Raw genomic sequence first — 56,633 nt, 5'->3', positions numbered from 1 at the left:
CAGGCCACGCTGCCGGAGCTGTTCGCCACGCAGGTGGCGGCGACGCCGCAGGCGGTGGCAGTGGTCTCGGACCAGACCGAACTGACATACGCGGAGCTGGACACGCGGTCCAGCCGACTGGCCCGGCTACTGATCGACCGGGGGGTGGGCCCGGAGGACTTCGTGGCCCTGGCCCTGCCCCGGTCGGTGGAGATGATCGTGGCCCAGCTGGCGGTGGCCAAGGCCGGTGCGGCCTATCTGCCGCTGGATTCGGAGTATCCGGCCGAGCGGATCGCCTACATGCTCGCCGATGCCCGTCCCGCCCTGCTGCTGACCACGGTGACGGTGGGAGAGCGGTTGCCGGAAGCGGATGTCGCCCGGTTGCTGCTGGACGAGGCCGCCACCGTGGCGGCGCTGGCGACGTACCCGTCCTCCGGTCCGACCGACGCCGACCGGGTCCGCTTCCACTCGCTGTCGAACCCCGCCTATGTGATCTACACCTCCGGCTCCACCGGACGCCCCAAGGGCGTCGTGATCTCTGCCGGTAACCTGACCAACTTCCTGGTCTCCATGGCGGACCGGTTCCGGTTCACCCCGGACGACCGCCTCATGGCGGTGACCACGGTCGCCTTCGACATCGCCGCCTTGGAGCTGTACGTGCCACTGCTGAGCGGAGCCGCCGTGGTGGTGGCCGACCGCGAACTGGTGCACGACCCCTCGGCTCTCGCGCAACTGGCGGCGGACCACGCCGTCACCGCCGTGCAGGCGACCCCCACCCTGTGGCAGGCGATGCTTTCCGGCGCGCCGGAGGGGCTGCGCGGTTTGCGCATGCTGGTCGGCGGAGAAGCCCTGCCGACCGCCCTCGCGCACGAGATGCGTGAGACGGCCGCCGAAGTGACCAACCTCTACGGGCCCACCGAGACCACGATCTGGTCGACGGCGACAATCCTGGACGACCGCCCCGGGGCGCCCTCCATCGGCCGGCCGATCCACAACACGCAGGTGTACGTGCTCGACGCCGGCCTGCGGCCGGTACCGCCCGGTGTCCCCGGCGACCTGTACATCGCCGGGGACGGCCTGGCCCGCGGCTACCTGGGCCGTCCCGCCCTGACCGCCGAGCGGTTCGTGGCCTGCCCGTTCGGCCCGGCCGGGGCGCGGATGTACCGCACCGGCGACCTGGCCCGCTGGAGCGCCGACGGCCGGCTGGAGTACCTCAGCCGCGTGGACGACCAGGTCAAGATCCGCGGTTTCCGGATCGAGACCGGTGAGATCGAGAACGTCCTGCAGGCGCATCCGGATGTGGCCCAGGTGGCGGTGGTGGCCCGCGAGGACCGGCCCGGGGTCAAGCAGCTGGTGGCCTATCTGGTGCCGCGTGACGGTGGTGCGGCCGGTGCGGACTGGGGGACGCTGCGCAAGGAGGCGGCCCGGGTACTGCCGGATTACATGGTCCCGGCGGCGTTCGTCACCCTGGACGCGCTGCCGCTGACCGCCAACGGCAAGCTGAACCGCCGGGCCCTGCCGACGCCGGACTTCACCGAGGTCTCCACCGGCCGGGCGCCGCGCACCCCCCAGGAGGAGATCCTGTGCGGGCTGTTCGCCGAGATCCTCGGCCTGCCGGCCGTCGGGATCGACGACAGCTTCTTCGAGCTCGGCGGCCACTCCCTGCTCGCGACCCGCCTGGTCAGCCGACTGAGAGCCGCTCTCGACGTGGAGCTGCCGGTGCGGGCCCTGTTCGAGACACCCACCGTGGCCGAACTCGTCGGACTGCTCGACCGGACCGCCGGACGGAGCCGCCCGGCTCCCCACCCGATGGAGCGTCCTGTCGAGGTGCCGTTGTCGTTCGCGCAGCGGCGGCTGTGGTTCCTGGGACGGCTGGAGGGCCCCAGCGCCACCTACAACCTGCCGCTGGCGGTCCGGTTGTCCGGTCGGCTGGACCGGGACGCGATGGGGATGGCGCTGGCCGATGTGGCCGAGCGGCACGAGAGCCTGCGCACGGTCTTCCCCGAGAGCGAGGGCCGGCCGCGCCAGCTGGTGCTGGACCCGCAGCGCGGCCGCCCCGAGCTGGTGGTCACCAAGACCGACGAGCGGGAACTGCCCGCCCTGGTCGAGGCCGCGGCCGGGTACGCCTTCGACCTGGCGGTGGACACCCCGCTGCGCGCGGAGCTGTTCGCCCTCACCGAGGACGAACACGTGCTGGTGCTGACCCTGCACCACATCGCCGGGGACGGCTGGTCGCTGAGCCCACTGGCCCGGGACCTGGCGGCCGCCTACACCGCCCGCTGCACCGGGGCGGCGCCGGAGTGGACGCCGCTGCCGGTGCAGTACGCCGACTACACCCTGTGGCAACACCAGGTCCTCGGCAGCGAGGACGACCCGGACAGCCCGCTCGCCCGGCAGCTGGACTTCTGGCGCCAGACCCTGACCGGCCTGCCGGAGGAGCTGGCCCTGCCCACCGACCGGCCACGCCCGGCGGTGGCCTCCCACCGGGGTGGAACGGTGGAGTTCGCCTGGGACGCCTCCCTGCACGCCGGAGTGGTCACGCTGGCCCGGAAGTGCCGGGCAAGTGTGTTCATGGTCCTGCAGGCAGGCCTGGCCGCACTGCTGTCCCGGCTCGGGGCCGGGGAGGACATACCCATCGGCAGCCCGATCGCCGGACGTACCGACGAGGCACTCGATGATCTGGTCGGCTTCTTCGTCAACACCCTGGTGCTGCGCACCGACGTCTCCGGCGACCCCACCTTCCACGAACTGATCGAGCGGGTCCGGGAGACGGACCTGGCCGCCTACGCGCATCAGGACGTGCCGTTCGAGCGACTGGTCGAAGAGCTCAACCCGGTCCGCTCAATGGCCCGCCACCCCCTCTTCCAGGTCGTGTTGAACCTGCAGAACACCCCCCTGACCGCCCTCGACATCCCCGACCTGCGAGTCGGACCCCAGCACACGGGCCCTGCCGCGGCCAAGTTCGACCTGTCGATCGACCTCGGTGAGCAGCACGCGGCCGACGGCAGCCCCGGCGGTATCGCCGGCAGTGTGACCCACAGCCTGGACCTGTTCGACGCCGCCACCGTCGAACGGATGATGGCCCGTCTGGAGCGTCTGCTGGCCGCGGTGGTGGCCGCCCCGGACCGCACCGTGGGCAGCGTCGAGATCCTGGACGAGGCCGAGCGCGAGCGGGTGCTGTCCGGGTGGAACGACACCGCGCGGGAGGTGCCGCACGCCACGCTGCCGGAGCTGTTCGCCACGCAGGTGGCGGCGACGCCGCAGGCGGTGGCAGTGGTCTCGGACCAGACCGAACTGACATACGCGGAGCTGGACACACGGTCCAGCCGACTGGCCCGGCTACTGATCGACCGGGGGGTGGGCCCGGAGGACTTCGTCGCGCTGGCCCTGCCCCGCTCGGTGGAGATGATCGTGGCCCAACTGGCGGTGGCCAAGGCCGGCGCGGCATTCCTGCCGGTGGACCCGCAGTATCCGGCCGAGCGGATCGCCTACATGCTCGCCGATGCCCGTCCCGCCCTGCTGCTGACCACGATGACGGTGGGAGAGCGGCTGCCGGAAGCGGATGTCACCCGGTTGCTGCTGGACGAAGCCGCCACCATGGCAGCGCTGGCGACCTACCCGTCCTCCCGTCCGACCGACGCCGACCGGATCCGACCCCTGGTTCCGGCCAACCCGGCGTACCTGATCTACACCTCCGGCTCCACCGGACGCCCCAAGGGCGTCACCGTCCAGCACACCGGCCTCGCAGCCTTCTCCGTCACCGAGGTCGAGCGCTTCGCGGTCGACGCGGACAGCAGGGTCCTGCAGTTCGCCTCGCCCAGCTTCGACGCCTCGATACTCGAACTGTGCATGGCCCTGCCCACCGGAGCGGCCCTCGTGGTCCCGCCCCCGGGCCCCCTGGCGGACGAGATCCTCGCCGACGTTCTCAAGAGCCGGCGGATCACCCACGCGCTGATCCCGCCGACCGCGCTCGCCAGTGTGTCGCCGGTGGACCTGCCCCACTTCCGCACGCTCATCGTGGGAGGCGAGGCGTGCTCCGCCGAACTCGTCGACCGGTGGTCGGCCGGGCGGCGGATGGTCAACGCCTACGGCCCGACCGAGTCGACCGTGGCCACGGCGGTGAGCGGACCGCTGAACGGCGGGGTCACCCCGCCGATCGGCCGACCGGTCGTCGACACCCGGGTGTACGTGCTCGACGCCGGCCTGCGGCCGGTACCGCCCGGCGTCCCCGGCGAGCTGTACGTCACCGGCGCGGGCCTGGCCCGCGGCTACCTGAACCGTCCCGCCCTGACCGCCGAGCGATTCGTGGCCTGCCCGTTCGGCCCGGCCGGTACCCGCATGTACCGCACCGGCGACCTGGCCCGCTGGAACGCCGACGGCCAGCTGGAGTACCTGGGCCGCACCGACGAGCAGGTCAAGATCCGCGGTTTCCGCATCGAGACCGGTGAGATCGAGACTGCCCTGGCGAAGGACCCCCAGGTGGAGGCCGTCGCGGTGGTGGCCCGCGAGGACCGCCCCGGGGTGAAGCGGCTGGTGGCCTACGTGGTCCCGACCTCCGGCACCGACACCGGAGAGGCTCCCGCGCGGTGGAGGGCTGAGCTGGCCCGGGCCCTGCCGGAGTACATGGTCCCGGCGGCGTTCGTCACCCTGGACGCGCTGCCGCTGACTCCCAACGGCAAGCTCGACCGCAAGGCCCTGCCCGCCCCGGACTTCACCGAGGTCTCCACCGGCCGGGCGGCGGCCACCGCGCGCGAGGAGCTGCTGTGCGGGCTGTTCGCCGAGCTCCTCGGCCTGCCGACGGTCGGCGCGGACGACAGCTTCTTCGACCTGGGCGGCGACAGCATCGTCTCCATCCAACTGGTCAGCCGGGCCCGCAAGGCCGGACTGCTGATCACCCCGCGCGAGGTGTTCGAGCACAAGACGGTGGCCGCCCTGGCCGCGGTCTCCGAGGACATCGGCACGGCGGTGACCGAACCGGCCGACACCGGCGAAGGCGATCTGCCGCTCACTCCGATCATCCACGCGCTGCGTGAGCGTGGTGGTCCGGTGGACGGTTTCAACCAGTCGATGCTGGTGCAGGCCCCGGCCGGGGCGGATACGGGCCGGCTGGCGGCGGCGTTGCAGGCGGTGCTGGACCACCACGACGCCCTGCGGATGCGGTTGTCCCGTGACGGTGCGCGGTGGGCTTTGGAGGTGGCCCCGCGCGGTGCGGTCTCCGCCGAGAAGCTGGTCTGCCGGGTCGATGTCGCCGGGCTGGACGGGGAAGGACTGCGAGCTGTCATCGGCGAGCACGCCCGGGCGGCGTGGCGGCGGTTGGCGCCGGAGGCCGGGGTGATGGTGCAGGCGGTGTGGTTCGACGCCGGGCCCGAGCAGTCGGGACGGTTGCTGCTGGTGCTGCACCACCTGGTGGTCGACGGGGTGTCCTGGCGGATCGTGCTGCCGGACCTGGCTGCGGCCTGGGAGGCGGTGGTCGCCGGGCGGACTGTGCAGTTGGAGCCGGTGGGCACGTCCTTCCGCCGGTGGGCCGAGCGGTTGGCCGCGGCAGCGGTGGATCCGGTGCGGGAGGCGGAACTGCCGACGTGGACCGCGATCCTCGACGGCCCCGACCCGCAACTGAGCCGGATCCCGCACGACTTCGAACGGGACACGGTGGACACCGCCCGAGCGGTGTCGATGTCACTGCCGACCCAGTGGACCGCTCCACTGCTGAGCAGCGTCCCGGCGGCCTTCCACGCCGGCGTCAACGACGTGCTGCTGGCCGGGTTCGCGGTGGCGGTGGCCGACTGGCGCCGCCGACGCGGCTTGGGCGAGGACACCGGGGTCCTGCTGGACCTGGAGGGCCACGGCCGCGAGGAGTTCCTGGACGGGGTGGACCTGTCCCGCACGGTGGGCTGGTTCACCAGCCTCTTCCCCGTCCGCCTCGACCCGGGAACATCGGCGACCACCGGCGTCGCGCTGGGCCGGGCGGTCAAGCGGGTGAAGGAGCAGCTGCGGGCCCTGCCGGACAACGGCCTGGGCTACGGACTGCTGCGCCACCTCAACCCGCACACCGCATCCCGACTGGCCGCACCGGCGGCACCGCAGATCGGCTTCAACTACCTCGGCCGGTTCGCCGGCACCGCCGAAGGAACGGCAGCGGCCCAGGACTGGGCCCCCGCTCCCGAAGCCGGAGGACTCGGCGGCGGCGGCGACGCGAAGATGCCCCTGCCGCACGCGCTCGAGATGAACGCGATCACGCTGGAACAGGCCGACGGCCCGCAGCTGAACGCCTCCTGGAGCTGGCCCGAGGCCCTGTTCTCCGAAGAGGAGGTGCGTGACCTCGCCGGGACGTGGTTCCGGGTCCTGGAGGGCATCGTCACCCATGCCCAGCGGCCGGATGCAGGCGGCTACACCCCCTCCGACCTGTCCCTGGTCTCCCTCACCCAGGCCGAGATCGACCTGGTGGAGGCTGCGGAACCCGACCTGGAGGACGTCCTGCCGCTCTCGCCGTTGCAGGAGGGGCTGCTCTTCCACGCCCTCTACGACGAGCAGGCAGTGGACGTCTACACCGTGCAGTTCGTCTTCGACCTCGAGGGCGACCTCGACGTCGAGGCCCTGCGTGCCGCCGCGGCCGCACTGCTGCGCCGGCACCCCAATCTGCGCGCCGGATTCCGCCAGGAAGGCCTGGACCGGCCGGTCCAGATCATCCGGCGCGACCTCGAACTGCCCTGGCAGGAGATCGACCTCAGCGGCCTGGACGAGACCGACCGGGAACAGGAGCTGACCCGGCTCACCGCCGAGGACCGCGCCCGCCGCTTCGACCCCACCCGGGCGCCGTTGCTCCGCTTCACCCTGCTGCGCCTGGGGGCCGGACGCTTCCGGCTGCTGTTCAGCAACCACCACATCCTCCTCGACGGCTGGTCCACACCCCTGGTGCTGGCCGAGCTGTTCACCCTCTACCAGAACCGCGGCGCCGACACCGCGCTCCCGAAGGTCACCCCCTACCGCACCTACCTCGACTGGCTGGCCCGGCAGGACCGCCGGGTGGCCGAGCAGGCCTGGCGCGAGACGCTGGCCGGGGTGGAGGAACCCACCCTCCTGGCCCCGGCAGCCTCGGACCGTGCCCCCGTGCCGCCGGAGGAGATCACGGTGGCCCTGTCCGAGGAGAGCACCGCGGAGCTGAGCGCCCGCGCCCGCCGGCACGGGCTGACCATGAGCACCCTGGTCCAGGGCGCGTGGGCGATCCTGCTGGGCCGGCTCACCGGCCGGGACGACGTGGTCTTCGGCGGCACCGTCGCCGGCCGCCCCCCGGAGATCGACGGCATCGAGTCGATGGTCGGCCTGTTCATCAACACCCTGCCGGTGCGGGTCCGCCTGGACCCGGGCGAGTCCCTGCTGGGCATGCTCACCCGCCTGCAGGACCAGCAGTCCCGCCTGATCGGCTACCAGTACCTGGGACTCTCGGACGTCCAGCGCCTCGTCGGCGGCGGCGAACTGTTCGACACCCTGACGGTGTACGAGAACTACCCGCTGGACCCGGGCAACCTGGGAGCTACCGACGGAGACCCCGCGGCGCTGCCGTTGCGGGTCACCGGCATCGACAACCGGGACGCCACGCACTACCCCCTCAGTCTCGCCGCGATACCCGGCCCGCGATTGAACCTGCGGTTCGGCTACCGGCCGGATCTGTTCGACCGGGAGGCGGTGGAGGTGCTGGCCGGGCGGCTGGAGCGTCTGCTGGCCGCGGTGGTGGCCGACCCGGACCGGGCGGTCGGCGCGGTCGAGATCCTGGAGCCGGCCGAGCGCGAGCGGGTGCTGTCCGGGTGGAACGACACCGCGCGGGAGGTGCCGCGGGCCACGCTGCCGGAGCTGTTCGCCACGCAGGTGGCGGCGACGCCGCAGGCGGTGGCAGTGGTCTCGGACCAGACCGAACTGACATACGCGGAGCTGGACACGCGGTCCAGCCGACTGGCCCGGCTACTGATCGACCGGGGGGTGGGCCCGGAAGACTTCGTCGCGCTGGCCCTGCCCCGGTCGGTGGAGATGATCGTGGCCCAACTGGCGGTGGCCAAGGCCGGCGCGGCATTCCTGCCGGTGGACCCGGAGTATCCGGCCGAGCGGATCGCCTACATGCTCGCCGATGCCCGTCCCGCCCTGCTGCTGACCACGATGACGGTGGGAGAGCGGCTGCCGGAAGCAGATGTCACCCGGTTGCTGCTGGACGAAGCCACCACCACGGCAGCGCTGGCGGAGTGCCCGTCCTCCCGTCCGACCGACGCCGACCGGATCCAACCCCTGGTTCCGGCCAACCCGGCGTACCTCATCTACACCTCCGGCTCCACCGGACGCCCCAAGGGCGTCACCGTCCAGCACACCGGCCTCGCCAACCTCGCCGAGGCGCAGATCGAGCGCTTCGCGGTCGAAGCGGACAGCAGGGTCCTGCAGTTCGCCTCGCCCAGCTTCGACGCCGCTGTCTCCGAGATGTGCATGGCGCTGTTCGCCGGTGCCACGCTGGTGGTGGCCGACGCCGACCACCTCATGCCCGGCACGCCGCTGCTGGAACTGGTGGAGCGGCACCGCGTCACCCATGCGACCATCCCTCCCGCAGCTCTCGCGGCCCTGCCCGCGGGCAGCCTTTCCGAGGTGACCACCCTGGTCGTCGCGGGCGAGGCCACACCGGCGGAACTGGTCGCCCGGTGGTCGGCCGGGCGGCGGATGGTCAACGCCTATGGTCCGACCGAGACCACGGTGTGCGCGACCATGAGCGGCCCGCTGATCGGCGGGGTCACCCCGCCGATCGGCCGACCGATCCACAACACGCGGGTGTACGTGCTCGACGCCGGCCTGCGGCCGGTACCGCCCGGTGTCCCCGGCGAGCTGTACGTCACCGGCGCGGGCCTGGCCCGCGGCTACCTGAACCGTCCCGCCCTGACCGCCGAGCGGTTCGTGGCCTGCCCGTTCGGCCCGGCCGGTACCCGCATGTACCGCACCGGCGACCTGGCCCGCTGGAGCGCCGACGGCGAGCTGGAGTACCTGGGCCGCACCGACGAGCAGGTCAAGCTCCGCGGCTTCCGGATCGAGACCGGTGAGATCGAGGACGTCCTGCAGGCGCATCCGGACGTGGCCCAGGCCGCTGTCGTGGTCCGCGAGGACCGGCCCGGGGCCAAGCAGTTGGTGGCCTATCTGGTGCCGCGTGACGGTGGTGCGTCCGGTGCGGCCGGTGCGGACTGGGGGACGCTGCGCAAGGAGGCGGCCCGGGTACTGCCGGAGCACATGGTCCCGGCGGCGTTCGTCACCCTGGACGCGCTGCCGCTGACCCCCAACGGCAAGCTCGACCGCAAGGCCCTGCCCGCCCCGGACTTCACCGAGGTCTCCACCGGCCGGGCGCCGCGCACCCCCCAGGAGGAGATCCTGTGCGGGCTGTTCGCCGAGATCCTCGGCCTGCCGGCCGTCGGGATCGACGACAGCTTCTTCGAGCTCGGCGGCGACAGCATCCTGGCCATGCAACTGACCAACCGGATCCGTTCGACGTTCGGGGGGAAACTGGCCATCCGTACCCTGTTCGACGCCCCCACCGTCGCAGAACTGACCGGGCGCCTCGGAGAGGAACCGGAGCAGGAGACGTTCGACGTCCTGTTGCCGATCAGAAGGGGTGGCGATCTGCCCCCGCTGTTCTGCCTCCATCCGGCGGGCGGATTCGTCTCGGTCTACACCGGCCTGGTCCGGCACATCGCGCCCGACCGGCCGCTCTACGGCCTCCAGGCCCGCGGCCTGGGCCACCCGGAACCGCTCCCGCGGAGCATCGAGGAAATGGCCGCGGACTACGTCGAGCAGATCCGGCGAGTACAACCGTCCGGCCCCTACCACCTGCTCGGCTGGTCCTTCGGCGGCATGGTCGCCCACGCCGTCGCGACCCGCCTGCAGCACGAGGGCGAGACGATCGGTCTGCTGGCCAACCTCGACCAGTACCCGATCCGGCCCCAGAGCCCGGACCCGGCGGAGCAGGAAACCAGGACGCCCGACGAGGAGGAACAGGGATTCCTCGGCGCCCTCCTGGAGTTCGTCGGCCGGGACCGGCAGGAACTGGGCGACGCCCCGCTGGACTACGCCAGGGTCATCGACGTCCTCCGGCAGGGGGGCAGCGTGCTCGGCAGCATGGAGGAGCACAACCTCCGGGCGATCAAGGCACTTTCACGCAACAACGAGGACCTGATCCGGAACCACGTCCCGCAGCCCTTCCACGGCGACCTCCTCCTGTTCGTGGCGACACAGGAACAGGCGGGAGACCCGCGGACCTGGGCCCCGTACGTGCGGGGGCGGATCGTGACCCACGAAGTCGCCTGCCGGCACATCGACATGATGCAGCCCGAACCCCTGGCCAAAATCGGAAGCGTGCTCGCGGAACGGCTGCGGCCCGGACACGAGCACCACGTTCCCCGGAAGGGACAGACATCATGAACGGTCCGTCCGAGCGCCTCGATGACACCTACCTGGTGATGGTCGACGAGGAGGGACAGCACTCGATGTGGCCGTCCTGTGCCGCACTGCCCCCGGGGTGGACCGTCGTCCACGGCGAGGACAGCCGGGACGGCTGCCTCGCCTACTTCAACAAGAACTGGCGCCCACGGAGCATGCGCGAGGAATGAATCGGCTCGGCCGGAAGGGGCGTCGGTGGAACCACCTTCCGGTGAACGGGCCGCCAACAGCGGTCCAAGAAGTCGGCGCCGTACTGCGGCCGCCCCCGCGCGGGAAAGGTGATCCACGCGGGTGCGGCCGTAGTACCGCCGGACGCCCGGAGAACAGGAACAAGGAGACGCACATGACCGAAGCAGCCGTCGGGAGCGACGCCGGACAGAGGCAGGACGCCTCCGCAGCCGCGCCGCCGGATGACTCTTCGCCGCGACGGGGGCGCTGGGCCGGGTACGGCATCTGCGTCTGGTCGTCGCTCTACGTGGTGCCACACGTCTACTGGGCCGCCGGAGGAACTTTCGGCATGCCGGGGGTGTTCAAGGAACAGGGCGGGTGGATCATCGCCAACGTCGGCGCCTCGGTGGTGCTGTGCATCGCGGCCGTGCTCGGCCTCGCACTGGTGCAGCCATGGGGACGCCGCCTCCCCCGCCGCCTGGTCCTGGCCGTGGCGGCGGTCGGGTATGTCGTCCCGGGGCTGCACGTGATCTACGGGTACGCCACCAAGCCCTTCGCCCTGGCGGGGAGGTACGAACTGGACCTCTCTCCCTGGGCCCGGGTGGACGAGCGAAAGCTGATCCTTACGGACCTGCTGATCTTCGAGCCCTGGTTCCTGGTCGAAGCGATCATGTTCATCGTCGCGTCGTTGTACTTCGCCAGGTCCACCCGCACCGCCTCCGCCGCGGTCCGGGACTGATCCGTCGGAGAACACGGAGCTTCGGGCGTGAGCCTCGCCATGATGAGGACGTGATCGAGGGCCTCACGCCGGATGCTGCCGATGGTCCTCTCGCAGTGGGCATTCATCCGCGGCGCTCGCGGCGCGCTCTTGAGGATCTCCATCCCTTCGGCTGCGGAGACCGCGTCGAAGGCCACGCCGTGCTTGTCATCGGGGTCGCGCAGCAGGAAGCGCAGTGACTCCGAGCGCGTGCCCGGGCCGGCTGCGAGATTTCGTGCCTGTTGGACGGCCCAGGCCCAGGCCTGGGCCGGTGGGCGGTGACCCCGGTGATATGCAACCGGCGGGTGCCGTCAGAACCAGCGGTCGTCGGGGCCCGGAAAAGAACGAAGAGGAACAGCGGGACGACTGCTGGGTCCTGAGGGTGCGCCAGGTCCGAGCGCATCCATGCCTCGGCGGCCTCCTGCGGGTCGGCCTCGCCGCTCACGGAGATGATCTTCAGCTGCCACTCGGGGTCCGGGTGGACGTACCGGCGGGGTCCGTCGGACGTCTCCACGAAGGTGACGCGCAGGTTCTCCGCCTCGGCCACAACCCGTCGCAGCGCGGCCTCGAATACCGTGACATCGACGGACCGGTGAATTTCCAGGTATTCGCCGGCGTTGCAGATCGGATTCGACGCGTCGAGTTGCTGGGCGAACCGGATTCCCGGCTGCGCGGACGTAAGCCGTACTCCGTCACCAGCGAGCGTGATTCGCTTCGAACTCCAGCGGGTCGCCCCGGCAGGGATTGCGCAGTGTGTTTGCGGCAGGTATCCCGGCGGTTGAGTCCCGCGACCGGACATGGCCGACGCCGGTCAATTCCGAGCACTGTCGCATCGGCTTCAAAAGACAAACAATGGCGGCTGCATCAAGCTGACACCGGGAAGCCCGTTGTCGCACCGCCGTGACGGGCCGACCGGCGGACTGTCACGCGGTTTGCCGTACCGCCCGGTCCGGGCTCCCCGTATACAGAGAGGGCTCGGTGGGCGTCGCACCCGCCCACCGAGCCCTCTGTGCGGTGCGCGGCCCGGCCGGTTGCCGGGCCGCGCACCCTTACGACGTCCTTGTCAGGCGTCCATGGCCATCGCAAGGCTCTTGGGCCGCATGTCGGTCCAGTTCTCGGCGATGTGGTCGAGGCATGCCTGCCGGGCCTCCTCGCCGAACACCACGGTCCAGCCGGCAGGCACCTCGGCGAACGCGGGCCACAGCGAGTGCTCGTTCTCCTCGTTGACCAGGACGTAGTAGCTCGCGTTGTCGTCTTCGAACGGGTTGGTCGCCATATCGGGCTCCTTCGCTGCTGAGAGTTGGGGGTTGGGAGTTGGGGGTTGGGGGCTGGTTCAGGCGATGCCGGAGCGGACGGAGGAGGCGAAGCCGGGCAGCCGGTCCACTCCCCAGAACTTCTCGTAGCCGTCGATGAAGAACGGGACTCCGAAGACGCCGTCGCGGTAGAGCGAGTTGAGGGCTCCGAGACCGTGCTCGCGTACGGCCGGATCGTCGTACGCGGTGGACAGGCGCACCGGGTCCAGACCGATCCGCTCGGCGATGTCCGCGATGACGGCCGGGTCGGAGATGTCCTGTCCCTCCTCCCACCTGGCTCGGTAGACCGCCGCGATGAACTCACGTCCGTGGCCGAGTTCGTCGGCCACCAGGTACGCCAGGTGCGACACCTCCCACCGGGGGTGGCGATCGACCGGCCACACCATCTCCAGGCCGCGGTCGCGGGCGAGCCGCCGCACGTCCTGGAGAATATAGAGGTGCTTCTCCTTCGACATCGCCACGTACGGCAGATGGATACCGGCCTGCTCCAGGTGGCCGCTCGCCGTCTCGTCCGGCTCCCAGAAGGGAAGCCAGTCGATGCGTTCCGCGACGTCCCGGTGGTCGGCCATCAGGTCCCGGTAGGCCATCCACGAATAGGGGCTGCGGAACGAGAAGTACCAGCGCGGCCTCCGTCGGGCCATCACCGCCTCCAAACATGCTGAGTGCTGCCGCCGGTCACGGATCGGGCCGGAGGCGGACGGCCGGGTCTTTTGGGCCGTCCGGTGGTCAGATGGTGATGCCACCATCGATCTGCAGGACGGAACCGGTGATGTACTCGGCCCTGTCCGACACCAGATACGCCACGAGGTCGCCGACCTCCTCGGCACGGCCCATGCGGCGCAGCGGGATCGTCCGGGTGATGTCCTTGCGGGCCTTTTCGTTCATCGCGGCGACCATGTCGGTGTCGATGAACCCGGGGGCGACGGCGTTGACGCGGACCCCTGACCGGCCGACCTCCTTGGCCAGCGACCGTGAGAAGCCGATGATGCCCGCCTTCGAGGCGGAGTAGTTGCTCTGACTGGCATGGCCGTACACCCCCGCGACGGACGAGATGTTGACGATCGCCCCGGTGCGGCGCTTCATCATCGAGAACACGACCGCGCGGCACAGGTGGTAGACACCGTCGAGGTTGGTGCCGATGACCTGGTGCCACTCTTCGTCGTCCATCAGCACCAGAGGGTTGTCGCGGGTGATGCCGGCGGCGGTGACCGCCGCGTCGACGGGGCCGAGCGTGTCCTCCGCCTCCTCGACGAAGGAGCGCACGGCGGGGCCGTCGGCGACGTCGACGCGCCGGGCCATGACGCGTACGCCGAGTTCCGCGGCCTCCTTCTCCAGCTGCCGGGCCGCCTCGTCGTTGGAGCGGTAGCAGAAGGCGACATCGAATCCGTCGCGGGCGAGGGCCAGCACGCACGCCCGTCCGATGCCGCGTGATCCGCCGGTGACGAGTGCCACCCGGGGGGTGTTGTCTTGCATGATCTTCGCTCAGCTCGCTTCGGGTCGCAGGACTTCGGCCGGGCGGAAGGCCATGACGATCCGGCCGACGGTCATCACCGTCTCGCCGCCCACCAGGCTCTCGCCCTCGAACATCACGGTGTCGTCCACCCTGCGTTCGACCCGGACGCGATGCTCCAGGACGTCGCCGGGCAGGACGGTGCGGTGGAACTCGACCCCGGTCATGCCGCCGAAGAGCATGACCCGGCCGGCCAGCACGTCGGGGTTGGGCTCCTCCCACGTGGCCAGGACGCCCGCGGACTGGCACCAGGACTCCACGAGCAGCGGCTTCGGGTATCCGAAACCCTCCTCGGGGGTGTCCGGTCCCAGGCCCGCGTACCAGGGCTCGTTGCAGGTGACCGCCTTGAGGGCGGTCAGTCCGCGGCCGGGATCGACATGCGTGACCCGGTCCACCAGCAGCATGGGGTAGCGGTGCGGCAGCCTGCCGCGGATCTCCGCCTGTCCGCTCATGTCCCCGCTCCGTCCGTGGTACGGCGGTAGCGCAGGCGCACCGACGCCGCGTCGCCCCGGCCGGAGCGGATCTTCGCCCGGCACTGCCACGCCATGCCGTCCACCGGCTTCCAGTCGATGTCGGCGGCCAGTTCGTCGCCCGGGTACACGGGCCCGGTGAACCGGGTGGCCTCTACGGCCACGAGCTCCGGGGCGGGCTCCTCGGCGGGTGCCGTGGCGAGCACGCTCAGGTGCACGTACTCGACGAGGCACACGCCGGGGAAGATCGGGAAGCCCGGGTAGTGGCCGGGAAGCACCGCTTCGTCCGCGGCCACGGTGAACCGGGTGGAGGTACGCCCTTCCTTCTCCGGCGGCAGGACCTCGACGGCACCGGAGAGCAGGCCGGCCGCCCGGGGACCGGCCGGGGTCGCAGGGGGGGCCGGGGCGCCCGCACGCGTCGCGGCGAGGACCTCCATCAGGCGTCCTGCAGCTTTCCGGCCAGCAGGTCGTAGGCGCTCTGCAGGGTGACGATCTGCCGCAGCTCGGACTCCGGCAGCTTCACCCCGTACTTCTTCTCAAGGACGACCACGACCTCCAGGGCCATGAGGGAGTCGACCTCCAGGTCATCGACGAACAGGGCGTCATCGGTGACCTCGGCGACCTCGGCGTCCAGTACCTGGGCGACCGTCGAGCGCAGTTCTTCCTTGTCCAGCACGGTGGTACCTCTCTCAGCGTTTCGGTCTTCGGTTTCGGCGGCGGAGCAGGCCGGCGGCCGGTCAGCGCAGCCGGAGCAGGGCGCAGCCGACGGTCCCCGTCCGGTCGACGGAGGTGACGAGGCCGACCTTCCCGGCCACTGCGGGGTTGTCCTCGGCGTGGGCGAGCAGGGCGACGGCCTGGAAGGCGGCGGAGGCGGCGCCGGTGTCGCCGATCAGCCCGACCTGAGTGAGGTCGGCCGCTTCCACATCGGCCAGCAGCTCGCTGACGACCGCGGTCTCGGCGTCGCCCTCCGCGCCGGGGGCTCCGCAGCGAGCGACCGCGGCTATCTCCGTGAGGTCGGCACCGGACCGGCGAAGTGCGCCGCGCAGACAGGCCATGAGGCTGCCGGCCACGTCGTCGCCCAGTACGACGCCCAGTTCGACGGCGAGGATCTCGGCCAGGACCGGCTGTCCGGCGTCCTCCCCGGCCGCGGGTTCGACGAGGAGTACAGCGCAGCCCTCGCCGAGCGGCGCGGTCCGCGCGCCGTCACCGGAGTGGTGCTCCAGCCAGGCGCGAGCGGTGGAGTACTCCTCGGCGGCGCCGCACAGCACGGTCTGGGCACGGCCTGCGGCCAGCAGCCGGCGGGAGTAGTTGAGAGCGTGCAGCCCCGCCGTCCGGCCGCCCGCGATGGTCGTGTTGGGACCCTTCAGCTGGTACCAGATGGCGCTCTGACCCGCCGCGCAGTTCATCACGGTGTTCGGGAAGCGGGCCGGGTCGACGAAGAACGGCTGGTCGCCGGTGAGCGATTCCCGCGTGAAGTCCATCATGCTCTGGGCGCTGCCGGTGGTGGTGCCCAGAGCCAGCGCGGCGCCCTCGCCGGTGCCGACGGCCCGGCTTCGTTCGGTGTCGTCGAGCAGCGCCCCGACGGCGGTGACGGCCAGCCCGGTGACCCGGTCCATGGACCGGGTGCCCTTCTTGCCGAGCACCGTACGGACCTCGAAGGCGGGGACCACGCAGGCCTCGTCCCGGGGCCCGGCGGCGCCGGCGTCGTCGAGTACGACGGCGGTGGGGCGTCGCTCGCGCACCCCCTCGGCGAACGCGGTCCGGCCGATGCCGAACGGCGACACCGCGGACCACGCGGTGATGACAGGGCGCCCGGCGCCCGTTGCGGTGGTGGTCATGTCCGCCACGCTTCCCTTCGGTTCACAGGTAACAGACCATTCGGTACTCGGGCCGGCGCAGGGCCGTGCTGCCGTCGGGGGCCGTCAGTACCCCGTCCAGCAGCCCGGTCCGGGGCCGGGCCGTGTGCGGCCGGGGCCGACTTCTCGGCGTGGACCCGGACCCCGGCCTCAGGACGCGCAGGTCGCGGTGGGGGTCGCTGAGGGCGTCCAGGGTGCGGCTGCCGATCCGCAGCGCGGGTACCGGCTCATGGCTGCCGTGTCGTGCCGTTGAGCGCGTCCAGCACGTGCTGGTCGAAGTTCTCCAGGCTCCAGTCACGGCGGTTCTTGATGACCGCGTAGCCGTGCACGATGGTGCCCGTGGCGGTCTTGAGGAGTTTGCCGTCGCGGACGACGTACCAGTTCATCCGGGTGGTGTAGGTGAAGTCCTTGAAGACGTCCTCCACCTCGTAGGTGGTGTAGAGGTCCTCCTCCATCATCGCCTCGTCGAGGATCCGGATCTCGGATCGCGGCACGACGGGGATCCACCGGCGGTCGTCCAGCAGCGTCTTGATGGAGATACCGCGGTCGGCGACGAACCGGTCCTTGCCCTCCTCCATCAGCCGCAGGTAACCGGACATCTGAAGGCGCTCGGTGAAGTGGCAGTACGGGTAGGGGATGTTCCACTTCCAGCCGTAGGCGTTCTTGCCCTCCAGCAGCTCGTCCAGGACGGTGTCCTCGGAAGTGAACGGGGTGAGCGGCGCGGGCTCCAGGTCGGCCCCGAGCCGGTCCACGGCGAAGCGGGCGAGCCCGTCGGGCACCTCACCTGCGGAGTCGAGATAGGTGTCGATCCGCAGTGACACGCGCACCTTGGAGGTGACGGCCTTGAGGATCTCCCCGTCACGTTCTACGGACACGATCACCTTGAAGCCCAGAGTGCCGTCCGCGTCCTTGGTGAACGGGACGACCTCGGCGGTGGCGATGTCGTCCATGTGGAAGGCGTGCAGGATGCGGGTGTCGATCCCGACGATGTCGAGGCCGAGGCCGTGCTCCTCGTACAGGCCACGGGCCGGAAGGGCGGCCTGCCGGAAGTGGTCGAGGACCGCTTCCTCGACCATGTAGTTCACGTGCTTGAAGCCGATCCAGGTGCAGATGTTGGAGCCCTCGTAGCGGGGGCGGACCTGGACGGAGGTCGTCTCGGCGAGGAGCGCCTTGACGGCGGTCTCGGTGACGATGGTCATCGACGGTGCTCCAGAGCTGTGTCGGGGACGGGCTCGCGCTGTGGAGCGCCGGTCCCAAGGGAGTTGACGAAAGTGACGGTCTCGGAGGCGAAGCGTTCCGCTTCCTCGATCATCGGGAAGTGCCCGCAGCCGGGGAGGACGAGTGCCCGCGCGTCCGGCAGCGCGGCGGCCAGCGCCACGCTCTCGCCGGGCGGTGCCGCGAAGTCCTTCTCGCCCCCCAGCACCAGACAGGGCACGGTGACCCGGCCCGTCTGGAGCTGCGGAGTACGCAGGTAGAGCTCGAAGAAGCGCAGCCAGCCGTACGGGCCCACCCGGTCCCGTACCCGCTCCCCCATTGCCGCCCGCAGGGAGGCGGGAAGCCGGTCGCCGGAGTGGACCCGCAGGCCCTCCTCCATGATCAGGTGGAAGTCGTTGAGGTAGTAGCTGATGGTGTCCCAGTCGAACTCCTCGGCGGTGCGCCGGTAGAACGGCGACACCAGCACCAGGCCCCGGATCCCGAATCGGGTGAGGGCGTCGCCGCCCCGCCGGCTTTCCCGGTCGACGAGGTCCAGCAGGACGTCCGCCGACATGGAGTGCGCCACCACGATCTCCGGGCCACCGGGCACCGCGGCCAGCACCTGGGCCAGGGGACCGACGAGATCACTGTCGGTGCCCCAGTCCGGCACACCCTCGGCGCTCCAGGGCAGCCGGGCCGACCACACCTCGTACTCGGGGGGCAGGAGTTCGGCGCTGCGGTCCCAGACGCTGTCGTTCTCGGCCAGTCCGTGGATCAGCAGCAGCCGGGGTCCGCCGAGGCCGGCGGTGCGCCGACGGACCGTGCTGGGGCCGACGCTGTCGGGCGCCTTCATCAGACGGCCTCCGGGGCCGGGGGCGCCAGCAGCACGAGTCCGGCTGAGGCGTCGTCCTCGTCGGTCCCGCAGACCGCGAACACAGGCCCCCAGCCGCCCTCGTCGAACAGGCCGACGGCTGTCGCGCACTGCAGCACACCGAGCGCGCCCGAGCCGCGGCCGGAGTGCTCGGGCAGGGCGGCCCGCTCCACTCCCGGCAGCAGGTCGGCGCCGACACCGGCGGGGGTCGCGTCAGGAAGCTGCCACCGGGCCGGGGCCGGCGCACCGGAGGCGGCCAGCCGCTCCAGAACGGCACCGACACCGGCCGTGCGGACGTACCGGCCGAGTACGGCGCGGACGGTCGCGCCGCGGGCACGGGCCGCCCCCGCGTCCTCCAGGACGACGGCGGCGCCGCCGTCGACGGCGTGCCGGCCGCCGAGCAGCCGGCGAACGACGTCGTTGTCCGGCTCCACGCCGACGACGAGGACCCGGTCCACGCGTCCGGCCGTAATCATGGTGACGGCCCAGTTGACCGCGTCCAGACCGGAGGTCGCGCCGTTGCACACCATCAGGTTGGGGCCGCGCAGGCCGTAGCGGATGGCCGCCGAGGAGGCGATGACGTTGCTGGACGCGTTCGGCAGGTCCATCGGGCTGGTCGCCGTGACGGTGCCCTCCCGCAAGGTGTCCAGGGCACGGACGACGGTGTCCAGGTTGCCGTAGTTGGAGCTGACGACCACGCCGATGTCCCCGCCGACCGCCATGGCGTCCTCACCGAGGAGACCGGCGTCGGCCAGGGCCGCGGAGGTCAGGCAGTAGCCGAGTTGGGTGGCCCGGTCCTTGTAGCGCAGGCCCTTCTTGCCCACCAGGGCGGCCGGTTCGACGGGCCCGGCACCCGGCTCGGGGCCGGCGGCCAGGGCCTTGGCACCGTCAGCTCCGGGTATCAGGACCGAGACACCGCTGATGACGACGCTCACGGAGCGGCCTCCACAATGGCGACGGCGTTGATGCCGCCGAATCCGAATGCATTGAGCTGCGCCACATTCATCGACGCGGACGCGGCGTCACCGGTCACGAAGCGGAATTCCGCGGCCTCCTCCACCGGCTGTTCGAGGCCGACGGTGGGCGGGACGCGTCCTTCGTTGAGCGAGGTGACGCCCATGACCAGTCCCATCAGGCCGGAAGCGCCCGAGGTGTGACCGGTCATCGACTTGATCGCCGTCATCAGCGGACCGTTCGCGGCGTCTCCCAGCGCATCGGCCATCGCCGTCGCCTCGGCCTCGTCGTTGAGCAGGGTCCCGGTGCCGTGCAGCATCACCAGATCGATGTCCTTCGGTTTGACGCCCGCCATGTCGTACGCCGTGCGCATCGCCTTCGCGATGCCCTCCGGGGAGGGTGCGGTGACGTGGAACGCGTCGCAGTTGACGGCGACGCTGCGCAGCCGGGCGTGCGCCCGCCTGCCGCCGGCGTCCCGGCTGAGCACAACGGCGGCGGCGCCGTCGCCCATGAGGACTCCGGTGCGGTCCCGGTCGAAGGGGCGCACCCGGTCCGGCGGGGCCGGGTGGACACGCTCCAGCAGGCCGTACATGCTCTCGGTGAGCACATCCACGCCCGCGACGACGACCGTGCCGGGCGCGTGGTCCCCTTCCTCGGCCAGCAGGTCCGAGCCGAGCGCCAGGGCGTACAGCGAGGCGGAGCAGGCGTTGGAGAAGGTGTGCGTCACATCGGCGTTGAACCGCTCGCGCAGTGCGGTGCCGAAGTGCAGGCCGGTGTCGTCCAGATCGGTGCCCTCACGCCACCAGAGCTCCAGGGAGCGCAGCTCGCGCAGCCCCGTGCCGATGAGTATCGGTACGCCGGAGAGATCCTCGCCCAGGCCCGCGTCGGCCGCCGCCTGCCCGATCGCGTCGATCAACAGCGCGGTGGCGCGGGCGGGCACGTCCCGGCCCTCCGCCGGGCGGTCGTCCACCTCGTAGGCGTGCTGCGCCCGGAAGCGGGTGCGGTCGAAACCTCGCAGCTCGGCGCGCCCGGTGCGGCCCCGGCACAGGTTGTCGAAGAGCGGCCGGACTCCCCTCCCGGTGCTGGCCACGGCGCCCATCCCGATGATCGAACGGCTCAGCATGTTTCCTCCTCGGGTCGGTCGTACCGGCCGAGGAGGACCACGGCGTTGTTGCCGCCGAACGCCAGGCCGTTGTTCTGGACGACCTTGAGGTCGGCCTCTACGGCTTGGTTCGGCACGCAGTCGACATCGCACTCCGGGTCAGTGGTGACGTGGTTGATCGTGGGCGGGATGAAGCGGTTGGCGATCGCCAGCGCACAGCCGATGGCGCCCAGGGCGCTGGCCGCGCCCATGCTGTGGCCCAGCATCGACTTCATGGAGACGGTGCGCGGCGGCGTGCCGAACACCTCGCGGATCGCCCCGGCCTCGGTGATGTCGTTTGCCCTGGTCCCCGTCCCGTGGGCGGAGATCAGGTCCACTTCGGCCGGCTTCACGCCCGCGTTGTCCAGGGCGAGTTCCATGCAGCGCGCGACGCTCGCCCGGTTGGGCGCCACCTGGTGGTGGGCGTCGCAGTTGAGGCCGTAGCCGAGCACCTCGGCGTAGATGGTGGCGCCGCGCTCCAGGGCCGACTCCAGTCGTTCCAGGACGAGCACCCCGGCGCCCTCACCGGTGAGAATGCCCTTGCGGTCGGCGTCGAAGGGCTGACAACGCTCCGGCGCGATGGTTCCCAGCCGGTAGAAACCGGTGAACGTCTTGCGGCACATGGCGTCCGCGCCGCCGCAGAACGCGTAGTCCGCCTCGCCGGAGCGCACGGCGTCGAAGCCGTAGCCGATGGCGTAGTTGCCGGCGGCGCAGGCGGTCGGGACAGTGACGGCTTCGGCATCGGCCAGTTCGAGCTCCTGGGCGATGGCGACCGAGAGCCGCCCGGCGGGAATCCTCCGGGCCGCCACCGGGTCGAACGCCCCGGCTCCGCCCTTGAGTTCGTCCTCGACCAGCTGATCGAGGTCGTAGGATTCGCCGTCGGTGGTGCCGATGGAGATCAGGCCGCGTCGGCCGCGCAGATCGGCGGCATCCAGCCCTGCGTCCTCCAAGGCCATCCGGGCCGCGGCGGCCGAGAACTGTGCCGCCCTGCCGAGATGTTGCGCGTCCAGGGTACGGATCCAGTCCAGCGGATCGAACTCGACGATCTCGCAGCCGTTCGCGTGGGCGAACCCTTCGGTGTCGAACACCGTGATGGGCCGGGCCCCGCTGCGGCCCTCCCGCAGTCCTCCGAGAAACTCCTTCACCCCCAGCCCGATGCTGGAGACCACTCCGAGTCCCGTCAGAACCACGCGGTGCCGCCCCGTTGTCCCCGGACCGGCGTCGTGCACTGCCGACATGCCTACCTCCCTGTCCACGTCCGACCTACGCGCGCGCCGCCTCAAGGCTCCGCGGGCGGATCACCAGCCGGCCGGCTCCGAAACGACCTCGTACACGCCCGTGAGGTTCACCATCCGCGGCAGTTCGGCCTGGTTGATGACCACGCCGAACTCCTTCTCCAGGGCCGCGAGGATCTCGATCGCGCGGAGCGAGTCGGCGTTGTGGTCCTCTTTGAAAAGGCTGGTTTCCGAGACTTCGTCCTCCTCGATCTCAAGAATGTCGCAGACGATTTCCTTGATGACGACAAGACGCTCTTCACGCGTTTCAGCAGCCACGCCTGTATCCCTTTCACGAATTGCCCCAAAGGCAATTTCAGCAACTTCCTTGAGATTTCTAAGACACGGCTATCCACTTCAGCAAGCCGCATTGCAAAAAGCTGCCAAGTAAGTTGCAGACTTTCTGCGGGCAGCGGAAACAGCCGGAGTACGGCATGGTTCGGCCGCCTCACCGCTCGACGCCGGCATCGTTCGGCGGCCCCGGGCCGCCGGCCGACAGGCGACGCGGGACCGCCGCGGCCCGCACGGACGGGGACGCCCGAGGCGGCCCGGCACCGGGCCCGGCAAGGTCCGGATTCAGCGCAGACGGGATGTCAGATCGGCGACGAGCTCGTCCCTCCGCGGCACCAGGTAGAAGTGGTCGCCCTGCAGCACCCGCAGTTCGAAGCCTCTCGGAGCGACTCCGGACCAGGCGCTCATCTCCTGCGCGGTCACGTTGGGATCGCGGTCCCCGACGTAACCGATGACCGGACAGCGCACGGGCACGGCGGGCCGGGGTCCTCCCTCGGCGTACCGCCCGACAATGGCGAAGTCGGCCTGGAGCGCAGGCATCACGAGTTCCCGGAGGTCGGGGTCCTCCAGCAGTGCGGCGTCGGTGCCGCCGAGCCTGCGGACCTCGGCGAGGACGGACTCCTCACCGCCCAGATGCGCGTTCCGCGGCCGCTGCCCGTGGGGCGGCCGCTGGCAGGAGACGAGGAGCACGCTCGGGCCGTAGCCGTGCTCCCGTTCCAGACGGACCGTCACCTCGTAGGCGAGCGAGGCCCCCATGCTGTGGCCGAAGATGGCCAGCGGTACGTCCAGGTGGGGCAGGACGGCGGCGGTCACCGCGTCGGCCAGTTCCTCCATGCTCTCCAAGCAGGGCTCGGCGATCCGTTCCTGGCGTCCGGGATACCGGGCGATCAGAACCTCGACGTCGTCGCCGAAGGCGTTTCCCCAGGAGTGGTAGAAGCTCGCGGTGCCGCCGGCGTGCGGCAGGCACAGGAGTCGCATGCGCGGCGCGGCAGTCGGGGCGTACCGCCGGAACCACGTCTGGTCGCTGCGGGTGTTGTCGCTCAGGGTGTTCACGGCTACCGGTCTTCTTGTGTCGGGGGACGTCGGTCCAGGGCTGCGGGGCTGTCCATGGCGGTCACCTCGACGTCGGGAGCGATCCGGCGGATCAGGCCCGTCAGTACGCGCCCGGGTCCCAGCTCGACGAGCCGCCGGCAGCCGAGCCGTCCGGTCAGGGTCCGCACGCTCTCCTCCCAACGCACCGGGGACACCAGCTGCCGCACGGCCAGCTCCGGCCAGTTCCCGTCGCCGGGATGCGGCTCGGCGTCCACGTTGGCGACCACCGGGAGGTGCCCGGGGGCGAACGTCACACCCCGCAGGGTCCGGGCCAGACGCTCGGCCGCGGGCGCCATGAAGGGGCTGTGGAAGGCGCCGCCCACCGACAGGCGGATCAGTTTGGCCGCGATGCCCGGAGCCAGTTCCGCCGCCCTCCCGACACCGTCCTCGGAGCCGGAGAGCACGACCTGGCCGGGGGCGTTGACGTTGGCCACCCAGACGTCGAGGCCCTCGGCCCGCACCCCTGCGGCCAGTCCCTCGACCTCCGGAAGTCCGGCCCCGACGAGCACACCCATGGTGCCCGGGCGGCGTTCCGCAGCGTCGCGCATGGCCCGCCCCCGGTCCGCCACCAGGGTGACGGCGTCCGGCAGCGTGAGCACTCCGGCAGCCACCAGTGCTGCGTACTCCCCCAGGCTGTGCCCCGCGCACGCCACTGCGCCGTCCAGCGCCCCGCACCGGACAGCCTCCGCGTGGGCCATCACAGCCACGGCGAAGACCGAGAGCTGCGCCAGGTCGGTCCGACGCAGCTCGTCGGTGGGGGTGCGCAGCAGCAGCTCCTCGATGTCCTCGCCGCAGTGCCGGGAGATTTCGTCGACCAGGCTCCATGCGGCTGTGTCCCGCCAGGGATCGCCCATGCCTTGACGTTGCGTCCCCTGCCCGGGGAACACCAGACCGATCGGCGTCGGGTTCAACTGTCCACACCTTCCACGCGACACATGGGCAGAAACGGGGCCCGCACCCGGCGGGGTGAGGTTCGGGTGACGGGACCCCGCTTGCCGGTTCGCCGCGGGCCCGGGGAGTGAGGTCCCCGACGCTGCGCCGCATACCGGGTCACCGGCGGCACAGGAAAGACAACGGCCGCCGGAGTTCTTGGGATTCGGGGCGTTCGGACGTCCGTGTGACGCGGACGCCGCCCGTGTCGTCCATGTGTAACCGGCGCCACCGACCGGGTGCAACGAGGGCTACAGGAAGCTGCCAGTGCCGGACGGGCCGTTGCGCGGGCACGGCGTGCCGTCGGTGTCGCTCGCCTCCCGCACGGATTCCCGGGCCGGTACGTCCTGCCGTCGCGAACTACGCTGGACCGGCAGTCCGAGTCCCCCCTTGCGCAGCCCGGCGGGTGCGTGAGCGGCGCTCTGCCCTCCCTTGGGAAGTAACCCGAGCTCGGCTGCGCGAACTCCCGCCTGGAAGCGGGAACTCGCCCCCAGGAGAGCCATGATCTCCGCGACGTACCGGCGATAGGTGCGCACCGAGACGGAGAGCTCGCGCGCGGCGGCCTCGTCGGTGATGCCGACCTGCAGGCAGTCCAGGATCTGCCGGGCCGCGTCCGCTCGGACGCGGTCACCGAAGTCGATCCGTTCCTCGACCGGGACCGCGTGGCGCCAGAGCCCATCGAAGAGGGTGCCCAGTGTGCGGGTCACGGTCGTGGCGCGGATCACCGAGGCCCGCCGTCCGATGACCGACTGCGCGGTCACGAGAGCAGCCGCCCCGTCGACGATCAACGCCTGAAGCATCGGTACCCTGGCCACCCGCACCTCGTACGGAAGGCCCTCCAGCATGTGGAGTTGGACCACGCCGTCGTCGAGCATCGCCTGGGTGCACAGGAGCCGAAGTTCGATCTGCTTCCGGCAGGGCGCCAGCTCCCAGTACACGGAGCGGATCGCCTCGGCGTACTCCGAGTCGGTCAGCACGATGTCGATGGTCCGCTCGGCCTCGGACACGAGTCGCAGGGCGACCGATTCCAACTCGCCGCAGTCGGCGGTGACGGTGGTGATCAGGGAGTCCCGCACGACTCGGTCGCGGTGCTTGACGACGGTCGCCTCGATCAGCCGGCGGACCTCCATGAGCGTCTGCTCCAGGTCGTCCGCGGGCTGTTCGTTCCGATCCCCGGCGTCTTCGGCGGGGTCGGGACGGGGCCGTCCGACAGGATAGGAATCGGTCATGACGTCGTGATTCTCTGCAGCAGGGGAGCGTCGGTGCGCTGGGGCAGCAGACCCATCTCCACGGCTCGGACCCCGGCCTGGAAACGGGAGTTGGCCCCGAGCTCGCGCATGATCTCCGCGACATGACGGCGGTACGTGCGCAGCGACACCTGAAGTTCGCGCGCCGCCACGTCATCGGTGCGGCCCTCACGCAGCCGTTCCAGGATGCGCCGCGCAGACTCCGTCCGCAGCCGCGCGCTCATGCGCTGGTGCTCGGCGAGTGACCGGGCGTTGGCCCACGATCCGGCGAAAAGCAGGTCCAGGGCGCGCGCCGACGCCGTGTCCTTGACGACCGCGGCGTGCCCCGCCCTCTCCGGACAGGCCAGTATGAGGGCGACTCGGCTGTCGACGATCAGCATCCCGCGCAACTCGCCCTCGGTAACCCGAATCTCGCACCGGGTGCCCCGGAAGTCGGCGGCGCTCGGCATGCCGTTGCTCACCGCCTGCGGCGTGCACAGCAGTCGGACGGTCGGACCGCCCCGGACGCCGGCCCCGCTCCGCTCGGTACGCTCCCGGGAGGGGGTCGCGTGGGCGGCGAGCGCCTCGAACACGGCAGAGACGTTCCCGTCGGCGAACAGGGACGCGGAGACGGAGTGCCGTGCCAACCCGATGAGACGGGCGGCTGTTTCGTCGACGTCGGCATCTTCTGCACGCATGACAAGGGCTTCGCGCGTCGGCCTGGTCCGATGGAGGGACATCGTCGATTCGATCAGCGCACGGGCCTGAAGCAACGCGCTTTCCATGCTGTTGATGCCTTCGGCGGTATTGGCGGGGCAATCGGCCGGTCGGGCCGCCGCCATACCCCCCGAAGCTGTTCCGATCGCGACCGGAATCAGGCCTTCACCATAAGTTTTAGACGTGGAAGTCTTCATTGCACCGATCATTTCCCCGTAATGTTCAGCGGAAGAAATACTCATCCCCCGTTGAGGACGAAGCCAGTAACTTCGACATCAGGAATCACATTCCCTCAACCCCAACCCCCGGGGGGATTCACAACGCAATAACTTTTTCTCAATCACCACGAATTCATTGCCTATTCACCCGTCGGGAAAAATTCACGACGCGACGTGCCCGACCGCGGGAGGTCAAGCCACCTAACCTTTGAACTCCCGACATTATGGGCTGGTCGCGAACTAAGTCAACGCCGGGCAGCGGACGCGCCCCCGATAAAGTCCGTTCTCCGTAGCGGACCTCGCCAACCATCCCCCCGAACCACCGGCCGGGTGTCAGCAAGTTGCAGCACTCCCCTGTAACCCCCCGGGGACCGGCCTCCGCTCGGACACGGATCACACTCATATGATGACAGCGAGCAATGTTCGCGGCGTGTCGCTGTCCACTAGCTGTCACCGGTCGCCGGCCGGCCGGGGCGGCCGACCTGACGTCTCGACACATGACCGTGCCTCAGCTCAGTACAGAACAAGCCATCGAGCTCCCGGGCATCCGGGGCGGCCGCGTGGTGGTGGCGGGGTGCGACGACCGTCCTGACCGCGAACCCGGCCCTCCTGGACGACTCCGAATTGCGGCGTCCGGGACGCATCCGCTCCCCGGCCGGGGCCACGGGGTTCGTCGGCAACCGGGCGTCGGTGCGCCGCGTCCTGGCCGGTCTGCCGGGCGCGCCGCCGGAGCGGATCCACCTGGGTCGCAGGCCGTGTCCGGGCTGCGGGGACCAGGAGCACGGCCCGCCGACGATACTGAACCCGCAGGTCATGTGTTGGATCAGCATCTCCCACACCTCAGGCTGCGACATGCTCGCCGCGGCCGGTGCGCCGGTCGGCGTCGATGTCGAACGGGCACGGGACATCCGCGTGGACGAGCTCGCGCCGGCCACCCCCACCCCGTCCGAGGTGAGGCAACCGGACGGGCTCGCCGGGGATCCGCTGCGCCAGGCGTTCCTGGACTGCCGGCCCCGTAAGGGGGCCGCACTCAAGGCGGTCGGCGTCGGCAACACGGTTCCGCTGGACCGGGTGGAGACGCATCCAGCCACTGCCGGCACCATCACGGTCGCCGCCGGGGTGCCCGGAACGGCCAAAGCGTGGTCTGTCACCGACCTGCCGATACCGACACCTTGGACAGCCTCCTCAGCCATCCCCGCCGGGACAGCCGACCCGGTCCGACTGCGCGCTCACCCGGAAATTGAGCCCACCCCGGAGAAGTCACTTCGGCACGCGGACCGGAAAGGCGTCCACCGAATCAATTCACCGCCCGGTTCCACCTCGGCACCCATGCTGTTTAATTTTGAACCACATCGCATAAATCCTGAATACCCAGGAGTGACAACTCGGCGCTTCTCACAGTCCGATCCGGGGCTTCCACACATCGCCCCCCCGGCCGTCGATTGATTACCTTCTCGCATGTTGCCGAATCGCCAGGAAACCGTGGACGGGCAGGGAAATCCACCGGACCCACGCAGGCCGCCCGGGGGGCCGTGACAGCGATTCGCGATGTCTCCCCGGCCGCCTTCCGTCGGACATGGGACCGACAGGACACGCCCGTTGCAGTGGCACGAGTTCCGCATCACCGGCCGCCTCCGGGCCTTTTCGTGAACTCACTAATTATTCCTGGGAGTTACTGGCGCCCACGCTGCTGCCGGACGACTCCGCGCAGCTGCGGCGCCACCCCGGCGTGTCCGGTGCGCCAGTGCTTGCCGGACCGCTTCCCACTGCGGGACGCAGCGCTCCTGTACCGCCTTCGCGCCCCGTTCGGTGGACCGACGCGACGCCCCGGTCAGCTCCGCGCCGATGACAGGCTCCTGCCGGGCGCCGGACCGGGGCTTGCGGCCCGCTCGGGGGCCGAGCGCTTTGTGGCCACCGCCGTCGGGGATGTTGCCGAGCTTCTTGATGTCCACGTGGACCGGCTGACCGGGCCGTTCGCGTTCGTAGCGGCGTATGGGCCGGCCGGTCGCGCGGTCCAGGTGCGTGAGCCGGGCCGGACCGAAGCGGGCCGGCACCCGGTGCACGGCCGAAGGGGCCAGGCCGAAGAGGCCGGTGATGCGGTCCGGTCCCCACCGGCGCAGGAGCCGGACCTTGATGATCCGCCGCTCGATCCGGGCCGGGGGCGGCGAGGGCTCGTGTGCGGACGGCTCGAACGGTCCGCCATGCCCGCCTCGCCGAACAGCCGGTACGGTCCGTCCGACGCCGGGCCGTTGTGGGCGATATCTGGAAGCGCTCGGCAGCCCGCCGCAGCGCTCTGCCCTCCTCGACCACGCAGCGGCCCAGGCGCAGGCGACCGGTCTCAGTCAGGGGTGCATCTCAGTGAAGCATGAGGGCCCTCCGGTCGCCGGTGCAGATGTCGCAATCCACACCAGGCCAGAAGGCCCTCACCCATTTCGAGATCACCCAACCGTGAACCCCGTCACCAACCTTCATGGACGGAACACCTAGAGCAGCGGTCCGGTCACCGGCTCGACCGCCGCGACCAGCTTCCCCGCACGTACGAACGCGTCCGCCGCGGCCAGGTCGGGCGACAGGAAGCGGTCCGGTCCCGGGCCCTCGACACCTGCCGCGCGCAGCGCCTCGATGGCGGCCTGCGAGGCGGGCGCGGGGGTGAGGCCCTGGGCGGCGCGCAGTTCGATGGCGCGGGTCGCCGCGTACAGCTCGACGGCGACGATCCGGGCGAGGTTGTCGACGGCGGTACGCAGCTTGCGCGCGGCCGACCAGCCCATGGAGACGTGGTCCTCCTGCATCGCGGAGGACGGGATCGAGTCGGCCGACGCGGGGACGGCGAGCCGCTTCATCTCGCTGACCAGGGCGGCCTGGGTGTACTGGGCGATCATCAGGCCCGAGTCCACACCGGCGTCCTCGGCGAGGAACGGCGGCAGTCCGTGCGAACGGTTCTTGTCCAGCAGCCGGTCGGTGCGGCGCTCGGTGATCGAACCGAGGTCGGCCGCGACGATCGCCAGGAAGTCGAGTACGTAGGCGACGGGGGCGCCGTGGAAGTTCCCGTTGGACTCGACCCGGCCGTCGGGCAGCACGACGGGGTTGTCGACGGCGGAGGCCAGCTCGCGGTCCGCGACGATCCCGGCGTAGTCGAGGGTGTCGCGTCCGGCACCGTTGACCTGGGGCGCGCAGCGCACGGAGTAGGCGTCCTGGACACGCGGGGCGTCGTCCTGGTGGTGGCCGGTGAGGCCGGACCCGGCGAGCACCCGCAGCATGTTGTCGGCGCTGACGCCCTGGCCCGGGTGCGGGCGGATGGCGTGCAGTTCCGGGGCGAGCACCTTGTCCGTGCCGAGCAGTGCCTCCAGGGAGAGGGCGGCGGTGATGTCGGCGGAGGTGTAGAGGCTCTTCAGGTCGGCCAGGGCCATGACGAGCATGCCGAGCATGCCGTCCGTGCCGTTGAGGAGGGCGAGGCCCTCCTTCTCACGCAGCTCGACCGGGGTGATGCCATGGGCGGCGAGCAGCTCACCGGCGGGGCGCACGGTGCCGTCGGGGCCCTCCGCGTCGCCCTCCCCCATCAGCGTCAGGGCGCAGTGGGAGAGCGGGGCCAGGTCGCCGGAGCAGCCGAGCGAGCCGTACTCGTGGACGACGGGGGTGATGCCCGCGTTGAGGACGTCGGCCATGGTCTGCGCCACCTCGGGCCGTACGCCGGTGTGCCCGGAGGCGACCGTCTTCAGCCGCAGGAACATCAGGGCGCGGACGACCTCGCGCTCGACCCGCGGGCCCATGCCGGCGGCGTGCGAGCGGACGATGTTGCGCTGGAGCTGTGCGCGGAGATCCTGGCTGATGTGCCGACTGGCCAGCGCCCCGAAGCCGGTGGAGACGCCGTAGACCGGTTCGGGCTTGGCGGCGAGCGCGTCCACGATCTCGCGGGCGGCGGCGAGTGCGCTCACGGCGGCCGCGGAGAGCTCGACACGAGCGTTGCCGCGGGCCACGGCGATGACGTCCTGAGCGGTGGTACCGGACGTCCCCACCACGACTGTATGCATATCCATATTCAGAAGCGTACGGATTGAATCCCTTCATGTCACTAGTGGTTGTACGGTTGACCCCTTACCGATCCGGTCACACGGTCAGGGCCGGCTGCCGCGCAGGTGGCGGCGGTCGTGCGGGGACTTCGGCGGCGCGTCGGCCAGCCGGATCACCTCGCCGTCGCGCCCCGCCACCACCGGCTTCGTGGAGCGGGCCGCCTTCGCCCGGTACTGGGCCGCGTCCGCCAGCCGGAACAGCCGCCGCGCCGACACCACCGGGCCGATCGGATCACCGGTCGACGCGATCCCGCACGCCACCCCGTCACCGAGCTCCAACCCGGCTGCCCGTTCGCAGAGTTCGGCGGCCACCCGGATCACGTCGTCCGTCTCGGGGCCCGCCGTGAGCAGGCAGAACTCATCGCCGCCGAGCCGGGCCGCGAGCGCACCGGGCAGCATGGCACCGCAGCGGGACAGCACCGAGCCGAAACGTTCCAGCAGACGGTCGCCGACCGCATGGCCATGGGTGTCGTTGACCCGCTTCAGACCGTTGAGGTCGCAGACGACCAGGCTGACCACCGCCCCGTCGGTCCGGTGCTGCTCCACCGCCTCGTCGAGCCGCACATCGACTGCGCGGCGGTTGGCCAGCCCGGTGAGCTGATCGGTGAAGGCGAGTTTGCGGACCTCTTCCAGCCGCTCGGTCTGGGCGATCCCGGCGGCGACGACGGCAGCCAGCACGGTCGCGAAGTCCGCGTCCTCCCGCCCGAACACCGGCTCCCCGACCGGGCGGGCCACATACAGCTCGCCCCAGGCCCGCCCGTGCAGCACGATCGGCGCCACCACGCAGCAGCCGCGCCCGCGCCGACGCAGGGCGGCCACCCGCTCGTGGCGGTACACATGCCCGTACCCCCGCACCCCCGTATCCCCGCCCCGCATGCCGCCCACCGGGCCGTCCGCGGTCTCCACCCAGGCGTCCGGCTCACCACCCCCGGCCCACCGTTCGTGCAGGAACTCGGTGATCTCCGGGAACTGATGCACCGGGTACGTCTCCTCCTCGGGGAACTCCTCCTCCTCTTCGGCCCGTTCGCCCGCGTTGACCAGCACGCGCAGCCGCCCGCGGCCGCGCTCCCAGACGGAGAGCGCGGCGAAACTGCCGCCCAACGCCTCGCACGCCCCCAGCGCAGCCGCTCGCCACGACCCCCGCGGGGTGTGTGCCGCCGCCATCGTCTGCGCAAGCGAAACCACGGCCCGCAGCCGCGCATCATCACCACCCATCGCTACAGCTTATGCAGTTTTGCAGTGATTTGATCAGCTTGGGGCGACGGCGACGTTCGCTGCGTGTCCTCGCGCATGCACAACGTCACTCGCCGGGCCAGTTCGGCTTCCTCTTCTCGTTGAACGCGGCCACGCCCTCGGCCCGGTCGCCGGAGAAGGCCACCGAACGCCAGGCGGCGTCCTCGACTTCGAGTCCGGCCCGGAGGTCAAGGCCGTGCCCGAGCCGCAGCGCCCGCTTGGCGGCCCGCAGCCCCACCGGGGAGTTGGCGGCGATCCGGCCCGCGAGCGCCAGCGCGGCCTCGCGGTCCCGCCCCGCCTCCACCAGCTCGTCGACCAGCCCCGAATCACGGGCCTCGGCCGCCTCCACCCGCCGGGCCGTGAAGACCAGCTCGGCGGCGCGCGCCGCACCGATCCGTCGCGGCAGCAACTGCGTACCCCCACCGCCCGGAATGACACCGACCGACACCTCGGGCAGACCCACCACCGCCGTGCGGTCGGCGACGATCAGATCGCAGGACAGGGCCAGCTCGAATCCGCCGCCGAGCGCGAAACCGTGCACGGCCGCGATCGTCGGCATCGGCAGTTCGAGTACGCCGGTGTACGCGGCGCGGGCGGTGGGACGCTGGCGCAGCAGCTCGGCGTCGGTGAAGGAATTGCGCTCCTTCAGGTCCGCACCCACACAGAAGGCCCGCTCATGGCTGGAGGTGAGGACGGCGACCCGTACGCCCGGGTCGGCGGCGAGCGCGGCACAGGCGGCGGCGATCGAGCGGGCCATGTCCGTGGACACGGCGTTCATCGCCTTGGGCCGGTCGAGGACCAGCTCGGCAACGTGTTCCTGTCCCTCGTGGACCCGTACGACGACGAATTCCCCGAACCGCTGCTCGGACGTGACGGTCATGACTGCACCCCTCCGGTTAACGATCGTTACCAGGGGGATCCTATGGGGCGCCCCGGACAGCGGTCCGGGTGATGTCAGGACGTACCCCGGCGCGCCAGCAGCCAGGGCTCCACGACGCCGAGGCCACGCACCGGGCGCTGCCACATCGGCTGCAGCCCGTAGCGGTACTTGGGCCCGGCCGTCGGCTCCACGCCGTTCTGGCGCTCCTTCTCGGCCGCTGCGGCCTCCTCCGCCGCCTGCGCCTCGGAGGTCGGGGCGTCGCCGGTACGGGTCAGCTCCTCCGCGAACGCCCCGTCCACCAGCACGGCGTCCTTCGGCGCTATCGAAGTCAGCCGGCTGGCGAGGTTCACCGTCGTACCGAAGACATCGCCCATTCGGGTGGTGACCGTGCCGAAAGCGATGCCGACGCGCAGCGCGGGCATGGTCTCGTCCTGGGTCATCGCCTCGATCAGGCGCAGCGCGATCTCGGCCGCGGTGCGTGCGTCGTCGGCGGCGTAGAGGACCTCGTCGCCGAGGGTCTTGATGAGCCGCCCGCCGTGGGCGGCGACCAGGTCGGCGCAGGTGGTCTCGAACGCCTCGACCAGCTCGCCGAGCTCCTCCTCCTCCAGCCGCCGGGTCAGCCGGGTGAACCCGACGAGGTCGGCGAAGCCGACGGCCAGGCGCCGGTCGACCATCTCCTCGTCGTCGGCGGCCTGCACGACCCGGCCGGTGGCGGCGGCGAGCTGGCGCCGCCACACGTACACCAGGAACTCCTCCAGCTCCGGGAGGAGCAGCTCGACCAGCGGGTACGTGACCTCGGTCCGGGTCATGCCGGGCTCGGGCGGTTCGGTCAGCCCCTCCAGGAAGGAATCGATCTGCCACTCCGCCAGCCGGGCGGTGGTCTGCCCGGTGGACCGGGCCACCTGGATCGCCATCGGCTCGCTGAGCAGCCCCGCCTCGACGAGACCGGCGAGCCGGCGCAGCGCCAGCACATCGGCCTCGGTGAGCGCCCTGGCCTGCCCGATGTCGGCGAAGCCCATGGCCCGCCAGAACCGGGAGGCCAGGTCCATCGAGACGCCTGCGGTACGGGCCGCCTGGAACGGCGTGTAGCGCCGGTCGGCGCCCAGGATCAGCTGTTCCAGCCGGATCGCGAGGGGATCGTCGGTCGGTTCCGCCGTATGGTCGACTTCGTGATGCGGTGTCGGGTGGACCGAGGGGTCCGACGGGGGCTCCGCGCCCGTGCCGGAGGTCGTGTCGTCGACGGTCACCAGCCGCCTCCTGCCCGTTCCCTGCGCACTGCCCTGCCGATCTGTCGGTGGATCGCCTCAACGATACGGCAGGTGTGCCGTGGCTCACGTCGCTGAGTCTTCCCGGAATGTTCCTGGGTGGGCCGGGGGCGTGGGTGGTCGCGGCCGGTGGGTGGTTTCCAGGAGGGCAAGGACTCGTGCCCCGGTACGTGTCGAGGCAGGCCGGAGGCGGAGGCAGGCGCGGACACACCGCGGCGCGCCACACGCACGTCCCAGGCGCTGCCGCGGTACGTGTCCGGGTGAGGCGGGGGGTGGTCGTGCACGACCACCCCCCGCCTCAGGTCAGGCCGCCGCCGACGCCCCGCAGGTGCACGATGTCACCCGCCGATACGGGCTCCTGGAGGCCGTCGTCGGTGGACAGGATCAGTCGGCCGTCGCCGTCGATCGCCACGGCCTCGCCGGTGAGCGTGCGGTCTCCGGGCAACTGGGCCCGTACCGTCCGGCCGAGCGTCGCGCAGCCCGCCGCGTACGCCTCCTGCAGGCCGCTCGCCGCCGCGTCGCCGTCCGCCGCGCGCCACTGGCCGTACCAGTGCTCCAGAGAGCGCAGTACGCCCCGCAGCAGCGTCTCGCGGTCGGTGGAGACCGCTCCGGCCAGGGCCAGCGAGGCGGCCGTGGGGGCGGGGAGTTCGTCGGTGCGCAGGGAGACGTTGAGGCCGATGCCCACGACGACCCCGTTCCCGGCTCGCTCGGCCAGGATGCCGCCCGCCTTGCGTTCCTCGCCCTCCACTGTCACGAGGAGGTCGTTGGGCCATTTCAGTGCCGTGTCGACGCCTGCCGCCCGCGCCAGACCCGTCGCCGTCGCGACGCCCGCGAGCAGCGGCAGCCAGCCCCACCGATGGACAGGGACGTCGCCCGGCGTCACGAAGACGGAGAAGAACAGGCCCGAACGGGCCGGAGCCGTCCAGGTGCGGTCGAGGCGGCCGCGGCCCGCGGTCTGTTCCTCGGCGACCAGCACGGTGCCTTCGGCGAGCCCCGCGGCCGCGCGCCGGGCGAGGTCGGAGTTGGTGGACCCGGTGGTCTCCACGACGTCGAGCGAGGTCCACAGTCCGCCCGGCCGCAGCAGCCCGCGGCGCAGCGCGGGGACGTTCAGGGGCGGTCGGTCCAGGTCCGACCAACGGCTCTGTGGCGCATCCGAAGGTGTCATGCAAGCCAGACTAGGTGTGGCAAACGACGCACTGCCGAACCGTATCCGCGCCGATACGCTACGGATCAGTAGGTGTTCAGTACCTGATCAGCAGCACAGTCGTCCCCGTGACCAGGCAGGGAGCCTCCACCCGATGTCCGAGCCGGAAGAGATCGACATCCACACCACCGCGGGCAAGATCGCGGACCTGCAGCGCCGTATCGACGAAGCAACGCACGCGGGCTCCGAGCGCGCGGTCGAGAAGCAGCATGCGAAGGGCAAGTTGACCGCCCGCGAGCGGATCGGCCTGCTGCTCGACGAGGGTTCCTTCGTGGAGCTCGACGAATTCGCCCGGCACCGCTCCACCAACTTCGGCATCGAGAAGAACCGCCCCTACGGAGACGGCGTCGTCACCGGCTACGGCACCGTCGACGGCCGCCCCGTCTGCGTGTATTCGCAGGACTTCACCATCTTCGGCGGCTCGCTCGGCGAGGTCTACGGTGAGAAAATCGTCAAGGTGATGGACTTCGCGCTGAAGACCGGCTGCCCGGTCATCGGCATCAACGACGGCGGCGGCGCCCGCATCCAGGAGGGTGTGGTCGCGCTCGGCCTGTTCGCCGAGATCTTCCGCCGCAATGTGCACGCCTCGGGCGTCGTCCCGCAGATCTCGCTGATCGTCGGACCGTGCGCGGGCGGAGCGGTCTACTCCCCCGCGATCACCGACTTCACCGTCATGGTCGACCAGACCTCGCACATGTTCATCACCGGCCCCGACGTCATCAAGACCGTCACCGGCGAGGACGTCGGCTTCGAGGAACTCGGCGGAGCCCGCACCCACAACACCACTTCGGGTGTGGCGCACCACATGGCGGGCGACGAGAAGGACGCCATCGAGTACGTCAAGTCGCTGCTGTCGTACCTCCCTTCGAACAACCTCTCCGAAGCACCGGCCTTCCCGGAGGACGCGGACCTCGCCACCACCGACGAGGACCGCGAGCTCGACACCCTCATCCCGGACTCGGCGAACCAGCCGTACGACATGCACACCGCCATCGAGCACGTGCTGGACGACGGCGAATTCCTGGAGACCCAGGCCCTGTTCGCGCCGAACATCATCACCGGCTTCGGGCGTGTCGAGGGCTACCCGGTCGGCATCGTCGCCAATCAGCCGATGCAGTTCGCCGGCTGCCTGGACATCAACGCGAGCGAGAAGGCCGCGCGGTTCGTCCGCACCTGCGACGCCTTCAACGTGCCCGTCCTGACCTTCGTCGACGTCCCCGGCTTCCTGCCCGGCGTCGACCAGGAGTACGGCGGCATCATCCGCCGCGGCGCCAAGCTGATCTACGCCTACGCGGAAGCGACCGTCCCGCTGATCACGGTGATCACCCGCAAGGCCTTCGGCGGCGCGTACGACGTCATGGGCTCCAAGCACCTCGGCGCCGACATCAACGTCGCCTGGCCGACCGCGCAGATCGCGGTGATGGGCGCACAGGGTGCGGTGAACATCCTGCACCGCCGCACGATCGCCGCCGCCGAGGACCAGGAAGCAACCCGCGCCGAGCTGATCGCCGACTACGAGGACACGCTGCTCAACCCGTACGTGGCGGCCGAACGCGGCTACGTCGACGCGGTGATCATGCCGTCCGACACCCGCGCCCACATCGTGAAGGGGCTGCGCCAGCTGCGCACGAAGCGCGAGTCGCTGCCCCCGAAGAAGCACGGCAACATCCCGCTCTAGAAAGGGTCCTGGCCATGATCAAGGTCGTACGGGGCAACCCGACCCCCGAGGAGCTGGCTGCCGCACTGGCGGTGGTCCGGGCGCGTGCCGCGGCGACGGCGTCCGATGCGTCGTCCGGCGTGCCGGCGCTGCCCGGCCAGTGGTCCGACCCGGGGCGTATCGCCCGGCGCGAGCGCCGTCTGCCGGGGCCGCGGGCCTGGGCGCGGACGTACTGGCCGGGGTAGTCGCAGGAGTTCCTGTTCGCGCACGTTTTCGGAGGTCCGGGCCGCTTCGGGGTCCGGACCTCCGGTGCGTCCGGGCACAATCTGGTCCGTACGCACCAGAGCGGCTGAGTACCTGTACTCAGGCGCGGTATCCGCCCCCCGCAGCAGGATCGGTCCCATGCTGTGGTCCGACCCGGAGAACAAGCCGCCGAAGGAACTGCGCGACGCCCAGGACATGATGCGGCGCGCGGGGCTGGTGCTTGCGCTCGCGATGGTGGTCGCGATGTTCGTGCTCGGGACGCGGTGACGTGTGCGGTGGGCGCCGCCCCGGCCCCCGCTCCTCGAACGCCGGACGGGCCGACTCACCGGCTCGGGAGCGGCTGATGTGTCGCCCGGCGGGCCGGACGCCGGCTCGCCCCTTCTACGATGGCGCGTATGACTGATCAGCGCCGTCTCGTGCTCGCCTCCGCCTCCCCCGCCCGTCTCGGCCTTCTGCGGCAGGCCGGATTCGCGCCCGAGGTGATCGTCAGCGGGGTGGACGAGGACGCGCTGAGCGCCCGGACGCCGGCCGAGCTGGCGCTCGTTCTCGCCGAGGCCAAGGCCGCCGCGGTGGCCGGCCGGCCGGAGGTGGCGGGCGCCCTGGTCGTCGGGTGCGACTCGGTGCTCGAACTCGACGGCGAGGCGCTCGGCAAGCCGGCCGACAGCGAGGAGGCCATCGCCCGCTGGAAGTCCATGCGCGGCCGGGCCGGTGTGCTGCAGACCGGCCACAGCGTGATCGACACCGCGACCGGACGTACGGCCTCGGCGACCGCCTCCACGACCGTCCGCTTCGGCGAACCCACGGACGCCGAGATCGCCGCCTACGTGGCCTCGGGCGAGCCGCTCCACGTGGCGGGCGCCTTCACACTGGACGGCCGTTCGGCGCCGTTCGTCGACTCCATCGAGGGCGACCACGGCAATGTCATCGGGCTCTCGCTGCCGCTGCTGCGCCGGCTGCTGGGCGAGCTGGGGATCTCCGTGACCGAGTTGTGGGTCTGAGCCGGACCCGTTCTGCGTCAGGCCGTGGCCGGAGCGCCGGGTTCGGCGTCGCCCGTCGCCCGGTCGGCCTCGGGGCCGTACGCCACCAGCGACAGCACGATCAGCCCGAGCACCACCATCAGGCACGCGAACGCGGCCCAGCCGACCAGCCCCACCGTCAGCGCCCCCAGCACCCCGTGCACCACGGCGCAGGCGATGAGGGCGATACGGCCGATACGGCCCGGGGTCCGGTCGCGGACGCCGGCCAGCAGAAGGACCAGCCCGCACAGCAGCAGATACAGGCCGAAGGCGCCGCCCATCGCCCATGTGCCGTTGGACATGGCTGCGGATTCCAGCCCGGCCAGTGACATGTCCTGGTTCCTGACGACCGTCGCCAGGATGCCGTTGATGACCACGATGCCCACGGCCTCCACGAACAGCACGATCGCGGTCACGAACGCCACCGGTCTGCGCATCACGGTGCTCCCCCCTGTTACCTGCAGTACGTGCGATAGCGCGGACCCTACTAATGGGTAACGCTCCGGACAAGGGTCCGGACGGCCTTCGCTCCCACCCCGTACTTCCGAGGCGCACCCGTGCGCTTTCCCCGCGCCCCCTTGTCGCGCCTCTCGTGCGTCGGGCAAAGAATCGTTCGCCCATTAGTGGGGACTCGACAAAGAAACACCGGGCACGGCTGCTTGCACTAACAGAGACCTGGACCACACCTCGTGGCTACTGTGCGGTCACGAATCCCGGCGTACCGTGGTGCCACAAGGGATTTCGCGACTTGAGCAAGCCTCGAATCACACTCCGTGTGGGCAAGCTCACCAATGGGGACGGGTCGTAGGGCCGTGTCGGTAGTCCCTAAACTCAGCTTGTTTCAAGGAGGGAGCCATCGTGCGCAAGGTGCTCATCGCCAACCGTGGCGAAATCGCTGTCCGCGTTGCTCGGGCATGCCGGGATGCCGGAATCGGGAGCGTGGCCGTCTACGCCGACCCGGACCGCGACGCTCTGCATGTACGTGCGGCCGACGAGGCATTCGCTCTGGGCGGTGACACCCCGGCTGCCAGCTATCTGGACATGGCCAAGGTGCTCCAGGCTGCCAAGGACTCCGGGGCGGACGCGATCCACCCGGGATACGGCTTCCTGTCGGAGAACGCCGAATTCGCCCAGGCCGTCATCGACGCGGGTCTGACCTGGATCGGCCCGCCGCCGCAGGCGATCCGGGACCTCGGTGACAAGGTCGCCGCCCGGCACATCGCGCAGCGCGCCGGCGCACCGCTGGTGGCCGGTACGCCCGACCCGGTCGAGGGCTCTGCCGAGGTCGTGGCGTTCGCGAAGGAGCACGGGCTGCCGATCGCGATCAAGGCCGCCTTCGGTGGTGGCGGTCGCGGGCTGAAGGTGGCGCGCACGCTGGAGGAGATCCCGGAGCTGTACGACTCCGCGGTCCGTGAGGCCGTCGCGGCGTTCGGCCGCGGGGAGTGCTTCGTGGAGCGCTACCTCGACAAGCCGCGCCACGTCGAGACGCAGTGCCTGGCCGACAGCCACGGCAACGTCGTCGTCGTCTCCACCCGCGACTGCTCGCTCCAGCGCCGCCACCAGAAGCTGGTCGAGGAGGCCCCCGCGCCGTTCCTCTCCGAGGCGCAGAACGCGGAGCTGTACGCGGCGTCGAAGGCCATCCTCAAGGAGGCCGGTTACGTCGGTGCGGGCACCGTGGAGTTCCTCGTCGGCACGGACGGCACCATCTCGTTCCTGGAGGTCAACACCCGCCTCCAGGTCGAGCACCCGGTCACCGAGGAGGTCACCGGCCTCGACCTCGTGCGCGAGATGTTCCGCATCGCCGACGGCGAGGAGCTCGGCTACGACGACCCGGCCATGCGCGGCCACTCCTTCGAGTTCCGGATCAACGGCGAGGACCCGGGCCGCGGCTTCCTGCCCGCCCCGGGCACGGTGACCACGTTCGCCCCGCCGACCGGCCCCGGTATCCGCCTCGACGCGGGCGTGGAGTCCGGTTCCGTCATCGGCCCCGCCTGGGACTCGCTCCTGGCGAAGCTCATCGTGACCGGTGCGACCCGTGAGCAGGCGCTGCAGCGGGCGGCGCGCGCGCTGGCCGAGTTCAACGTCGAGGGCATGGCCACCGCCATTCCGTTCCACCGCGCCGTCGTCACCGACCCGGCTTTCACCAGCGAACCGTTCCAGGTCCACACCCGCTGGATCGAGACCGAGTTCGTCAACGACATCAAGCCCTTCACCGCCACCGCCGATACGGAGGCGGAGGAGGAGACCGGCCGCGAGACCGTCGTCGTCGAGGTCGGCGGCAAGCGCCTCGAGGTCTCGCTGCCCTCGTCGCTGGGCATGAGCCTGGCCCGTACCGGGCTCGCTGCGGGGGCCAAGCCCAAGCGCCGCGCGGCGAAGAAGAGCGGCTCCGCGGTCTCCGGCGACACCTTGGCGTCCCCGATGCAGGGCACCATCGTCAAGATCGCCGTCGAGGAGGGCCAGCAGGTCAACGAGGGCGACCTCATCGTCGTCCTGGAGGCCATGAAGATGGAGCAGCCGCTGAACGCGCACCGCGCCGGCACCATCAAGGCACTCGCCGCCGAGGTCGGCAGCTCGATCTCCTCCGGCGCCGTGATCTGCGAGATCAAGGACTGATCGAGCGGTACCCGAGGTTCCACCGGGGCCCCTGCCGAGTCGTACGGCTCGGCAGGGGCCCCGTTCGGCGGCGCCGCGTCACCCCCCGGCGGGTGACGCGGCGGCCGTCCTCGTGGCGAGCGACAGGATCAGGGTCAGCGCCAGGAAACCGGCCCCGGCGAGCAGCCCGGTCGCGTAGCCGGAGATAACCTCCGAAACGATGCGGAGGCACTATCCGGATAGGCAATGGCATCCTGGACCCGGGGCGGGAAAAGGGAGGACTGCGCAATGGCGATGAGCACGGCACAGACACCGGCCCGGCCCATGCGTGCCGACGCGCGCCGCAATTACGACCGGCTGCTGGGTGAGGCCCGTACCGCCTTCGCGGAACACGGCACCGACGCGTCCCTGGAGGACATCGCGCGACGTGCGGGCGTGGGGATCGGCACGCTGTACCGGCACTTCCCGAACCGGCACGCGCTGATGAACGCCGTCTTCCAGGAGGCCCTCACCTCCCTGATCGCCCGTTCCCGCGAACTCGCGGGGGCGGAGCAGCCGTGCGGGGGCCTGGTGGAGTGGCTGGGCGCGATCATCACTCATGCGGGTGAGTACCGCGGGCTCGCCCAGGCGCTCATGTCGACGTCACGGGACGAGACTTCGGCACTTTCGCAGTGCAATGTGCCGCTGCGCGAGGCGGGGGCGGTGCTGCTGGCGCGTGCGCAGGCGAGCGGGGCGGTGCGGGCGGATGTGTCCATCGACGACCTGATGCAGCTGACGAACGCGATCGCGCTGGCTGCGGAGCAGTCGCCGGATGATCCGGAGTTGGCGGGGCGGCTGCTGATGCTGACCTTGCAGGGACTGAAGGGGCCGAACGCGGAGGGGGGTTGAGGAGTACGGGCGCGGGTGACCGTGGGCGCTGCGGGTCCGCCATGCGGGACCTGTTCGCCTGCTTGTCCCTTCCCGAACCGGGGCGCAGCCCCGGGGCCCGGGCCTCAACCGCCGGAGGGGCTCGGTTTCGCGGAGCCCCGGTTCGGCAAGGGGCGGGTCGGGGGAAAGTGACCCCCCACCCCCTACCGGCGCCGCAGATCCGCCACCCTCGCGCGGTCTCCCTGCCCCTGTTCCGCCAGTACCGCAGCGCTCCGTAGCGGCTGCGGGCCGGGCCCCCCAGGACCACCCCCGCGCGTACGGCGCTGCCCGGGCAGTGGCATGTCGCGGCGGGTCTGGCGGCCCGGCGGGAGAGCCTCGGCCGGTGCGGGGCCGCTTCCGGCGCCTGCCACCGCGATCTGCACCCCCTGGTCGGCCAGGGCCTGCAGCTCGGTGGCGGCACGGTCGTCGTGGCCGGGCGGTTCGTCCGTCACCAGACGGGTGATGAGATCCGTCGGCACCGTCTGGAACATGGTGTCGGAGCCGAGCTTGGTGTGGTCCGCCAGGACCACCACCTCCGCCGCGGCCTGCACCAGGGCCCGGTCCACGCTCGCGGAGAGCATGTTGGACGTGGAGAGGCCGCGTTCCGCGGTGAGCCCGCTCCCGGAGAGGAACGCTCGCGAGACCCGCAGTCCCTGGAGGGACTGCTCGGCCCCACTGCCCACCAGGGCGTAGTTGGAGCCGCGCAAGGTACCGCCGGTCATCACCACTTCCACCCGGTTGGCATGGGCCAACGCCTGGGCGACCAGCAGCGAGTTGGTGACCACGGTCAGACCGGGGATCCGCGCGAGCCGGCGGGCCAGCTCCTGCGTGGTCGTACCGGCACCGACGACGATGGCCTCACCCTCTTCGACGAGACCGGCGGCCAGGTCGGCGATGGCCGTCTTCTCGGCGGTGGCGAGATGGGATTTCTGCGGAAAGCCGGACTCCCGCGTGAAACCGCCCGGCAAAACCGCACCGCCGTGCCGGCGGTCGAGGAGTCCTTCTGCCTCCAGCGCCCGCACGTCCCGCCGTACGGTCACTTCGGAGGTCTGGACGACGCGGGCGAGCTCACGGAGCGATACCGCCCCGTTGGCACGCACCATTTCGAGGATTAATTGACGACGTTCTGCAGCGAACACGAAACTGACAGTAACGCGACGTCCGAGTGTTTTCAGCAGTTTGCGCCGAATAACAGAAGTTGTACATACAAGGGGCCACCAAGTGGTATAGGTGGCCCCGTTGTTGTTCCGTACTGATCGTCAGGCGGTCACCCGACCACCCGAGTTGCCAGGGATTGCCGGGTTCCCGAAGGTGCTTACGCCTCGCCCGTGAGCTTACGGGTGTGCAACTGACGGGCCACTTCCGCGATCGATCCCGACAGGGACGGATACACGGTGAAAGCGTTCGCGATCTGTTCCACCGTCAGGTTGTTGTCGACCGCGATCGAGATGGGGTGGATCAACTCGCTCGCCCGCGGCGCGACGACACAGCCGCCGACCACGATGCCGGTGCCGGGCCGGCAGAAGATCTTGACGAAGCCGTCCCGGATGCCCTGCATCTTGGCGCGCGGGTTGCGCAGCAGCGGCAGCTTCACCACGCGTGCGTCGATCTCGCCGGAGTCGACGTCCGCCTGGGTGTAGCCGACGGTGGCGATCTCGGGGTCGGTGAAGACGTTCGAGGAGACCGTCTTCAGGTTCAGCGGGGCCACCGCGTCACCGAGGAAGTGGTACATCGCGATCCGGCCCTGCATGGCGGCGACCGAGGCGAGGGCGAAGATCCCGGTGACGTCACCGGCCGCGTACACGCCGGGGGCGCTGGTGCGGGAGACCTTGTCGGTCCAGATGTGGCCGGACTCCTTGAGCCTGACCCCGGCCTCCTCCAGGCCCATGCCCGCGCTGTTCGGGATCGCACCGACCGCCATCAGGCAGTGCGAACCGGAGATGACCCGGCCGTCGGCCAGGGTGACCTCGACCCGGTCCCCGACACGCTTCGCCGCCTGGGCGCGGGAGCGGGCCATGACGTTCATGCCGCGGCGCCGGAAGACGTCCTCCAGGACGGCGGCCGCATCCGGGTCCTCACCCGGCAGCACCCGGTCACGCGACGAAACGAGGGTGACGCGTGAGCCGAGCGCCTGGTACGCGCCCGCGAACTCGGCACCCGTCACGCCGGAGCCGACCACGATGAGCTCCTCGGGGAGCTCGTCGAGGTCGTAGACCTGGGTCCAGTTCAGGATGCGCTCGCCGTCGGGGAGCGCATCCGGAATCTCTCGGGGATGGCCACCGGTCGCGATCAGCACGGCGTCGGCGGTGAGCCTCTCCTCCGTACCGTCGGCGGCGGTCACGACGACCGTGCGGGAGCCGTCGGCGGCCTGGAGGCCGTCGAGGCGGCCGCGGCCGCGCATCACACGCGCCCCCGCACGGGTGACCGAGGCGGTGATGTCGTGGGACTGGGCGAGCGCCAGGCGCTTCACACGCCGGTTGACCTTGCCGAGGTCGACGCCGACGACACGGGCCGCCTGCTCGATGTGCGGCGTGTCGTCGGCGACGATGATGCCCAACTCCTCGTACGAGGAGTCGAAGGTGGTCATCACCTCTGCCGTCGCGATCAGGGTCTTCGAAGGCACGCAGTCGGTGAGCACGGACGCGCCGCCGAGGCCGTCGCAGTCGACGACGGTCACCTCCGCGCCGAGCTGGGCGCCCACCAATGCCGCCTCGTACCCGCCGGGTCCGCCGCCGATGATCACGATCCGGGTCACGAAAAGTCCGCCTCGCGTGTGTCATCCCGCGGCCGTCTGCTGCCCCGGCCGGGGGTCCGGGGAGTCGCCCCGGGGAATGCAGTACGTACTTCATTGTCCCGCACGCGCCAAGGTGCTTCGCCCCGGGGCCCTCCATACGTGCCCCGGGGCGTGCGCGACGGGGTTCCGGGACGGCAGGCGCTGTACGGAACCCCGTAAGGGGTCTTCCTCACAGGAATCGGCGTTCCGCCCACCGCCTCCCGTACTCTCGACCCCATGTCGCTCTACGCCGCGTACGCCGGCAACCTCGACGCGCGGCTGATGACGCGCCGCGCACCGCATTCCCCGCTGCGCGGCACCGGCTGGCTCAACGGCTGGCGGCTGACCTTCGGCGGGGAGCAGATGGGCTGGGAAGGCGCGCTCGCCACGGTGGTGGAGGCCCCCCGTTCCCAGGTCTTCGTGGCGCTGTACGACCTGGCGCCGATGGACGAGGACTCCATGGACCGGTGGGAAGGCGTCGGCCTCGACATATACCGGCGGATGCGGGTGCGTGTGCACACCCTGGACGGCGAGGAGCCGGCCTGGATGTATGTGCTGAACGGGTACGAGGGCGGGTTGCCGTCCGCCCGCTATCTGGGCGAGATCGCGGACGCCGCGGAGTCCGCGGGCGCACCGCACGACTATGTGATGGAACTGCGCAAGCGTCCCTGCTGACCCGCCGGACCAGCGCTTTTGTGTGAATGTACGAGGAAGCGTGTGCAGACTCTACGCATGGGCATCTACGCGCGTAGGGAATCACCGGCTACCCTCATCCGCGTGAACGCATCAGTTATTCCGGACAACATCCAGGGCGACCCGCACGCCGCCGCCGCCGACGCCGCCGCCCGCCTGCGCGAGCTGACCGGTGCCGAGACCCATGACGTCGCGCTCGTGATGGGTTCCGGCTGGGCACCTGCGGGCGATGCGCTCGGCACTCCGGAAGCCGAGTTCCCGGTGACCGACCTGCCCGGTTTCCCGGCGCCCGCCGTGCAGGGGCACGGCGGCACGATCCGCTCGTACCGGATCGGCGAGAAGCGCGCCCTGGTCTTCCTCGGCCGCACGCACTTCTACGAGGGCCGCGGCGTCGCAGCCGTCGCGCACGGGGTCCGGACCGCCGTCGCCGCCGGATGCAAGACCGTCGTCCTGACGAACGGCTGCGGCGGCCTGCGCGAGGGCATGCGCCCCGGGCAGCCGGTCCTGATCAGCGACCACATCAACCTGACCGCGGCGTCCCCCATCATCGGCGCCAACTTCGTCGACCTGACCGACCTGTACTCGCCGCGGCTGCGCGCGCTGTGCAAGGAGGTCGACGAGACCCTCGAAGAGGGTGTGTACGTGCAGTTCCCCGGTCCGCACTACGAGACCCCGGCCGAGATCAACATGGTCCGTGTCATGGGCGGCGACCTGGTCGGCATGTCCACCGTGCTGGAGGCGATCGCCGCACGGGAGGCGGGGGCCGAGGTGCTGGGCATTTCGCTGGTCACGAACCTGGCGGCGGGGCTGAGCGGGGAGCCGCTCAACCATGAAGAGGTGCTGCAGGCGGGGCGGGATTCCGCCACGCGGATGGGGGCGTTGCTGGCACGGGTGCTCGAGCGGATCTGAGCCGAGGGGTGAGGGCCGCGGGGTGCGGGGCCGGGTGGGCGTGGCGCCTGCGGCGGCCTGTCCCCCGCCCCGCCCCCTCCCGAACCGGGGCAGCGCCCCGGGCCCCGCGCCTCGGACGCCGGTGAGGCTGAGACCAAGCCCCTCCGGCGATTGAGGAGCGGGGGTCCGGGGCAGCGCCCCCGTAACCCACCCACCCCGCAGAAAGGCGGACACCGTGCAGCAGGACCTCATCGCGCAGGCCAGGACGTGGCTCGCGGAGGACCCCGATCCCGAGACCCGTGACGAGCTCGCCGAGCTCATCGACACCGAGGACCTCGACGAGCTCGCCGCACGGTTCGCCGGCACGCTGCAGTTCGGCACGGCCGGGCTCCGCGGTGAGCTGGGGGCCGGGCCGATGCGGATGAACCGGGCGGTCGTCATCCGCGCCGCGGCCGGACTCGCCGCCTACCTCAAGGCCGAGGGACAGACCGGCGGGCTCGTCGTCATCGGGTACGACGCCCGCTACAAGTCCGCCGACTTCGCCCGCGACACCGCGGCCGTGATGACCGGCGCGGGCCTGCGCGCGGCGGTACTCCCCCGCCCGCTCCCCACTCCTGTACTGGCGTACGCCATACGGCACCTGGGCGCCGTCGCGGGCGTCGAGGTGACCGCCAGCCACAATCCGCCGCGCGACAACGGCTACAAGGTCTATCTCGGCGACGGCTCGCAGATCGTCCCCCCGGCGGACGGCGAGATCGCCGCCGCGATCGCGGCCGTCGGCCCGCTCGACGGCGTGACCCGCCCCGACGACGGCTGGGAAACCCTCGGTGACGAGGTCCTGGCGGCCTACCTGGCCCGTACGGACGCCGTGCTCGCCGCCGGATCGCCGCGCACCGCCCAGGTCGTGTACACCGCGATGCATGGCGTCGGCACCTCCGTGCTGACCGCCGCCTTCGCCCGGTCCGGGTTCCCGGAGCCCGTGCTCGTCGCCGAGCAGGCGGAGCCCGACCCGGCGTTCCCCACCGTCGCCTTCCCCAATCCGGAAGAGCCCGGCGCGATGGATCTCGCCTTCGCCACCGCACGCCGTACGGACCCCGACCTCGTCATCGCCAACGACCCGGACGCCGACCGCTGCGCCGTCGCCGTCCCGGATCCCGCCGCCGACGGCGGCTGGCGGATGCTGCGCGGCGACGAGGTCGGGGCGCTGCTCGCCGCCCATCTGGTGAACCGCGGCGTGACCGGTGTCTTCGCCGAGTCGATCGTGTCGTCCTCGCTGCTCGGCCGGATCGCCGAGAAGGCCGGCCTCGGCTACGAGGAGACACTGACCGGCTTCAAGTGGATCGCCCGCGTGGACGGTCTGCGGTACGGGTACGAGGAGGCGCTCGGCTACTGCGTCGACCCGGAAGGCGTACGCGACAAGGACGGCATCACGGCCGCACTGCTCGTCGCCGAACTGGCCTCCGTACTCAAGGAGCAGGGGCGTACGCTCCTCGACCTGCTCGACGACATCGCGGTCGAGCACGGACTGCACGCCACCGACCAGCTGTCGGTCCGGGTGGAGGACCTGTCGGTCATCGCGGACGCCATGCGGCGGCTGCGCGAGCAGCCTCCGACCGCGCTCGCCGGTCTCGCCGTCACCTCTGCCGAGGATCTGTCGCAGGGCACCGAGCAGCTGCCGCCCACCGACGGGCTGCGCTACCACCTCCAGGGCGCCCGGGTGATCGTCCGCCCGAGCGGCACCGAGCCGAAGCTCAAGTGCTACCTGGAGGTCGTGGTGCCGGTCGGTTCGGCGGACGAGCTGCCCGCGGCCCGCGCGAGGGGTGCGGAGCTGCTCGCCGGGATCAAGCGGGACCTGGCGGCGGCGGCCGGGATCTGACCTGTTGTGACCGCCGGCTTCACGTACGCGTCAGGCAGGTGAAGCCGGTGTCCGGGCCCACGCACGACTGGAGCGTCAGGTCACGCCTCGCGCATCACCGAGCAGGCCGGCCGGGACGGTGCTCATCGCGCGAGCGCGGTCGCGCTCGGGTCCGGCCGGGTGCGACGGTGCACGGAGACATCCGGGCGCCGGTGCCCGTGGTCCTCGAACTGTCCACAGGCCGACAGTTGATGAGCCGGCCTTCGGCGGCTCGGGCGTCGCACCGGCGGATGCAGGCAGTGGTCTCCCGGCCGGCGGGGGACGTCCGGGCGATCAGGCGGACGCGATGTGCTCACACACTCCGTCGCTGATCGTGGGTCGTCCCCCGCTCCGTTCCGGGTGCACCACGTCGGCTACTTGAGGTTGAGCAACTGCTCCAGCGGGTCGATGGCGAAGTAGACGAGGAAGAGCACCGCGGTGCCCCAGAGCAGCCAGTGGACTTCGCGGGCCTTGCCCAGGCACGCCTTGATGACCACGTAGGCGAGGAAGCCGGCGCCGATGCCGTTGGTGATGGAGTAGGTGAACGGCATGACGGCGATGGTCAGGAAGGCGGGGATGGCAAGTTCGTACCGGTCCCAGTCGATGTGTTTGACCTGGGTCATCATCAGGAACCCGACCGCGATGAGGGCGGGGGCCGCAGCCTGGAGGGGCACGATGGTCAGAACGGGGGTGAAGAAGAGGGCGAGGGCGAACAGGCCGCCGGTGATGAGGTTGGCGAAGCCGGTGCGTGCGCCTTCGCCGACACCGGCGGCGGACTCGATGTAGGTGGTGGCGGACGAGGCGGAGGCGGCGCCGCCGACGACGGCGGCTGCGCCGTCGATCAGCAGCACGCGGCCCAGACCGGGGACCTGGCCGCGCTCGTCGAGGAGTCCGGCTTCGGCCGTGACCCCGACGACGGTACCCATCGTGTCGAAGAAGTCGGACAGGATGAGAGTGAAGACGAGCAGGACGACGGTCAGCACGCTGACCTGACCGAACGAGCCGAACAGATCGAACTTGCCCAGGAGTCCGAAGTCGGGTGCGGCGATGGGCTTGTCGGGCAGCGAGGGGTTGGTCAGACCCCAGGACTTGATGTCGGCAATCCCGTTGATGACGACGGCGACGACGGTCATCACGACGATGCTGATGAGGATGGCGCCCTGCACCTTGCGGGCCAGGAGGACCATCGTCATCAGCACGCCGAGACAGAAGACGAGCATGGGCCAGCCGGTGAGGGTGCCTGTGCCGATCTGAACGGGCACGGTGGTGTTCGCGGCGTCCGGGATGCGGGTGACGAACCCGGCGTCCACGAAGCCGATGAAGGCGATGAACAGGCCGATGCCGACACTGATGGCTTGTTTGAGAGGTTGCGGAATGGCGTGCATGATGGCCTCACGCAGGCCGGTCAGCACCAGTACGCAGATCAGCAGGCCTTCGAGCACGATGAGGCCCATCGCGTCGTCCCAGCTCATCAGAGGGGCGATCTGGAAGGCGGTGACGGCATTGAGACCCAGGCCCGCGGCCAGAGCGAGCGGCAGGTTGCCGCCCACACCCATGATCACGGTCATCACGGCGGCCACCAGGGCGGTGGCGGTCGCCAGTTGACCGGCGTCCAGCTGGTGGCCGAACTTGTCCTCGGTACTGCTGAGGATGATCGGGTTCAGTACGAGGATGTACGCCATGGTGAAGAAGGTGGCGAACCCGCCGCGTATCTCACGGCCGTACGTCGAACCGCGTTCGGCGATGCGGAAGAACCGGTTGAGCGGGCCACCGGGTCTGGTTGTCGGCGCTTCGGCCGGGCCTGTCGTGCTGGTGTGCATGACTGCGTCTCCTGGACCTGCAAGTGCGAGGGAAAACATGGCAGTGGCGCCGGAAAGCGTGTGTCAGTCGGTTGTACGAACACACATACGGCGCTTTGCGAGCGGATCATACGCGGCAGGAATGTAATCTCAATCGCTTTGCGGAATCCATTGGTTGACTTTCCCGCACCACCCCCTGTCGGTTCCTCCAAAATCACCGGCGACCTATCCAGCCAAACCGGGATGCGGGCGACAGCGGCCATGGAGTTCACCCCGGGTGACTCCCTACTCTCGGTCCGTGCATCCACCGCTCCCCTTCAACGCGCGCGCCGCCCGCATCCTGCGCGAGAAACTCGGGATGGCCCCCGGCCACGTCGCTTACGGCATGCGCGCCTCCTACGGCACGACCCACATCACCCCCAACCACATCACCGCGTGGGAACGCGGCACCGCACTGCCCACCGCCAGCGAACTCACCGCCCTGGCCGGTGCCCTGTGGTGCAACCCCCGCGAACTCATGGGCGCTCCCCGCACTCTGCGTGAACACCGTCTCGCCCGCGGACTGGCCGTCGAGGACGTCGCCCGCGCCACGGGCCTCACCCTTGACGCCTACCACCAGATGGAAGAAACCGGCCGATGGACGGGCGACAAACGACAGTCCGCCAAACTCGGCGCCCTCCTCAACCTGCCCCCACGCGACTTCATCGCCATCACCGGCCTGGAGGACGAACTCGCCCGACTCCTCACCGAAGCCGTCTCCACCCGCTGGCAGGCCCACATCCGCGCCATCGCCCGCCTCGTCTCCACGGAACGCCGCGACCTGCAAGACCCCCTGCGCGACATGCACCACGAGTACCAGACCCTCATGGCCGCCACCCTCAGCCGAGCCGGCGGCACCACCGCCTCCGGCGAAAACGGGCGACGCTACATCGACGACATCGTCAACCACTTCTGGGCCCGGCTCCCGGAGCACTAGCCGGACCGCATCCGCGCGGCCGGTGCATCGGGAACGTGATCAGGCAGACCGGTCTGCCTGATCACGAGTCACGGGTGACAGGCATGGCCGACGCGAGCGCCACCGGGCAGCAGCCGGGAAAACGGCGGCGAGCAGGGCCTGCGCGGGGACGGATTCCCGATGCCGCGGCGCGACGGCGGCACCGTACGCATCAACCTGCGCACACCCGCCCCGGCCGACTAACGAGACACCGCCCACCCCGGTATTCGACTGCGGTACCCGGCAGTTGAGCCCGGACTTCGTACCGCCCCTCTGCACGATGTCCAACTGCCCGATGCGTTGCGGTTTCTGCTCGACAGCCGCCGGCAGCGACAGCTTTCTGCACGCGGAGCACATCGCCGGGCTCGGCGTCGAGCGCGGCGACTTCGTCGATCAATACCTCGCCGTGACCCGGCAGCTCAGAATCGGACGGGAACTCTCACCTATCGGACACCGCGCCACCTGGCAGTGCTGTCCGACCGCAAGTGATCAATTACTGCAGCCGGACGCCTGCCAGGCACTGGCCGACGCCGGATGCCGCGCCGTACAGCTCGGCCTGGAATCATCCGCGGAATTACGGCCGTGTCCCCGAAAACCTGAGCAATGCCGGAATCCAGGTCCATGTCTTCATCATCGTGGGCGTGCCCGGCGAGCCGATCACTCCGACGCCGAGACCGATCGCCGGCTGTGGGAGGTGTCGGAACAACAGACCGCCGTACGGTTCGTGTTCCCGACGCCTGTCCAGACCGCTCTGCTGCCACATCGAAGACGCCGGTGGGGAGTGCGCGCCCCCTCCGTCTCGGGTGCGCGCACTCCGTCGAGCGGCGAAGCCCCTGCTATCGGGCTGAGCCGGCCCCGGCCAGGCGTCAGTTCTTGACCGGCCACTCCAGCGGGTCGTTGTAGAAGCCCTGGCTCAGTTCGACCGCGGCGGCCTTCTGGCCCTCGGGGATCAGGAAGGCGGTGCAGATCTTCTCCGACTGTCCCGGGCTCACCTTCTTCCCGGTGTCCGGCGCCGGGCAGTTCGGCCACTTGGCGTCACCCATGATGACGATGAGGGCCTTGGTGCGCTCGCCCTTGTCCGTCTTGACGACCAGGTCGTCGTCCATGTCGCCGACTTCCATGGGCTTGCCGCTCTTGTGGGTGAGGGTGGACCACACGTACACGGGGACCTTGGGGGCCTCGTCCTTGTCCTTCTCCAGGCCGGAGTTGTCCATGTCGGCCTTCGTTCCGGTCTGCACCTTCGTGGGCGTGACCGTGAACTTGCTGCCCTTCGACTTCTGCATGGTGCTTTCCTGCGGCGGGCTGGCCTCGCCCAGACGGTAGGTCGCCTTGCCTTCCGACGAGGACGAGCCGGAACTGCGCCTGCCCTTCCCCGAATCCGAGTCGTTGCAACCGGTCAGCACCACGGCCAGCGCCAGGGCGCCGACCGCCGCCGGCACAGCACGATTCCACGTGCGCATATCTTCTTCGATCTCCCCGTTGAAACATTCCCGTTGCCCGGCCGGGCGGCAAAGCCCTCACAGCCGGGGCATGTTCGAGCGCACGATCTTGCCAGATGGGAACCGTCCGCCCGGGGGAAGGGGCTACCTGCTGCACCGGATCGTCACAGTCGCGCCCTGTCGGCAGTATTCACTGGCAGCATCCACACGATTAGGTAGACTGGTCTACCTAATCATGGAGGGAGCAGGCATGACTGACGCGAGGGCCGCCGGAAAGCAGCCGGGCAAGCGGCGGCAGGGGCCTGCGCGCGGGCGGATTCTCGAGGCCGCGGCGCGACGGTTCTACGCCGACGGCGTGGCGGCGACCGGGATCGACACGATCACCGCCGAGGCCGGTGTGGCGAAAATGAGCCTCTACAACAACTTCACCTCCAAGGCCGACCTCGTCTCCGCCTACCTCCAGGCCCGGCACGAGGAGTGGCTCGGCCTCTACCGGCGGCGTCTGGCCGGCGCGCAGGGCCCCCGGGAGGCCGTACTGGCCGTCTTCGATGCCTACGCCGACCACGCCGGTCTCGCCTACGAGCACGGCTTCCGCGGATGCGGGCTGCTCAACGCGGCTGCCGAGCTGCCCACCGGGCACGAGGGCCGGACGGTGGTGCGCCACCACAAGGAGGAGGTCGAAAGCCTGCTCGCCACCCACCTCCAGGAGTTGCTGCCCGGCCAGGACGAGAAGGCCCGTGCCGCAGCGGAACACCTGGCGTTCCTGCTCGAAGGGGCCATCGTGCGCGCGGGCCTCGAAGGAGACGACGTACGCATGCGGCGCGCACGTGACATGGCGGCGCGCCTGGTGGACGGCCTGTGATGGGGCGCGCCGGTCGCACTGCGGCCGGACCGGGGGCGGGCGCACTCGCCGTGCTGCTGGCCTCGGTGCTGTGGGGCACCACAGGCACTGCTGCAACCTTCGCGCCGCAGGTGGGGCCGCTGGCGATCGGCTCCGCGGCGATGGGCCTGGGCGGACTGCTGCAGGCTCTGGTGGCCGCGCCTCGCATCGCACAGGCGCGCGTGGCGCTCAGGGCGCAGTGGCGGATCGTGCTCGTCGGGGGATCGGGCGTGGCTCTGTATCCGCCGGCCTTCTACACCTCCATGCATCTGGCCGGTGTCGCGGTGGGAACGGTCGTGTCCATCGGCTCGGCCCCGCTGGCATCGGCCTTGATCGAGCGGATCGTCGACCGGCAGCGCCTGTCCCGGCGATGGATGGCCGGTGCCGCCCTGGGGCTGGCCGGCACCGTGCTGCTGTGTGCGGCCGAGGCCGCCCAGGGCGGTTCCGGAACCGGTACGGGGTCTGCCGGGCAGACCGTCGCCGGGGTGGGGCTCGGGCTGGTCGCGGGCGTGACGTACGCCGTGTACGCGTGGGCCGCGCACCGCCTCATCACACGCGGCGTCACCTCGCGCGCGGCCATGGGAGCGGTGTTCGGACTCGGCGGGCTGATGCTCGTGCCGGTGCTACTGGCCACCGGCGCACCGCTGGTCGCCTCCTGGACGAATGCGGGCGTCGGCCTCTACATGGCGCTGGTGCCGATGTTCACCGGGTACGTCCTGTTCGGGTTCGGCCTGTCCCGCATCCCCGTCAGCACCGCGACGACCCTGTCCCTGCTGGAGCCCGCCGTAGCGGCTGTGTTCGCGGTCCTGGTCGTGGGTGAACACCTGCCCGCCCTCGGCTGGGCCGGGGTCGTGCTCGTCATCGCCTCCCTCGGTGTGCTGACCGTCCCCTCCCGGCGTCTGCGAGCGCCTCGTCGCGCCACTGCGGGGAGGCCGACGGCGGAATCGGCGGTCCCGGCGTCTTCGGACCGTGCCGCGCGCGCCCGAGGACCTCACGGCACTGCTCCCGGAACCGTTCCTGAGAACCGGACCGGCAGGCCCACCGTGTAGGTGCCGTCGCCCGCGAGCCCGACGCGCTCGACGACCTCCCGCTCGACGGCGAGGGTCGAGGAGGTGGGCGCACGGTTCGCGTTCTGCGGAACCGGTCCCGGGCGAGGAAGGGCGGCTCCGCGACTGAGCGATCTTCTCGATCACCGACGCGAAGTGGCCACCGGACTGCCGCCCGGGACTGGAGGAGCGGTTGGCCGGGATCCTGGGTCGCCGTGCGTCGGGCGCGATCGAGAGCGTGCGATGAGTTCGGGGCGGCGTGACAGTCTCTATTGCCGCAGACCTGGAGTGCGGTCCACCCGGATCGAGAATGAGGAGCGAGTCCCATGCGCATCGTGATCAGTGAGTTCATGAGCTTGGACGGTGTCGTGCAGGCGCCGGGCGGGCCCGACGAGGACACCGACGGCGGCTTTGCCCACGGTGGCTGGTCGCACCCGTTCTTCGATCCGGAGGTGGTGGGCGGCGCCTTCGACGACGCGCTGTCCAAGGCCGAGGCGCTGCTGTTCGGGCGCCGCACATGGCAGTCGATGGCCGCGGCGTGGCCCGAGCGGGCCGGGGACCCGTTCGCCGACCGGATGAACGCCATCCCGAAGTACGTCGTGTCCGACACGCTGGACGACTCCGAGCTGTCCTGGGACAACACCACGCGTATCCCCGGCGACAAGGCCGTCGCCCGCATCCAGGAGCTGCGCGGGTCCGACGGCGGCGACCTGCTGGCCATGGGGAGCCCCACGCTCGTACGCAGCCTGCTGAGCGAGGGCCTGGTCGACGAACTCCGGCTCATGATCATGCCGGTGATCCTCGGCGGCGGAAAGACGGTCTTCCCCGACGACGGTGCGCTGCGCGCACTTGAGCTGGTCTCGACGGTCACCAGCGGTACGGGCGTGCACGTGTGCACCTACCGGCCGACCGCCAAGGAATAGGCCGGGAGGACGGGGCTGCTCTGCGGCTGAGGCCTCAGCCCGTCGCGAGCAGCACCACCAGCAACACCGCGCCCACCACCGCCGGTGCGATCACCTCGTACGCCCAGCGCACCGAGACCGAGGACGCCGAGGGTTCCGAAGTCGTCGCGGCCTTCGACGACTTCACCGAACCCGCCCCCGCCTTCGCCCGCTCCACCAGCTCCCGCAGATCCGCCATGGTCCGGTCGGCCGTCGCCACCCGGGACTTGGTGTCACGGACGTCCGCATGCACGGAAGTGCGGTCGTACGGATCGTCCAGCGACCGCCGGGACTGCTGCCTGGCCGCCTTCTTCCGCTGTCGCAGCGACACGGGTACCGCCCACAGCTGGTATTTGGTGCCGTCCTCGGTGAACAGCTCGCTCGAATAACCGGCCCGCAGATCCGCGACCGCCGTCCACGGCATGGTGATCGTCCGGAACGGGTTACGGATCTTGATGCGCTGCTCGTTGGCGAGGACGACGGGCCGCAGCGTGAACGCGACGACCAGCGGCACCGCGGTGAGCAGCCCGGCCAGCGCCAGCCACGGCACCCGGTCGTCACCACGGAGCACGGCGTCCCCGCCGATCCAGCAGATGAGGAGAAGCAGCAGGACACCCCCGGCGATCCCGGCGGGCGACCGGAAGGTCCGGTCGGCGTAGGTGGGCTCGGCAGGAGGTGTGGGGCTCGTCATGGGCCCGATTCTGCCTGACGTGCGCAAGGGGCGCCGGGGCGGCCGTCGCGGTACTGTGCGACGCACGGATGAGCAGGCCCCCTGTACAGGTCGCTACGCGCGTAGATATGCTCCTCTGGTGACCATGCCCACCACTGCTCCCGCATTCTCCGACGCGACCGCGTCCGACAGTGCGCTGCGCCGCTTCCTGCACGGGCTGCCCGGCGTCGACGCCGTCGGCCTCGAAGCGCGCGCCGCGTCCCTCGGAACCCGTTCGATCAAGACGACGGCCAAGGCGTACGCCATCGACCTGGCCATCTCGATGATCGACCTGACGACGCTGGAAGGCGCGGACACCCCGGGCAAGGTCCGGGCTCTCGCCGCCAAGGCCGTCAATCCCGACCCGACCGACCGCACGGCCCCGCGTACCGCGGCGGTCTGTGTCTACCCCGACATGGCGGCGACCGCCGTCGCCGCGCTGGCCGGCTCCGGCGTGAAGGTGGCGTCCGTGGCGACGGCCTTCCCCGCCGGCCGCGCCGCGCTCGACGTCAAGCTCGCGGATGTCCGCGACGCCGTTGCCGCCGGGGCCGACGAGATCGACATGGTGATCGACCGGGGTGCCTTCCTCTCCGGCCATTACCTCAAGGTGTACGAGGAGATCCTCGCCGTGAAGGCCGAGTGCGCGCGGGCCGACGGCCCTGACGCCCGGCTCAAGGTGATCTTCGAGACCGGCGAGCTGTCCACGTACGACAACATCCGCCGCGCCTCCTGGCTCGGCATGCTGGCGGGCGCCGACTTCATCAAGACGTCGACCGGCAAGGTGGGCACCAACGCCACGCCCGCGAACACCCTGCTGATGCTGGAGGCCGTGCGCGACTTCCGGGCGCAGACCGGCGTACAGATCGGTGTGAAGCCGGCCGGCGGCATCCGTACATCCAAGGACGCGATCAAGTTCCTGGTGCTGGTGAACGAGACCGCGGGCGAGGACTGGCTGGACAACCACTGGTTCCGCTTCGGCGCCTCCAGCCTGCTGAACGATCTGCTGATGCAGCGCCAGAAGCTCAGCACCGGCCGTTACTCCGGCCCCGATTACGTGACGGTGGACTGATCCCCATG

The 56,633-nt window shown here is 70.7% G+C and carries 48 protein-coding genes and 2 pseudogenes (1 of these 50 only partly in view); 20 read left to right on the top strand and 30 right to left on the bottom strand.

The features are described from left to right. The first annotated feature begins 33 nt into the window (after window positions 1-33). From IEZ15_RS08115 to IEZ15_RS46695, 4 genes are all read left to right on the top strand, one after another. Entirely contained in the window at window positions 34-10,416 is a 10,383-nt protein-coding gene (locus IEZ15_RS08115) for a non-ribosomal peptide synthetase (protein ID WP_268250356.1), read from the top strand. Then, window positions 10,413-10,604, top strand: coding sequence for an MbtH family protein (locus IEZ15_RS08110; protein WP_189275322.1), 192 nt, complete (start codon window positions 10,413-10,415; stop codon window positions 10,602-10,604). Before IEZ15_RS08115 ends, IEZ15_RS08110 begins: the two co-directional genes overlap by 4 nt. 173 nt (window positions 10,605-10,777) lie before the next feature. Continuing rightward, complete coding sequence (locus IEZ15_RS08105) at window positions 10,778-11,341, top strand: DUF3995 domain-containing protein (RefSeq protein ID WP_189275320.1); 564 nt, start codon at window positions 10,778-10,780, stop codon at window positions 11,339-11,341. Between the two features lie 50 nt (window positions 11,342-11,391). Further along, window positions 11,392-11,559: a hypothetical protein gene (locus IEZ15_RS46695; protein ID WP_308427388.1), complete on the top strand. Its 168-nt coding sequence runs from the start codon at window positions 11,392-11,394 to the stop codon at window positions 11,557-11,559. Between the two features lie 146 nt (window positions 11,560-11,705). Here IEZ15_RS46695 and IEZ15_RS46995 read toward each other — a convergent pair. From IEZ15_RS46995 to IEZ15_RS08015, 18 genes and pseudogenes are all read right to left on the bottom strand, one after another. Next, window positions 11,706-12,158 (bottom strand): annotated as a pseudogene (locus IEZ15_RS46995) (condensation domain-containing protein); the annotation flags it as partial. A 264-nt stretch (window positions 12,159-12,422) separates the two neighbouring features. Beyond that, a complete protein-coding gene (locus IEZ15_RS08095; RefSeq protein ID WP_189275317.1) occupies window positions 12,423-12,635 on the bottom strand; it encodes an MbtH family protein in 213 nt (70 codons plus the stop codon). Between the two features lie 57 nt (window positions 12,636-12,692). Beyond that, window positions 12,693-13,313 (bottom strand): 2-hydroxychromene-2-carboxylate isomerase, encoded by a 621-nt coding sequence (locus tag IEZ15_RS08090; RefSeq protein WP_114246301.1) that lies wholly within the window; start codon window positions 13,311-13,313, stop codon window positions 12,693-12,695. A gap of 85 nt (window positions 13,314-13,398) precedes the next feature. After that, window positions 13,399-14,145 (bottom strand): 3-oxoacyl-[acyl-carrier-protein] reductase, encoded by a 747-nt coding sequence (fabG, locus tag IEZ15_RS08085; protein WP_189275315.1) that lies wholly within the window; start codon window positions 14,143-14,145, stop codon window positions 13,399-13,401. Between the two features lie 9 nt (window positions 14,146-14,154). After that, window positions 14,155-14,634 carry a 3-hydroxyacyl-ACP dehydratase FabZ family protein gene (locus IEZ15_RS08080; RefSeq protein WP_114246299.1) on the bottom strand — a complete coding sequence of 160 codons (480 nt, stop codon included), beginning with the start codon at window positions 14,632-14,634 and terminating at the stop codon, window positions 14,155-14,157. Then, a complete protein-coding gene (locus tag IEZ15_RS08075) occupies window positions 14,631-15,089 on the bottom strand; it encodes a 3-hydroxyacyl-ACP dehydratase FabZ family protein (RefSeq protein WP_189275313.1) in 459 nt (152 codons plus the stop codon). Before IEZ15_RS08075 ends, IEZ15_RS08080 begins: the two co-directional genes overlap by 4 nt. Then, the gene (locus tag IEZ15_RS08070; protein WP_114246297.1) at window positions 15,089-15,328 is read right to left on the bottom strand and encodes an acyl carrier protein; all 240 of its coding nucleotides are present in this window, start codon (window positions 15,326-15,328) and stop codon (window positions 15,089-15,091) included. The genes IEZ15_RS08075 and IEZ15_RS08070 overlap by 1 nt, the downstream gene beginning before the upstream one ends. A 61-nt stretch (window positions 15,329-15,389) precedes the next feature. Further along, the gene (locus IEZ15_RS08065) at window positions 15,390-16,490 is read right to left on the bottom strand and encodes a beta-ketoacyl synthase N-terminal-like domain-containing protein (RefSeq protein ID WP_189275311.1); all 1,101 of its coding nucleotides are present in this window, start codon (window positions 16,488-16,490) and stop codon (window positions 15,390-15,392) included. Window positions 16,491-16,735: 245 nt separating this feature from the next. After that, window positions 16,736-17,707 carry an acyl-CoA thioesterase family protein gene (locus IEZ15_RS08060; RefSeq protein WP_189275309.1) on the bottom strand — a complete coding sequence of 324 codons (972 nt, stop codon included), beginning with the start codon at window positions 17,705-17,707 and terminating at the stop codon, window positions 16,736-16,738. Further along, a complete protein-coding gene (locus IEZ15_RS08055) occupies window positions 17,704-18,555 on the bottom strand; it encodes an alpha/beta fold hydrolase (protein WP_189275307.1) in 852 nt (283 codons plus the stop codon). Before IEZ15_RS08055 ends, IEZ15_RS08060 begins: the two co-directional genes overlap by 4 nt. Continuing rightward, window positions 18,555-19,508 (bottom strand): beta-ketoacyl synthase N-terminal-like domain-containing protein, encoded by a 954-nt coding sequence (locus tag IEZ15_RS08050; protein WP_189275305.1) that lies wholly within the window; start codon window positions 19,506-19,508, stop codon window positions 18,555-18,557. Before IEZ15_RS08050 ends, IEZ15_RS08055 begins: the two co-directional genes overlap by 1 nt. Next, the gene (locus IEZ15_RS08045) at window positions 19,505-20,650 is read right to left on the bottom strand and encodes a beta-ketoacyl synthase N-terminal-like domain-containing protein (protein WP_114246292.1); all 1,146 of its coding nucleotides are present in this window, start codon (window positions 20,648-20,650) and stop codon (window positions 19,505-19,507) included. The genes IEZ15_RS08050 and IEZ15_RS08045 overlap by 4 nt, the downstream gene beginning before the upstream one ends. After that, window positions 20,644-21,906: a beta-ketoacyl-[acyl-carrier-protein] synthase family protein gene (locus tag IEZ15_RS08040; protein WP_189275303.1), complete on the bottom strand. Its 1,263-nt coding sequence runs from the start codon at window positions 21,904-21,906 to the stop codon at window positions 20,644-20,646. The genes IEZ15_RS08045 and IEZ15_RS08040 overlap by 7 nt, the downstream gene beginning before the upstream one ends. A gap of 60 nt (window positions 21,907-21,966) precedes the next feature. After that, window positions 21,967-22,221, bottom strand: a complete 255-nt coding sequence (locus IEZ15_RS08035; protein ID WP_114246290.1) for an acyl carrier protein — start codon at window positions 22,219-22,221, stop codon at window positions 21,967-21,969. Window positions 22,222-22,518: 297 nt separating this feature from the next. Further along, window positions 22,519-23,286, bottom strand: coding sequence for a thioesterase II family protein (locus tag IEZ15_RS08030; protein ID WP_189275301.1), 768 nt, complete (start codon window positions 23,284-23,286; stop codon window positions 22,519-22,521). 2 nt (window positions 23,287-23,288) lie between these two features. After that, window positions 23,289-24,236, bottom strand: coding sequence for an ACP S-malonyltransferase (locus IEZ15_RS08025; protein WP_114246288.1), 948 nt, complete (start codon window positions 24,234-24,236; stop codon window positions 23,289-23,291). Between the two features lie 270 nt (window positions 24,237-24,506). Continuing rightward, on the bottom strand, window positions 24,507-25,484 hold the full coding sequence (locus IEZ15_RS08020; RefSeq protein ID WP_229845781.1) for a helix-turn-helix domain-containing protein: 978 nt from the start codon (window positions 25,482-25,484) through the stop codon (window positions 24,507-24,509). Further along, complete coding sequence (locus IEZ15_RS08015; RefSeq protein ID WP_229845780.1) at window positions 25,481-26,440, bottom strand: helix-turn-helix transcriptional regulator; 960 nt, start codon at window positions 26,438-26,440, stop codon at window positions 25,481-25,483. Before IEZ15_RS08015 ends, IEZ15_RS08020 begins: the two co-directional genes overlap by 4 nt. A gap of 789 nt (window positions 26,441-27,229) precedes the next feature. Here IEZ15_RS08015 and IEZ15_RS08010 point away from each other — a divergent pair. Then, entirely contained in the window at window positions 27,230-27,862 is a 633-nt protein-coding gene (locus tag IEZ15_RS08010) for a 4'-phosphopantetheinyl transferase family protein (RefSeq protein WP_229845779.1), read from the top strand. Window positions 27,863-28,293: 431 nt separating this feature from the next. Here IEZ15_RS08010 and IEZ15_RS44515 read toward each other — a convergent pair. The 6 genes and pseudogenes from IEZ15_RS44515 to IEZ15_RS07985 form a co-directional block, all read right to left on the bottom strand. Then, window positions 28,294-28,762, bottom strand: a pseudogene (locus tag IEZ15_RS44515) (helix-turn-helix domain-containing protein); the annotation flags it as partial. A 137-nt stretch (window positions 28,763-28,899) separates the two neighbouring features. Then, complete coding sequence (hutH, locus tag IEZ15_RS08005) at window positions 28,900-30,450, bottom strand: histidine ammonia-lyase (RefSeq protein ID WP_114246286.1); 1,551 nt, start codon at window positions 30,448-30,450, stop codon at window positions 28,900-28,902. 78 nt (window positions 30,451-30,528) lie between these two features. Beyond that, entirely contained in the window at window positions 30,529-31,698 is a 1,170-nt protein-coding gene (locus tag IEZ15_RS08000; protein WP_189275299.1) for a GGDEF domain-containing protein, read from the bottom strand. A gap of 85 nt (window positions 31,699-31,783) precedes the next feature. Then, entirely contained in the window at window positions 31,784-32,596 is an 813-nt protein-coding gene (locus IEZ15_RS07995; protein WP_114246284.1) for an enoyl-CoA hydratase/isomerase family protein, read from the bottom strand. Between the two features lie 74 nt (window positions 32,597-32,670). Then, window positions 32,671-33,843, bottom strand: coding sequence for an adenylate/guanylate cyclase domain-containing protein (locus tag IEZ15_RS07990; RefSeq protein ID WP_114246283.1), 1,173 nt, complete (start codon window positions 33,841-33,843; stop codon window positions 32,671-32,673). A 316-nt stretch (window positions 33,844-34,159) separates the two neighbouring features. After that, entirely contained in the window at window positions 34,160-35,026 is an 867-nt protein-coding gene (locus tag IEZ15_RS07985; RefSeq protein WP_114246282.1) for a biotin--[acetyl-CoA-carboxylase] ligase, read from the bottom strand. Window positions 35,027-35,159: 133 nt separating this feature from the next. On the opposite strand from IEZ15_RS07985, the gene IEZ15_RS07980 reads away from it, so the two are divergent. From IEZ15_RS07980 to IEZ15_RS07970, 4 genes are all read left to right on the top strand, one after another. Then, a complete protein-coding gene (locus IEZ15_RS07980; protein WP_114246281.1) occupies window positions 35,160-36,743 on the top strand; it encodes an acyl-CoA carboxylase subunit beta in 1,584 nt (527 codons plus the stop codon). A 14-nt stretch (window positions 36,744-36,757) separates the two neighbouring features. Continuing rightward, on the top strand, window positions 36,758-36,967 hold the full coding sequence (locus IEZ15_RS07975; RefSeq protein WP_189275296.1) for an acyl-CoA carboxylase epsilon subunit: 210 nt from the start codon (window positions 36,758-36,760) through the stop codon (window positions 36,965-36,967). A 157-nt stretch (window positions 36,968-37,124) separates the two neighbouring features. After that, window positions 37,125-37,253, top strand: a complete 129-nt coding sequence (gene mmpB / locus IEZ15_RS46370) for a morphogenic membrane protein MmpB (protein ID WP_093900106.1) — start codon at window positions 37,125-37,127, stop codon at window positions 37,251-37,253. Window positions 37,254-37,372: 119 nt separating this feature from the next. Beyond that, window positions 37,373-37,984, top strand: coding sequence for a nucleoside triphosphate pyrophosphatase (locus IEZ15_RS07970; RefSeq protein WP_189275294.1), 612 nt, complete (start codon window positions 37,373-37,375; stop codon window positions 37,982-37,984). A gap of 17 nt (window positions 37,985-38,001) precedes the next feature. On the opposite strand, the gene IEZ15_RS07965 is transcribed toward IEZ15_RS07970, so the two are convergent. Next, on the bottom strand, window positions 38,002-38,439 hold the full coding sequence (locus IEZ15_RS07965; RefSeq protein WP_189275292.1) for a hypothetical protein: 438 nt from the start codon (window positions 38,437-38,439) through the stop codon (window positions 38,002-38,004). Window positions 38,440-38,860: 421 nt separating this feature from the next. On the opposite strand from IEZ15_RS07965, the gene IEZ15_RS07960 reads away from it, so the two are divergent. After that, a complete protein-coding gene (locus tag IEZ15_RS07960; RefSeq protein WP_114246277.1) occupies window positions 38,861-40,615 on the top strand; it encodes an acetyl/propionyl/methylcrotonyl-CoA carboxylase subunit alpha in 1,755 nt (584 codons plus the stop codon). 267 nt (window positions 40,616-40,882) lie between these two features. Next, window positions 40,883-41,482, top strand: a complete 600-nt coding sequence (locus tag IEZ15_RS07955; protein WP_189275289.1) for a TetR/AcrR family transcriptional regulator — start codon at window positions 40,883-40,885, stop codon at window positions 41,480-41,482. 182 nt (window positions 41,483-41,664) lie between these two features. On the opposite strand, the gene IEZ15_RS07950 is transcribed toward IEZ15_RS07955, so the two are convergent. Then, window positions 41,665-42,639, bottom strand: coding sequence for a DeoR/GlpR family DNA-binding transcription regulator (locus IEZ15_RS07950; protein WP_189275286.1), 975 nt, complete (start codon window positions 42,637-42,639; stop codon window positions 41,665-41,667). Window positions 42,640-42,815: 176 nt separating this feature from the next. After that, complete coding sequence (locus tag IEZ15_RS07945; RefSeq protein WP_114246275.1) at window positions 42,816-44,255, bottom strand: NAD(P)H-quinone dehydrogenase; 1,440 nt, start codon at window positions 44,253-44,255, stop codon at window positions 42,816-42,818. A 255-nt stretch (window positions 44,256-44,510) separates the two neighbouring features. Here IEZ15_RS07945 and IEZ15_RS07940 point away from each other — a divergent pair, with 255 nt between their 5' ends. From IEZ15_RS07940 to IEZ15_RS07930, 3 genes are all read left to right on the top strand, one after another. Next, window positions 44,511-44,948, top strand: coding sequence for a gamma-glutamylcyclotransferase family protein (locus IEZ15_RS07940; protein ID WP_072486709.1), 438 nt, complete (start codon window positions 44,511-44,513; stop codon window positions 44,946-44,948). Window positions 44,949-45,050: 102 nt separating this feature from the next. Beyond that, the gene (locus tag IEZ15_RS07935; protein ID WP_189275284.1) at window positions 45,051-45,875 is read left to right on the top strand and encodes a purine-nucleoside phosphorylase; all 825 of its coding nucleotides are present in this window, start codon (window positions 45,051-45,053) and stop codon (window positions 45,873-45,875) included. Window positions 45,876-46,089: 214 nt separating this feature from the next. Further along, complete coding sequence (locus IEZ15_RS07930) at window positions 46,090-47,730, top strand: phospho-sugar mutase (protein ID WP_189275282.1); 1,641 nt, start codon at window positions 46,090-46,092, stop codon at window positions 47,728-47,730. 392 nt (window positions 47,731-48,122) lie between these two features. On the opposite strand, the gene IEZ15_RS07925 is transcribed toward IEZ15_RS07930, so the two are convergent. After that, window positions 48,123-49,568: an NCS2 family permease gene (locus IEZ15_RS07925; protein ID WP_114246271.1), complete on the bottom strand. Its 1,446-nt coding sequence runs from the start codon at window positions 49,566-49,568 to the stop codon at window positions 48,123-48,125. A gap of 277 nt (window positions 49,569-49,845) precedes the next feature. Between IEZ15_RS07925 and IEZ15_RS07920 the strand changes: the two genes are divergently transcribed. Next, window positions 49,846-50,523 (top strand): helix-turn-helix domain-containing protein, encoded by a 678-nt coding sequence (locus IEZ15_RS07920; protein WP_189275280.1) that lies wholly within the window; start codon window positions 49,846-49,848, stop codon window positions 50,521-50,523. 884 nt (window positions 50,524-51,407) lie between these two features. Here the strand turns inward: IEZ15_RS07920 and IEZ15_RS07915 are convergent. Then, entirely contained in the window at window positions 51,408-51,980 is a 573-nt protein-coding gene (locus IEZ15_RS07915) for a hypothetical protein (protein ID WP_229845778.1), read from the bottom strand. 250 nt (window positions 51,981-52,230) lie between these two features. On the opposite strand from IEZ15_RS07915, the gene IEZ15_RS07910 reads away from it, so the two are divergent. From IEZ15_RS07910 to IEZ15_RS07900, 3 genes are all read left to right on the top strand, one after another. Next, a complete protein-coding gene (locus IEZ15_RS07910; RefSeq protein ID WP_229845777.1) occupies window positions 52,231-52,842 on the top strand; it encodes a TetR/AcrR family transcriptional regulator in 612 nt (203 codons plus the stop codon). Beyond that, window positions 52,842-53,909: a DMT family transporter gene (locus IEZ15_RS07905; RefSeq protein WP_189275274.1), complete on the top strand. Its 1,068-nt coding sequence runs from the start codon at window positions 52,842-52,844 to the stop codon at window positions 53,907-53,909. The genes IEZ15_RS07910 and IEZ15_RS07905 overlap by 1 nt, the downstream gene beginning before the upstream one ends. Before the next feature lie 323 nt (window positions 53,910-54,232). Next, complete coding sequence (locus IEZ15_RS07900) at window positions 54,233-54,829, top strand: dihydrofolate reductase family protein (protein ID WP_114246267.1); 597 nt, start codon at window positions 54,233-54,235, stop codon at window positions 54,827-54,829. A gap of 34 nt (window positions 54,830-54,863) precedes the next feature. On the opposite strand, the gene IEZ15_RS07895 is transcribed toward IEZ15_RS07900, so the two are convergent. Next, window positions 54,864-55,538: a PH domain-containing protein gene (locus tag IEZ15_RS07895; RefSeq protein WP_189275273.1), complete on the bottom strand. Its 675-nt coding sequence runs from the start codon at window positions 55,536-55,538 to the stop codon at window positions 54,864-54,866. Between the two features lie 124 nt (window positions 55,539-55,662). Between IEZ15_RS07895 and deoC the strand changes: the two genes are divergently transcribed. Further along, a complete protein-coding gene (deoC, locus tag IEZ15_RS07890) occupies window positions 55,663-56,625 on the top strand; it encodes a deoxyribose-phosphate aldolase (protein WP_189275394.1) in 963 nt (320 codons plus the stop codon). A 5-nt stretch (window positions 56,626-56,630) separates the two neighbouring features. Next, window positions 56,631-56,633 carry the 5' portion of an aldehyde dehydrogenase family protein gene (locus IEZ15_RS07885; protein ID WP_189275270.1) on the top strand. Its footprint extends 1,437 nt past the window's final position, so 3 of the gene's 1,440 nt are visible here — the first part of the coding sequence; the start codon lies at window positions 56,631-56,633; its stop codon lies off the right edge, out of view.

Source organism: Streptomyces atratus (assembly GCF_014648655.1).
In the GTDB taxonomy this organism is placed as follows: domain Bacteria; phylum Actinomycetota; class Actinomycetes; order Streptomycetales; family Streptomycetaceae; genus Streptomyces; species Streptomyces atratus.
The sequence above is the reverse complement of the archived record's forward strand: the minus strand, read 5'-3'. Positions and strand labels throughout refer to the sequence as shown.

Excerpts from the sequence above, each read along its gene's own strand:
- IEZ15_RS08110 (WP_189275322.1), top strand. The coding sequence starts at position 10,413 with ATGAACGGTCCGTCCGAGCGCCTCGATGACACCTACCTGGTGATGGTC.
- IEZ15_RS08105 (WP_189275320.1), top strand. The coding sequence starts at position 10,778 with ATGACCGAAGCAGCCGTCGGGAGCGACGCCGGACAGAGGCAGGACGCC.
- IEZ15_RS08095 (WP_189275317.1), bottom strand. The coding sequence starts at position 12,635 with ATGGCGACCAACCCGTTCGAAGACGACAACGCGAGCTACTACGTCCTG.
- IEZ15_RS08090 (WP_114246301.1), bottom strand. The coding sequence starts at position 13,313 with ATGGCCCGACGGAGGCCGCGCTGGTACTTCTCGTTCCGCAGCCCCTAT.
- fabG (WP_189275315.1), bottom strand. The coding sequence starts at position 14,145 with ATGCAAGACAACACCCCCCGGGTGGCACTCGTCACCGGCGGATCACGC.
- IEZ15_RS08080 (WP_114246299.1), bottom strand. The coding sequence starts at position 14,634 with ATGAGCGGACAGGCGGAGATCCGCGGCAGGCTGCCGCACCGCTACCCC.
- IEZ15_RS08075 (WP_189275313.1), bottom strand. The coding sequence starts at position 15,089 with ATGGAGGTCCTCGCCGCGACGCGTGCGGGCGCCCCGGCCCCCCCTGCG.
- IEZ15_RS08065 (WP_189275311.1), bottom strand. The coding sequence starts at position 16,490 with ATGACCACCACCGCAACGGGCGCCGGGCGCCCTGTCATCACCGCGTGG.
- IEZ15_RS08060 (WP_189275309.1), bottom strand. The coding sequence starts at position 17,707 with ATGACCATCGTCACCGAGACCGCCGTCAAGGCGCTCCTCGCCGAGACG.
- IEZ15_RS08055 (WP_189275307.1), bottom strand. The coding sequence starts at position 18,555 with ATGAAGGCGCCCGACAGCGTCGGCCCCAGCACGGTCCGTCGGCGCACC.
- IEZ15_RS08045 (WP_114246292.1), bottom strand. The coding sequence starts at position 20,650 with ATGCTGAGCCGTTCGATCATCGGGATGGGCGCCGTGGCCAGCACCGGG.
- IEZ15_RS08040 (WP_189275303.1), bottom strand. The coding sequence starts at position 21,906 with ATGTCGGCAGTGCACGACGCCGGTCCGGGGACAACGGGGCGGCACCGC.
- IEZ15_RS08020 (WP_229845781.1), bottom strand. The coding sequence starts at position 25,484 with ATGACCGATTCCTATCCTGTCGGACGGCCCCGTCCCGACCCCGCCGAA.
- IEZ15_RS08015 (WP_229845780.1), bottom strand. The coding sequence starts at position 26,440 with ATGAGTATTTCTTCCGCTGAACATTACGGGGAAATGATCGGTGCAATG.
- IEZ15_RS08010 (WP_229845779.1), top strand. The coding sequence starts at position 27,230 with ATGTGTTGGATCAGCATCTCCCACACCTCAGGCTGCGACATGCTCGCC.
- hutH (WP_114246286.1), bottom strand. The coding sequence starts at position 30,450 with ATGGATATGCATACAGTCGTGGTGGGGACGTCCGGTACCACCGCTCAG.
- IEZ15_RS08000 (WP_189275299.1), bottom strand. The coding sequence starts at position 31,698 with ATGGGTGGTGATGATGCGCGGCTGCGGGCCGTGGTTTCGCTTGCGCAG.
- IEZ15_RS07995 (WP_114246284.1), bottom strand. The coding sequence starts at position 32,596 with ATGACCGTCACGTCCGAGCAGCGGTTCGGGGAATTCGTCGTCGTACGG.
- IEZ15_RS07985 (WP_114246282.1), bottom strand. The coding sequence starts at position 35,026 with ATGACACCTTCGGATGCGCCACAGAGCCGTTGGTCGGACCTGGACCGA.
- IEZ15_RS07980 (WP_114246281.1), top strand. The coding sequence starts at position 35,160 with ATGTCCGAGCCGGAAGAGATCGACATCCACACCACCGCGGGCAAGATC.
- IEZ15_RS07975 (WP_189275296.1), top strand. The coding sequence starts at position 36,758 with ATGATCAAGGTCGTACGGGGCAACCCGACCCCCGAGGAGCTGGCTGCC.
- mmpB (WP_093900106.1), top strand. The coding sequence starts at position 37,125 with ATGCTGTGGTCCGACCCGGAGAACAAGCCGCCGAAGGAACTGCGCGAC.
- IEZ15_RS07970 (WP_189275294.1), top strand. The coding sequence starts at position 37,373 with ATGGCGCGTATGACTGATCAGCGCCGTCTCGTGCTCGCCTCCGCCTCC.
- IEZ15_RS07965 (WP_189275292.1), bottom strand. The coding sequence starts at position 38,439 with ATGCGCAGACCGGTGGCGTTCGTGACCGCGATCGTGCTGTTCGTGGAG.
- IEZ15_RS07955 (WP_189275289.1), top strand. The coding sequence starts at position 40,883 with ATGGCGATGAGCACGGCACAGACACCGGCCCGGCCCATGCGTGCCGAC.
- IEZ15_RS07940 (WP_072486709.1), top strand. The coding sequence starts at position 44,511 with ATGTCGCTCTACGCCGCGTACGCCGGCAACCTCGACGCGCGGCTGATG.
- IEZ15_RS07925 (WP_114246271.1), bottom strand. The coding sequence starts at position 49,568 with ATGCACACCAGCACGACAGGCCCGGCCGAAGCGCCGACAACCAGACCC.
- IEZ15_RS07910 (WP_229845777.1), top strand. The coding sequence starts at position 52,231 with ATGACTGACGCGAGGGCCGCCGGAAAGCAGCCGGGCAAGCGGCGGCAG.
- IEZ15_RS07905 (WP_189275274.1), top strand. The coding sequence starts at position 52,842 with ATGGGGCGCGCCGGTCGCACTGCGGCCGGACCGGGGGCGGGCGCACTC.
- IEZ15_RS07900 (WP_114246267.1), top strand. The coding sequence starts at position 54,233 with ATGCGCATCGTGATCAGTGAGTTCATGAGCTTGGACGGTGTCGTGCAG.
- IEZ15_RS07895 (WP_189275273.1), bottom strand. The coding sequence starts at position 55,538 with ATGACGAGCCCCACACCTCCTGCCGAGCCCACCTACGCCGACCGGACC.
- deoC (WP_189275394.1), top strand. The coding sequence starts at position 55,663 with ATGCCCACCACTGCTCCCGCATTCTCCGACGCGACCGCGTCCGACAGT.